Origin of the sequence: Psychromonas arctica DSM 14288 (genome assembly GCF_000482725.1) — a bacterium.
GTDB classification, from domain to species: Bacteria; Pseudomonadota; Gammaproteobacteria; order Enterobacterales; family Psychromonadaceae; genus Psychromonas; species Psychromonas arctica.
Genome location: NZ_KI519478.1, coordinates 315,657 through 356,521 on the forward strand (window position 1 = coordinate 315,657; position 40,865 = coordinate 356,521).

The window sequence follows — 40,865 nt, forward strand, 5'->3', positions numbered from 1 at the left end:
AACCTTGAGTCACCTCTTGAGATAATATGTCCAAACAAATGCTTGGATACAGTGCCAGGCTTCCCCAGTTATTACACTGACTCCCTGTTAGAAATGACCACCCTCAAACACAGTGTTGGTCTGACTGAGTATTGGACTTCGCGCTATTTTGGACGCTTATCCACCAACACTGCCGAAACAGGTTACGGTTAGTTGTGTACTTCTAACTTCCTATGGCTTCCTTCAGACCCCACCGTTAGCCAGTGACGCCCTTGCCATTCGGATTATCTTCCCCTCAATCAGGGTGATCTCACTTTCTTGCAAGTGAGCGGGTTTGCCAGCTTTGCTGGGCAAACAAAAAAAGCGATGTGAATATTCACATCGCTTTTTAGTTTTAACGGTATTAATTAAGCTTTATTAACCGTTCTACAATGACTTGAACCAAATTAACTCAGTTCAATAGTCCTCAACGGTAATTAACTTTTAGATAAATCTAATAATTCCCTTAACGCAACCTGACACATACTAAACTCAGGCATGCTTACCGCCGATAACGCTTCGGCCATTTTGTGCCAGCGAGCGGCTAAACTCTGATGTTGTGACTCCCAATCAACATAAGCTTTTTCAACATCCTTTCCTTCTAAGGTTAATAAAATAGCTCTGGTGATACGCTTTTGCTGCCACTCTAAATCATCACGCATAGCTTCTCTTGCTAATGACTGCCAATGACTATCAACAGGCAACAAATTCAACTGTGCAGCAATATCAGCTAGTTTTAACTTCTCTTCAGAATGGAAGAAAACGTGTGCAGCTAACTGTGGATCAATTTTCAGTTTATTAGCAACATCAATGATATTTAATAGTGCATATGACTGCTCAGTATTTGATAACTTCTCCGCCAATGTAGCTGGTACACCTTCTTTTGTAACACTATCAAATTCTCGTTGACGCTGCTGTAAACCACGCTCACTCAGTAACTTAGGTAAGTTAGCTTTTACTGCATGCAACGAAGATTTATACTTTTTAATCAAACATGCGCAATCAAGTTGCTCTCTATGGCGTCTCACAATCCAACGCGAAGCATGGCGTACCATACGCATTAATCGATTGCTCAGTTTCGCTTGAACGGCATTATCAATTTGATTATCAAGTGATTCAATCTCCTCCAACAATTCAGGTAGGTTGAAAATATCACGCGCAATGACCCAAGATTTAGCAAGCTCTAAGAACGAACAACCGGTGCTAGCCATAATACGATGAGCAAACGTTGCTCCCATTACATTAAACAAATCATTACTGACTTGAGTAGCAACAATTTCAGACAACAGCGGATGCTCATGTATTTCATTCTTATAGGATTTAACTAATTCAGCAGGGAATATTTTTTCTGCCTCTTTTGCTAAATAGCCATCTTCTGCAATTCGAGCCTTAGCTAATTGCTCTTTCATTTCATTTTTTGCATAGGACAATAAAACAGAGATACATGGACGCATCAAACCAAGCCCTGCATTTTTACGCTCAGTGATAGTTTCATCACTTGGGATAACTTCTAATGCTCTATTTAATTTGCCCTTCTCTTCTTGGTTATCAATTAAACCGCGGTACTCTTCAATACATTTAGGCCCATTTTTATAAGACAAACTAATGCTTTGTGCTTGGCGGTAATTATTATGCAAGACTAAATCAGAGACTTGTCCGGTCATATTTTGTAACCAAACATTACGCTGCTTAACGGTTAAATCACCTTTTGATACTAATTTATCCAATAAGATTTTAATGTTAACTTCTAAATCCGAACAGTTAACTCCTGCGGCATTATCAATCGCATCGGTAAAGCATTGTCCACCATTTAACGAATACTCAATACGCGCACTTTGTGTCATCCCTAAGTTGCCGCCTTCTCCGATCACTTTACAGCGTAATTCAGCACCATTAACACGTAGGTTATCATTTGCTTTATCGCCTACATCTGCGTGGGTTTCTTGCTTACTCTTAACATACGTACCGATACCGCCATTCCACAACAGGTCAACAGAGGCTTTAAGCAATAACGAAATCAATTCAGTCGGTGTTATTTTGCCTGCTTTAATAGAAAATGCTTTGGCCATTTCAGGCGTCACCATAATCGATTTAGCTGAGCGTTCAAAAATACCACCACCAGCAGAAATCAATTTAGCATTATAATCAGCCCAGCTAGTTCTTGGTGTATCAAATAAACGTTGACGCTCTTCAAAGCTCGCATCTAAATCTTTAGGACTTGGGTCAATAAAGATGTGTAAATGGTTAAAGGCGGCTAATAATTTAATCTTTTTAGAGCATAACATGCCATTACCGAACACATCACCACCCATATCACCAATACCAATCGCGGTAATAGGTTGCTCTTGGACGTTAATACCTAACTCTCTGAAATGACGTTGCACACTGATCCAAGCTCCTTTTGCCGTGATCCCCATTTTTTTATGGTCATAACCGTTGCTCCCACCCGATGCAAAGGCATCGTTTAACCAGAAGTTTCTATCGGTTGCTAATTCATTGGCAATATCAGAGAACGTTGCAGTTCCTTTATCAGCGGCAACTACTAAATAAGGGTCATCATTATCGTAACGCACCACTTGTTGTGGTGGGATTAAATTACCCGCTTCTAGGTTATCGGTAATGTCCAGTAACGCGCTGATAAACATCTTGTAACACGCAATGCCTTCTTGCATAAATGTATCGCGATCCATAGCAGGCGTTAAATACTTAGCAACAAACCCACCTTTTGCACCAACCGGTACAATCACAGAGTTTTTCACTTGCTGTGCTTTTACTAAGCCTAATACTTCTGTACGGTAATCTTCACCGCGGTCAGACCAACGTAATCCGCCACGAGCAACGCTACCACCACGTAAATGCACCCCTTCAAAGCGAGGCGAGTAGACAAACACTTCATAACTTAAGCGTGGTAATGGAATTTCACTGATTTTTTTATGGTCAAATTTAAAGCTGATATATTCTTTAAATTGCTCACCTTCTTGTTGGAAGTAATTACTACGAATAGTCGCCATAATCAATTCAACAAACTTACGAAGTACCCTATCGTCATTAAGGTTACTAACCTCGTTCAAAGATTCTAGAATATCGTTTTCTAATTGCGCTTGTTTTTCAGTGCTAACTTTAAGCTCAGGATTAAAACGAGCATGAAATAAGCTTACGATTTTTTTTACATAACCGCTATGTTCGAGCAATGTTTTTGCCATCGCAAAATGACTAAAACCGAAGCGGATCTGTTTTAAGTATTTTGCATAGGCACGTAACATAGCAATATCACGCCAATCTATACCTGCACCTAATATCAATTTATTAAATGGGTCGTTATCTGCTTTTGAATACCAAACAGCTAGAAAGGCATCTGAAAACAGATGACGGAAGTTTTCAGGGTCAAAACCATTATCGCCTACATACAACAAAGTAAAGTCATATAGCCAGAATGTATTCTCACCCACAGGACACACTTGATAAGGGTATTCCTGCGCAACTTGTAAGCCTAAGTTTTCTAAAATAGGGATCAAGTCCGATAACAATAACGCGCCATCTTGGTGGAAAAGTTTTAATTTCAGACCACTGTTATTAGCTTCAATGGAGCGATAAAAACGCAGTGCCATTGACCGTTCTGGTGATAAATATAACGATTCAATACGGTCAATATCTGCGACTGCAACACGCGAACTAAAGCTTTCTTGGTAACTACTTGGGAAAGCAGCTTGGTACTTCCGGGTCAGTTTTACAGCGGTTTCTTCACCATGCTGCTCAAACAATGAATCTTGTAACTCTTCATGCCACGCTTTAGTGATTTGCTGCATACGCAACTGGATAGCATCCACCTCTAATTCGCCTTCAAAAGCTTTATCAAGGTGGATCACTAAACGTAAGCGTGCGAGGTTAGATTCACTTAAATAGGTTTGGAAATCACTGTCTGCGATTGGCATAGTACGCGATAACAACTCGACAAATTTAAGTCGAACCTCTGTATTGTAAACATCACGAGGCACATACAATAAAGCGGTAACAAAGCGTTTATTACCGTCAGTTCTTAAGAATAATTTAAGCTGCTTTCTTTCCTGCGCATGTAAAACTTCGATAACATTATGAAGTAACGTTTTTTCATCGCATAACAATAAATCTTCAACCGCATAGGTCGATAATATTTGCGTTAGTTCTTTGTAATAATGCCCTCCTAGGCTCAACCCAGATTGTGCTAGTATATTACTGATTTTTTGACGTATAACAGGAATTCCTAACGGGCTACCGCTATAAACAGATGAAGTATAAAGACCTATAAAACGAAGCCCGCCAATTAATACTCCTTGTTTGTTAAACTGTTTAACATACACAACATCAGGATAAGCAATACGATGCACCATCGCACGTTGTGACGCTTTACTAAAGTGTAATAAAGAAGGATCTTGTAACTCTTGCACACAGTCAAACTGCGCTTTATCTTGCATAAAATCTTTGTGTTTTAATAAACCTAACTGGCTATCTTTTACAATAGAAATAACATTATCTTTAACCGTAAATTGATCACAAGCTAGGAAAGTAAAATGATCGTCTGCCATCCAATCTAAATAAGTTTGTTGCTCAGTAAAGTCAGATTTTGAAGCGATAGCGCTGACAGCTTTTTTACTGGTGGCAATTGCCCCTTTTACTTTGTCGATCATTTGATGATAATCATCAACGACTTGCGATACACTCGCTAATGCCTGCTCCAAACATTTTTGAATTTTAGCGCGCTCTGTCGATGAGGTTGTTTGGTCAATTTCAATATATAACAACAGCTCTGTATCATTTTCAGTATTTAATTTTTTCAACTTACCGGAAGCACCACGCTCACTGTGTATTTCGCTATAAAAAATACGGTGTAATTTAGTGTTATGTTTATTTAAGGTTATTTTTACCGTATCAATAACAAATGGAATATTACGACTTAATACACTAATAACAGTATGACTAGATTGCCACTCATCCTCTTCAACATCAGGATTAAAGACTTTAACCTTGGCAATTTCACCTTTCCATTGATGCACTTCTCGCCACAATGAAACCGTTAAACCAGATAAATCATCCGGACTGATAGTGGCTAAATCAACAATGCTAACATCACGATAAATAGCATTAATAAAACTTTGTAGGAGAGATTGTTCGCGCGTTGGGAAATGTGCTTTTAAGCGCGAGAAAATTTGTTCTAGGATATCTGATTTTTGATTCAATTTTATATTCATTGTATAACCTATCTAATGACGAGAAGTAGCTTGCAACGCTAAGGCTATGTCAAATAAATAAATACACAATATAATAAGTTAATAAGCGCTTATCAGCACACAAAAAATATGAAAAAATTCTTCATTAAAGCTTTACAAAAAAAACATTTGTAACTTAAAGTATCGAACAACATTATAACCATACTATTTAAAAGGATTTAAAAAATATTAAGCCAACAATCAACGCTTGAAATGATTGCAGATGTGGTTAAGTGATGCCATGAAAAATTGTGCTAATTTTATGAGCATTTTCGATCCGTTGTTGATCTATTTTGCTGATAAAAAATAATCGTTAATAGGATTTGCATAAACTAAAATGGCAAATACAAGCTAAAAAAAAGCCCACCGAAGTGAGCTTAATAGAAAAATAAAGTAACAACAAAACTACCTATGATGATTGCAAAATATCCTCATCATTAACAAAGCGTAACGCTAAACAATCACTGTCTTTACTAATAATCATCGAAGAATCTACTCGTAAGCAACTACCAGCGTATTTACCAGCCGCAGTGAACGTACAAACTTGTACATAATAACCATCCACCAGCGGTAACGGAAATAACGCTTGGTAAATATTATCTTGAGCGGCAAACTTGCCTCCCGTCGCTTCAAGTACATCCTGCTCATGGTCAATTAGTTGAATATTGGCACCGCATCGCCCAACAATAGGTTTACTAACATAACCACTTGCTTGTAAATCATCATTCAGTGCAAAATCTGCATGCAATAATAACGGGTGATTAGGGAATAATGACCACAACACTGGCAATATTGCTTTGTTACTTGGAATTAATGTCCACAGTGGTTCAAATATCATAATATTTTTATGTAATAACACATCAGCAAGTCGCGGCGTTTTGCCTTTTCTCGATAAAGGTTCAAACCTTTCAGATGGCGTATCATCAGATTCACACTCTAAGCGAATTTGATCCAATGCAGTTTCCCATGACCATGTTTTCCAAACCCAATGCAATACATCACCTTGCGCGTCAACCACGTTACCTTGTTCATCCCATATTAAAGAGTGTATGCCCTCTATTAAGCGACTCTCAATACCCGCTGCTTTTAATGTCTGTTGAATAAATAAAGCGTGGTACTTCTCTTCTGGATCATCATCGTGAAGAATATGAATAAGGCCTTTGACCTGACTTTTCTGCCATGCTTTCACCAGTTGTTTAAAGAGATCTTTGCCGGCATCTTCACCTTCATGAACGCCATAATGTTGCGCCCATTTACCCTGAATTTTGGCCCCTTCCATATAACATGAAGCTGAATCGCAGTTATATTCGTAGACCTTTAGCCCCTGCGTTGTCATCGCGAAATCAAAACGACTGGTGATCAACTGATTTAAACGATTATCCCAGGATTGGCGAATTTTAGGCAATAGTGCACGAGGCAAATTAAATTTATCTAATAAATGTTCATTATCAAGTACATAATCCGTGGCATGCATGAATAAACCATGCAGTTCATTGGTCGCGCGGCGTAACGTATCCTGCGCGGTTTCGGATAACACATAATAGCGATATTCATCCGCTGCGATGGCGCTTAATTTGTGCCCTTGTAAGGCTTGTACATAAGCCGCTTCATCTTTATTAGCGACATTTAACCAAGACTTTTGTGGCCCAACAATAGGTTTAGCGGAATGACTCGACAAAGAAAACAACTGCTTATTGGTTGCTTCACAGACCTCTGCATAAGCATCATCGTCAGTTTGTATCATCCACCCTAAAATCAACGCATCGTTAAATGAACACGCCAACCAATATTCACCGTCTTCACTAATCGTCGCAACTAATTCACGGCTGTAATTTCTCCCCTCAGGCCAAACAGTATGGTCAAGATTTTGCTCTGCAATACGAATTTTGTCAGGGAAAACTTCAGTCACAATAGCGACATGCCCAGTTTGCTCAAACTCACCACCTTGCTCCCAAATTAATAAACAGCCGGGTTGCGGATGACGTTTACTACCATTACTAAAAGCCTGTAAAGGTAAACGTGTATTGGATGTAATCTCACGCACGGAACGTAAGTTAAAAATCTCATAGGCCATGGACACATCATCAAAAATATAACCACAGTTTTGATACATCCAACGCCGAGCAAATTCAACGCATTGCCATTTATAGCCCATATAAATGCCGTCAACATAACTGCGGAAAGCACTACGTTTAGGATAGGTAATATCACTCGCACTATCATAGTCGCTAGAATACGACGCAACCCCACCTGGTGCATAACCAAGCAAGGTACCAAAGGAACAAGAAGTTGATTTATTCGACAAGATAATGGTCCAGTTAAAAGGTAAGAAACGATTTCAATATAGACTTCTCTAAAGTGATTAGCAATCACTCAATCAGCTAATAATATAAATAATTTTCACCAAAAAAACAGAGGGTAATAATGGCTATTTAACATCGATATTAACGGCACAATAAGATAAAAAATAACGGTGAGAGTGAAAAGCTCAAGGAAGCAAATGAACACAAATAAAAGAGTAAGAAACTTAGATATTTAGCACGTTAAGGGTTACATTTTTACATGCTTCAAAGGTTCAAAGGTTCATAGGTTAGTTAATAGGTTAATAGGTTAATAGGTTAATAGATTAATAGATTAATAGGTTAATACATTGAAAATACGCCCCCGAAGCGGCGTATAATAAATTCAACCAGAAGCAATAGGAATCTGCCTCAATAACGTGCTAAACAGCAAGGCAGAAATTATTTTGTTAAGGATGCGACGAAACTAGGCAAGTCTTCAGTTTTATAGCAAGCATCGTGCTGATTAACGTCACTTCTGTTCACTAATATAGTCCGCATACCTAAGGCTTTGGCGGTGGAAATATTGGAGACTTGATCATCATAAAAAGCAGCATCAGAAGCTTTAAAACCAAAGTGTTGGCAAATAGTATTAAAAGCATGCGGATCAGGTTTCATTCGGTAACCAGTTAATTCAACACTAAAAATACCATCGAAACAATCATATAAATCAATATGCTTTAATACCCTTGTGGCATAAGCCAGTGGCGAGTTAGTAAATACATAACGTGATTTTTTAAAGGCATGTAATGCGTCTTTAAGCTTGGTGGCTTTTTTAACCTTATCTAAATTAACTTGATGAGAGAAATCAGAAAACTTCTTTAAATCAACACTTGGATAATGTAATTGAATGCCTCTTATTGTGCCGCCGTATTGCTGATAATAACTTTCACACAGCAGATTAGACTCTTCAATAGATATACCTAGCTCAGTGCTGATAAAGCGACGCATTCTAGGGCCGATTTGCTCTAAAATGGCATTTTCTGGAGAATATAAGGTGTTATCAAGGTCAAATAAATGAACATCACGCTCTAATAATGGGGCCAAAGGATTGCCTCTTTGTTGCTCAGTGAGAGAGGATACTATCACTATTGCTTTCAAAAAACTCAATGTCGACAAAGTGTCATCGACAATCTACTTACATGCAAAAAAGTTTTAGTGAAAAGATAGAGGCTGAATAGCCGTGCTAACCATTCACTCCGAGCATCCATTCAGCAGTAATCAACTGCTCCGATTTATACAATAAACATTCTCCAGCCCTCACTTCATTACGACAGACAAATACAACTTCGACCAATCATTTACCTTTAATTATAGAGACGCTTTTTTAATATTAGTTTCAGCATCGTTAGAGTTAATAAAAGTCGCCTTTGGCAAAGGGGTGGGATGACGAATACATAACGCAACCATCACCAGCAGCATCGCCGTGATATCCAACCTTGTTAAATCTTGCTCCAAGAATATGGCGCAGGAGAGCATTGCAACCACCAGCTCAGCAGAACCAAAAACAGCAATGATCTCAGGCTTAGTTTTAATCGCGCCCACTACAAATAAATATTGCGGTAAAGCAGCGGCGAGAAAAGCTAAGCCCATCAATACACACCATCCACTTATTTGTTCAGGAAAAATAACAACAGGAGCAGCATAAATAACTAAAGGTATTAATATAATTAAATGCCCCATTGTTGCCCAAGCAATACGGCAAGCAGCAGTTAATTTTTGTTTGGGTTTGGCGAGGTATTGTATTTGAAAAGCAAAAACCATTGGCGCTAAAAAGCAACCAAATAGCGCCCACTTTGATTCCATTGACAGCGCAGCTGGGTCGATAACGAGTGATGCCGCAATAAGGACCAGCATTGCTGATAATAAGCCGTTAACACTTAGCGCACGCTTAAAAATTAACACGCCGACTAATAATGAGAAAAAGGGATAAGTATAATAAATTAAGATAGCGGTTGATGAATCAAGCGCTTTTAATGCATGGAAATAAGCCAGTACGCCAATAGCACTAGCAAATCCAAGCAACAACATTCGGATCACTTCTGGCCATAAATGCTTGGGAGCCGACAAATAAAATGATAATAAAATACCCGGTAATATAAAACGATAAAGCGTGACCAGTTCTGTACTCATTCCTTGATCAAATAGAATTTGAGCGAATAAAGGATTAAAGCCAAACCCAACAGCTGAAAGCAATACCATCATCGGCCCGCTCATTTTTATTTTTTGAATATCCATTTTCATTCGTTCACTTGCCCTTTTTGATCATCTAATGCCTATTGCCATCATTTGGCTCGACTCGATTGAGGCATTAATTCAGCCCATTTTCATTATTTAACCAAGTCAATTTTATAACTCAACCCAGCACTATTTACGGCCACAGCACCAACCTGCTTACATCAACTATATCCGCTCACTTGCGTATAAAAATAGATACCCATTTAAAAGCTTTATTGATTAACTGAATATATGGATTAACTAGATTAAGCAGATTAACTACCTATTGATTGGCTAGACAATATCTGAAATTAAATTAATATATAAGTGAATTTAGCAGCCAATACATGCATAAAATTCATGTATTAACTCATTTTTAAATACACCCTGTAGGCGCGTAATGAAACTCGAAGTAAGACATTGGCAAATGCTAAAATCCCTCTCTGAACTCAACAATGTAGCGCAAGCCGCCGACTCATTGGGTATCAGCCAATCAGCATTGAGCCATCGTATTGCCGAAGCCGAGCGCCGTATGGGCGGGAAGTTATTTGAAAAAGAAGGTCGTCGAATAAAACTCACACCGGCAGGCGAATTGATTACACAAGCCGCGTTACAGGCATTGCCTATTCTTGAGCGAGCAGAAAATGACTTTGAACTAGATGCAAGTAATGAAAAACAGATTGTTCGACTAGGGGTTGCCTCATACTCTTGCTATCACTGGCTCCCTGAGTTCATGCAGTATGTCAGTAAACAAGCACCTAACATTCAACTACGCTTAATCGCTTCCGCCACACAAAACCCAATTAGCAACTTGCAACATAGCTCAGTAGATATCGTCATCGCACCGGGTTATTTAGCAACTCCCGGCATTATTCCAACCTCCCTTTTTAAAGATGAACTGGTGCTAGTCACTCAATATGATCATGCACTTAGCCATCAACGCTATATTGAAGCTAAAGATTTAAGTCAACAACAGTATTACACCTATAGCCAGAACGTCACACCAGGGTTTGAGTATGAACGCTTTATTCGTCCGTCTGGTGTCATTCCCCAGCAAGTAGAAGTGGTTGAGATGACGGATGCCATTATAGAGTTAATTAGCGCAGGGTTAGGGGTGAGTATTCTTTCTAAATGGGCCATCGATGCGGCACTAAAATCTAAACGAGTAAGTTGCACTCAACTGGGTAAACAAGGGCTTGATCTCGCTTGGTCAGCCCTCACCCGTGAAAGTGAAAAGAAAAATAGCACTACCAAACAAACAGCCCATTTATTAGCTCGTTGGTATAAAGCGTCCAATCAATAAATACAGCCAAGGTGTTCATCACAATAAGGCACTCGTCAATTTTCAGGGTGCTTTACGGGCGAGAAAGGGAACTCACTAACGCCCCATTGCGAGTTAGAAATGGATATCATGGTTCCTTATTTTTAAAGTCAGCTGTGAGCCTAAAGCGGACATTAAGTTGAGCTCTCGCGATCTATTAAATAATTTTGATCTTGAATTAAAATTGTTGATTCATTCTTTGCAAACAACTGAGTAATGTTTTTAGCTCACTATCTTCGAGGTTTGAAGTGATCTCTTTACTTAAATTAAGATGCAACTCATCATGTTCTCGATACAACATTAAGCCTGTTTCAGTTAAGTCGACTAAAATTGATCTCCGATCAGAGTCATGGGGACGGCGCACCATGACTTCTGCTTTTACTAGCTTATCAACTTGTACGGTTAAGGTGCCCATAGTAATACCCAATTTATCTGCCAGTTCTTTCATGCGCATTGGGCCATGTGCACCAATGACTTCAATGGTATGCGTTTGTGCAAGGGTCAGATTTTTACCTTTAACAACTGAGTGCTCCCAAGAAGAGAGTTTGTCATAAAATTCAATAATGGCATGATTAAGCTGTTGGATATCTGGCATATACCGCTAGTCCTTATGTTGACATTGGTTGATCTCAATTGTGAGATGGTCAATCCTATCAAATTCCTTTAATAATTGCTGATAATGTGCAACAGGCTGTGGTTGGTGAGTGACTATGGAGAGGATCATTGAATAGTGGTTTGCACTCACTTTCCAAATATGGATATCACAAACACGGTTATTATCTACAGACTCAATTTTATTCACTATTTTATTCTCATAATCTTTATCAATATTTGCATCTAATAAAATTGGACTTGTTTGTTTTATTAAAGTCATTGCCCAACGAATAATAATAATTGAACCAATAATACCCATCACTGCATCGACCCAATTCCAACCCCAATATTTACCAGCAAATAGAGCGACAATAGCTAAAAGAGAAGTAAGCGCGTCTGCTAATACGTGTAAATAAGCCGCCTTTAAGTTGTGGTCGTGATGATGGTGATGATGATCGTGCTCATCATGATGGTGGTCATGATTGTGTTGATTATCATGTAATAAAAAAACACTAATTATGTTTACGGTTAACCCAATGATAGCCACCATTATCGCTTCATTGAAATGAATTTCTTGAGGGGAGAAAAGGCGATAAAAAGATTCACCCATCATGATTAATGCGACTAAACCTAATAAAATAGCACTTGCAAAACCACCTAATACATTTGTTTTACCACTACCAAAGGTGAATGTGTTTTTTTGTGCATGTTTACGTGCGTAATAGTAGGCAAAAATGGTAATGATAAATGCCATTGCATGGGTACCCATATGCCAACCATCAGCCAATAAAGCCATGGAGCCATAAACACTGCCAGCGACTATTTCCACAACCATCGTGATAATAGTTAAGGCTAATACATAATATGTGCGTCTTTCGCCAATTGGGTTATTTTGTTGAAATTGATGCTTATGTTGCCATTTTTCTATTTGTTGTGTGTGCATTATTAAGGCCATTTAATTTGATGTTCAAATAAAACTTATTATATATAGTTTGACAATCAAACAAAGTTATTTTGAAATTTAACCTGTTATTTATTATTTTAAGTCAAATTAAGATTACTCTTTGATCTCGATCGAAGAAGGTTTATTTCGTATAATGTGGTCTTAGTGACTTAGATAATTTTTAACAATTAAATAGATAACCGACAAAATCGACAGTTTTTATTTGACTCTGACCCAAAGGAAGGGTTTATTTTCTATAATAATTACAGCATTCTATAATTTGTCCATGAGAACAATAAAATATAATGAAACTGCTCATCACTCTTTTTTTAATGGTTACGATACAAATTACTTTCATACAGAAAGTAATTGCGTCAGTGTCATTTTCAGAAGTGGATGTAGTTTCTGTTCATCATTGCGATATGGATATGAATTGTAATATTGACATGAATTCAGTTTCGTGTCCGACTGAAATGGTTGATATGAAAAACTGTCAAACAGATTGTGACATGATGACTGTTGTCTCTGTGATCCATTTCAGTGAAGATGAATTGACCGTATCATTCGCTCATTCGCAACTTATTTATCCCTCTTTCGCTACTTCTAATACCTATTTCCAACCTTCAAGCCTGTATCGTCCCCCTTTATTGAGTTAATCACTTAGTACCGATCTATCTACCGTATTTTAGATAGTGTTTACAGATTAACTATCAATCCATTTTTATGGATAAAAAGGACAAAGGATGAAAATTTATCATTTATCAATGTTGTTATTAACAACTATTGGGTTTCATGTTTCTGCATTGTCATTACAAAATGCAGAGCAAATCGCATTACAAGAAGATCCTGGACAAAAAATAAACCAAAGGGATTTTGATGAAACATAAAATTACACTGGTTTTGTTTTTAGCTCTATTACCTGGCTTTGTAATGGCGACATCAGCAGAACAACTTTTCAAAACAGCGGGAGGTTATGGCTGTACCGCTTGTCATGGAAAATATGCACATGGAGGTGGCTTTGTTGGTGGGAATATCCGAGGTGCTACACGTGAAAAATTGGATATTGCCTTTAAGACAGAGCCAACAATGTTATTACTCGCCACCGTAATGGATGACAATAAACGCAATGCATTGGTTGAACATTTAGCATCACTTTCTAAAATGCAGTTACTTGAATGGCGGATAGGAGAATCAACAACAACTAAAGTGGTCACCGTAAAAGCTGATCATCGTGCTCAATTAGTTCTTTTTAATGGCACGTTTGATTCCTTGAGTTTAGATTTGTCTGCTCTAGGTGCGGCTCACAATTATCAGATTAAAGCATACGATACACAAGCAATCACCTGGATTCCTAAAGCAGGCCGTTACCCATTATTTTTTAACAATGAACATTTTATTATTGATGCAAATTAAAGGATCTTTATTATGAAATTAACGACTAAAGTATTCGCGTTTACGCTAACTATGGCAAGCTTTTCAGTCATGGCAAAGGCAAGTATTGAATTATATAAATCACCGACTTGCGGGTGCTGTAAAGAGTGGGCTGCGATAATGGAAGACAAAGGTTACACCGTGAATGTCCATCACCAAAATGATTGGTCAGAAGTTAAAAATGAGTTTGGAATGCCGCCACAATTACAATCTTGTCATAGCGCCGTGATAGATGGTTATTTAATTGAAGGGCATGTTCCTGAATCAGATATAGCACGTTTACTTAGAGATCGTCCCAACAACATATCTGGACTTGCGGCGCCAGGCATGCCCCCGCACTCACCCGGTATGGCAAGATCTGGTGCTGAATATAAGGATTTCAAAGTGATATCGTTTTCTGATAGTGGGTTGGCTCTGTACAAAGAATACTAAGATATCTTTAGTTAGGTGCATAAACGAATTTTTACAAATTTCGATGTGTTGATAATAAAAAATGCGGTTTTTCACTGAAAGAGAGATGAGATGAGATGAGGTGAAAATGGAAAATGAAAATATTTAAAACTTTAAGCATATTAACCCTAGTTTGTGAAGCAGTTTGGTAAGTGCTCATTCGGGGTTAAAAATTTCAACGCCTGAAAAATGGCGTTATGTAGTTAGCTCTATTGAAAAGAGCTTTCTCCACTAATGGTTCTATTTTTTAAAAGCTCAATGTCCGTTATAGTTTAGTTGCCTATCAAGAAAAGTTTGTATCTTTGGATACGCGATAAATAGACCAAAAATTATTAATTATAATGTCCGCTTTGTCGGATTTCCTGCCGTAATACTTTGAATTATTTACGGCTCCTCAGAGCCTAAAGCGGTCATTAAATAAGTTGATGATCTGGCTCGCTTCAGGCCGTTAGCGACTTAAGTTTTCTTAGCAATTCTTATTTCATTTAATAATTCTTAAATGAAATAAGAATTGCTAAGAAAAGGTATGTGTGCCGAGTAAACTAGGTTACCAATATGTAGATTTGTAAAGTGTTTTTTTGAGGGCTAGAGTCAAACTTATAAGGCGGGACGGGGCACAAAGCAACTTAGATAATTTACCTTCATAGATAAAAAGCTACTCATTTAGGTAGCCTCTAATTGCTGCGTTTAACGTTTTAAAAAGTCCCGCTTGTGATTGTCTTTCTAATAGCTGGAGTAGCTCAGATCGCACTTATAGATGATTATTGAATTTAACCAGAGGGGAATTAAAAACATATAAGTTACACTGTAATCTTTTAGAGTTCACTAAATACAAAAAAGGCCACTGTTCAGGTAGCCTTTTGTCCTTAATGAAGATAATAAATCACTCCCAGTGTTTCGTTCTATTCACAGTATTAGTATCATCCTTTGTCATTAATAGAGAATTTACCTTATTATATAATTCGTGAACCTAGTATAAACATTCTGTACATTAAAACTCCTATGGCTTCCTTCATACTTATTTGTTGGACATTTTTTCTGGGAAAACAAAAAATGCCCCGCAAAGCAGGGAATTAATGACTGGTGTGTGTTACTTCATTTTTACCCAGAATTCTTTATTTGCTTCTAATAAGTCTTCTAAAATATCTTTCGCTACACTTGCACTTGGAATCGTTGCAGATAATGTTAGTGCTTGCCATAAACGTTGCTTAGAAGCTTCAACGTGAGCTTTAACTACCAATTTCTCGACAGAGACTTGTTGGTTCATCATGCCTTTTTGGAACTCAGGAATCTCTCCTATCTGTAATGGTTTAGCGCCCGTATTATCGACAATACAAGGGATCTCTACCATTGCTGTTGGGTCAAAGTTACTGATCGCGCCGTTATTTGGGACGATTAGCAACATACGTTCTTTCGTATTGAAGGCAATTGCAGTAGCAAGATCAACAATATATGAAGCATGTTCTTCTACTTCAATGGTTGTATCTTTCGCTGTACTATTTGCAATGATGCGATGGCATTCAGTAAACACTTCCGCTTCACGGCCTTCCATTACTTCATTCGCACGCGTGAATTCTTTATTTGAGTGCTCAACTACATAATCAGGGTACATGTAGTACTTCAGGTACGTGTTAGGGATAGTATCTGGGTCTAGTGCATAGACATCACGAACCTTAATAAAGGTGTCTTTCCAAGATTCATCGGTATGTTGTGCGCCGTTTAATACACTTGGCGGTAGATAGCCGTTATCTTTGATGTATGCTTTGATGCGTGGCATCAAGTCTTCACCGGTTTTAGCATCTTTAAATTCTTTCCACCAACCAAAGTGGTTTAGACCATAGTACATAATGTCGAACTCTTTACGATCTTCGTACCCCAGAATTTCAGCAATACGTGTTTCAATACCTATTGGCATATCACAGATATTCAGTACTTTTGAGTTTGGACGCATTACACGACATGCTTCAGCTACAATGGCCGCTGGGTTTGAGTAGTTCAACATCCAAGCATTTGGTGAGTATTTTTCCATGTAATCGATCATTTCAATTACGGCAGGAATTGAACGTAAGCCATAAGCTATACCACCTGCTCCACAAGTTTCTTGCCCTACACAGCCATGGCGTAATGGGATTTTCTCATCTTGTTCACGCATGGCATATAGACCCGCTCGAATGTGAGCCATACAGAAATCAACATCGGTAAATGCTTCTTCTGGATCAGTAGTGTAAGAAAACTCGATATGCGGAGCTCGCTCTTTAAGAAGAATTTTACATGCTTCAGCAATGGTTTCTTGACGAGACGCTAAATTGTCATAAAACTTCAGCTTACGGATTGGGAAACGGTTTTGGTTTTCAAGTAGCATCATGACAATACCAGGAGTAAATGTTGAACCACCGCCTGCAATAACGACTGAGAATTCTGTTTTCATAATAAACCTCGTTGAATGTGGGCGATGGTCTCATCGCCCGAATAAATTAATGTGTGAATCGTTTTTTTTCAAATGTTTAGAGCTTTAAGTCTCAAGATTGTTAGCCCACGGTACTGGGTATTAACTCCTCCTTTTCCGTTCCTTTTTCATATTTATAGGCGCTGACTATTTTTTCGCACTCTTCTCTAAGTTGAGGAACGCTCAGCCCAATAATCACTTGTATCGCCTTGCCTTTTTTAACCAGATTTACCGCTCCTGTACTCATAAAGTATTCTGCCGATTGAACTTTATCAGGGCTAATCACAGTCACCCGCAAACGGGTTGCACAGTTACTTAAATCTTCCAAGTTTTGGACTCCACCCAGCCCTTCAATCGTTTCAATTGCTTGAATATGTAATGGGCTTTTTCCCTGAATACCTTTACCCGTAATACCATGCTTTTTATTGAAATCTTCTTTGTTATGCAGTTTCATCTCGCCATCACCACGACCAGTAATTGGCACGTCAAATTTAATTATGAGATATTTGAAGGTGAAGTAGTAAATCGTGGTAAAACATAGACCAATAGCAATCTGTGTTACGACCATACCGGTATGGTTCCCCAATAGAGGGATCCAGTTGCCAGTAACAAACTCTATGAGACCGCCACCCATGTTGCCAACCACACCGAAATAGAACATAACCATTGCCATCGTGCCGGCTAATACTGCATGAATTGCAAACAACCAAGGCGCGATAAATAAGAAGGTAAACTCAAGTGGCTCAGTAATACCAACCAGTACTGCGGTAAATGTAGCTGGGATAAGTAATGCAGCTACTTTTTTACGGTTTTCTTTTTTAGCCGTGTGGTACATCGCTAACGCAATGCCTGTACAACCAAATACTTTGGAGTTGCCGTGCAAAGAGAAGCCGCCCGCTGGGAACAATTCTTTAATACTTTGACTTGATTGAGTGAACGCTTCCAAGTTAGTGAACCAATCTACCGTGATGCCATTTGGCGTCACGACGTTACCAAATTGAAATGGTGTATAAATAAAGTGATGTAAGCCTGTAGGAATGAGGATTCGCTCAAGAAAAGTGAACAACCAAACACCAAATGCCCCCGATTCCACAAAGAATGTTTGTAGCCCTAAAATACTATTTTGAATTGATGGCCAAATATAGAGCGTTAACCAGGCAGCAGGTAGCATCGCAAAAAAAGAGATCATAGCAACATACGAAGCACCTTGGAAAATACCTAAATACGAAGGAAGCAGTTTCTCAAACGTACTGTTATGAATCCAAGTAACAAGACCTGAGATAATGATGGCACCGAAGATTCCAGTATCAATTGTCTTAATGCCTGCAATTTCCGTTAAGCCCGATGTACCACCAATGGATTGAGTGAAATCAACATGGAAAAAATCTCCCCAAACATTACCCATCGCCCCGATAAAGTAGTTAAAAGTAAGGTAAGAAACCATTACGACCATCACTGCTCGAGCATGAGCCGTTTTAGCAAGACCAATCGGTAAACCCACCGCAAACAATAACGCCATGTTGCGGAAGATAGTCCAACCACCCTCTTCGATAATTTGTAGTACTTGATAATACAATCCGTTGCTATCAGCCAAATCGCCAACAAATATTGGATTTTTCAGAACAATAGTCAATCCAACTAATATCCCTACAAACGGAAATAGTAAGACTGGAGTAAACATTGCCCCGCCTAATCGTTGTATCGCACTCAACATAACAGCATCCTTAAATTTGTAATTAGTGTTTTCCAGAGTATTCTGCCTTTCGACAGGATTAAATTACTCCCAAAAAATAAGCAGGACAAATGAATAACATGTAAAGTGTGATCAAGTACAAATTAAGAACCTTTTAATATAAAAACGGCATCAATAGGACATATTAATAACCTTTATTTGTTTATTGAAATGTGAATTTGATAGATATCACTAAAGGTTATTGATTTGTTCTATTTCTAGTGATAGGTTTGTTCTATGTTCATATCATTGGTGATTCCTTCAAATAGCAACTAACTTCTTACGATTTCAGATCGTTAATCTAAGTGATTAGAATCAAGGGGCACGGTCAATTCGAAAAGGTTAATTATGTTGTATAAAAAGATCATGCAGAGGCTGAAAAGTCGCATTGATTCAGATGAATTTATAATCGGGGACACCTTACCATCGGAAAAAGAGTTGATGGCACAGTACGCCGTTAGCCGTATTACAATTCGAAATGCGGTTGAAGAGTTGGTGAAATTAGGTTTGGTAGAAAAACGGCAAGGCGCCGGTTCAACCGTGATTGGTAAAACTGTCGTTAGTTCAATGTTAACTCTGAAAAGTACTAATGAGTATTTGAGTGACTCAGGTGCTCGCCTTGAATACAAAATTTTTGAGTTTTCGTTAATCGCCCCCGATGAAGACGTGGCGAAAAAACTCAATATAAACCTCGATGAAAAAGTTTACTTCATACGGCGCTTCAAGCTAATCAATGGCGTACCTTCTGTTTATGAAGATTCTTATATGCCAATGTCGCTTTATCCTCAAATGAATTTCATGTCGATGGAAGGATCTAAATACAACTATCTTGAGAAAGAGCTAGGATTTGAAATCGACGGAGCATACCAAGATTTTGAAGCAATTATGCCCGATCCTCATATGTGTGAGACGCTTGATGTAGATCCAAAGATTCCTCTAATGTGCATATTATCTATTGGTATTCTCAAAGATGGCAGAGTATTCGAATATACGAAAATAGTATCGAAACCAGAGACTATCTCTTACAGCCATTACCTCAAGCGCTAGGCTCTGCTAAATATCATGCAGGGAGTTCAAGGCAAAAATCAGCGTTAACTCCCTGCATGCTTTCACTTATGATACTCAATTATACCAATAAATACTGGCCTTATAAAATACCAGCAGTACAAGAAGAAGGGCTCTGAAACACTGCGGTAGAGTAGACAACACCTGTTATCAAGTCTCGTCCCTCTAAGAACCCCGTACAACTTTCTCTGCAATAGACTAAAGCCTCCACGAAGGTATCGTTTGATACCCCGCAACTTATAAAAAGTGAGAGCGGTTTCATTTCAAGAGTTATGAGCTGTCTTTTTGACTTTATCTTAGACAAGTACTCTTGGTATTGAGGAACATTTTCTATTTGGAACAGATTTAATTGGCAGTCCATAATTTTCTGCCAACCGTAAAATTACAGTGTAACTATGAATGTGGTCTTAATTTAAAATCTACGGGTAATTGGACTAAAAAAATTTAAAGTAGGCGATCTCAGGGGCTAAAAAAAGCCACCATTTAGGTACAATGCCGTTCGGTTAAGAGATTTTAGGCTTATATCTTAACGGATATCTAGATGGAATATAGAGCACTGAACGTGAAAACGTTCGGTGTTTTCTTTTTTTGGGCAAAATAAAATGTTTAACATCTTCTCGCATAAGCTGAAGCTTTTTCGGAATAGTGCCATTACCTGATAGTGCATAGGCTCTTATTTGCGTATCTATAATACAAATGGCTGCCGTGAAACTGATCCGTGTAGGTTCAACCTTCGCTTCTAGCGCAATATTAACCATTTCAAGTCGGATCAAATTATAACCCAATAATACCCCCCATAGTTCCTGCCGTACCCCTTCTGGAAAACGACTTCGTAGTGTTATTTCCCCATTAAGCTGATTATTTTTAAGCTCTCCAAAACTCTGCTCTATTTCCCATCGTTCCCAGTACACAGATAGTAATGCATCCATTGAATACAGTGTCGGATCAATTAATGAGGTAATAAAGCCTTTAATATCACCCTTTGGATCTTGGTAACATATCATTCTTACTTGCCAAGTCTCTGGTAAGGTTGGGTTTTTAGTTCTTGCTTGCGGGGATACTGGCATTTCGATTAATAAATCATTATCGGCATACCGATCAATAACTTCATACCGCATAGCTTTTTTTACCGGTGTTAGCCAATGTGCATTGATACCGAACTGCTGCCAATTGAGCATTAGGTCTGCTGAAAAATAACAACGATCAAATAAGGTTAATGAATCTTCTGGAATATCGGTCAGTAGCCGTTTAGCTAAGGTTATCTCGCCGACACTACAGCTATCAAATGCAGCGCCAAGTAGCATCCGAGTATGCGTTGAATGCAAAGAAACCATACGAAGTTGCGGATAAACAGGATTAGATTGTGAGATAAAACCAAATGCTTCCCTATTTTCTGGTGTGTCTTGCGCTCTAAAGGTCGTGCCATCTACGGCTAATAAGTTTAAACCGATACTATGTTTTTTAGCTATGATAGATTTATGCCAAGCCGCACAAGTTGTACTAAAAAGGTAGCTCATGGGAGATTCACCTAATCGCTTTCGACAATCGGTGAGTACACTAGGGGCAACATGGTCATAGACTTCATCAGGGTTAGTTTGCAAAGCAATATCGAGTGAACCACAGACTTCTTTTATTGAGCAATTTCGCATTAACCCCATCATGATGATTAGCCAAACAGCTTGCTCTGCAGGTAAGCGGCGACGTCGAACACTCGCTTTTTGAGTACAAAATAATGCTTCTTCAATCCATTTAGAATCAATGGCTGTTAATACGCTGTCGTAAGCCTCTTTATTTTCAAATGACTCATACACCAATTCCATCTCTTGATTAAACAAAAAAAATCCCCAACCTTAAATAAGATTAGGGATTATGATCTATCTGGAAGATCGTTCAAGTTTTCTTATTAGATCCTTAACCGATCGGCATTAAGAGCAAGAGCATGGGTTATTGAAAGGATTCCAGTTGTGGGTGAATCTGCCGAGCTATGCCAAAATGAATAAACCACAGTATCAAGAGTTTTTGCCAAACGCGATGGTGCATGATGAATCGAGTAACGGAACAAAAATTAATGTGATAGCTGGAACGACTAATCAAGGAACCACTGGAGCCGTTACTAACATTTATAGCGAACCTTTGTATTTAGATGTGCATTTACCTGCAGGGGAAGTATTCACACAAGCGATTACGTTAAACCACAATGCATTCATTTATATTATTGAAGGTGAGGTCAGCGTACAAAGTGCGGATCATCTTGATGCTATCGAAGCGACAAAGTTAGCTGTTTTAACTGATGGCGAACAAGTTTCTATAGTAGCTGGACAGAAAAATAGCCGATTTTTATTAATTGCCGGCAAGCCTTTTAATGAGCCTGTTGTACGTCATGGACCTTTTGTTATGAATACAAGAGAGCAATTATTACAGGCCTTTGATGACTTTAATCAGGGTAAGTTTGCCTAGCTAAGCTAATCTAGTCAACCAAACTTAGCCAAACTAAGTCTAGTCAAACAACATTGAGGAGTATGTTATGGGATTGTTAGTCGATGGACAGTGGCATAACCAGTGGTACGATACCAAATTAAGCAATGGTAAATTTGTTAGGAGTGAATCACAATTTAGAAACTGGATCACCGCTGATGGTCAAGCTGGACCAACAGGTAAAGCGGGCTTTAAAGCAGAAGCAGGGCGTTATCATTTATATGTTTCGTTAGCGTGTCCATGGGCGCATCGCACCTTGATCTTTAGAGAGTTAAAAGGTTTGCAATCAATGATTGATATCTCTGTAGTGAATTCTCTAATGGCTGAGCAGGGTTGGACCTTTAAGCCGGGACCGGGTGTTATTAAAGATACTGTTAATCATGCTTCACTGGTTCATGAGTTATATACCTTGGCTGATGCAAATTATTCTGGGCGTGTGACTGTACCTATTTTATGGGATAAACAACAAAAGACCATTGTGAGCAATGAGTCGGCAGATATTATTCGCATGTTTAATAGTGCCTTTGATGGTATTGGTGCCAGTGAAGGCGATTATTATTCTGCGCCTGTACAGGGTGAAATTAACGCAATAAATGATTGGATTTATAGTGATATTAATAATGGAGTGTATCGCGCAGGTTTTGCTACAACGCAAACGGCCTATGAAGAAGCTGTAAGTGTATTGTTCGAGGCACTAGATAAATTAGAACTGCGTTTGAGTTCACAACGCTATTTACTTGGTAAGCAACTAACCGAAGCCGACTGGCGCTTATTTACCACTTTAATACGTTTTGATGCCGCCTATGTGGGACACTTTAAATGTAATAAAAAGCGTATTGCTGATTATCCGTCACTGTCTCATTATGTTCGCGATTTATACCAGCATCCAGGCATAGCTAAAACAGTCGATATTGACTATATCAAAGCGCATTATTATGGCTCACATGAAACCATTAACCCGACAAGAATTATCCCTGCTGGCCCTGATCTTGATTTTATGCAAGCACATGATCGATTACGTTTTGCTTAAAATATTGACTATATGTGTCACCACTAAAGCTTCAAAAATACTGAGGTTATGTGAAGTAATACAAAGCAAGAAATAGCCCTATATTTAACATTTAAAAAAGGGCTATTTTAATTGAGTTCAGTTTAGCTAACGCTGTTAATAAAACAGGTTAATCCATAAAAATTGTCAGTAACTCGTTCAGGTATCTATGTCCTAATGGAGTTACTTGACAGGTGTCAGTTGATACTCGCATTAAGCTTTTATCTGTAGCTTGCTGTAACTGCTTATCTAATACACTGCGTGCTAAACCGGTATAATCTTCAAATTCAGTAAATGGAATGTCTTCCATTAAACGTAATCTATTCATCATGTATTCGAAAACCAGCTCCTCTTTGGGCACTGTATTATAATCATTCATATAAGCACGTTGCGGATCTAAATATCCTTTAGGATGCTTGATCTTAGTGGTGCGTAGTACCTTATTTTCAAGGGGTAATGATATCTTGCCGTGTGCACCACAACCAATTCCCAAATAATCACCAAAACGCCAATAATTTAAATTATGCTGACATTGCCAATTATCTTGGCTGTAGCCCGATATTTCATATTGGTTGTAGCCGTGCTCTGCTAAAAGTTTCACTCCCTCTTCTTGAATTTCCCACAATGTGTCATCATCGGGTAAAGTAGGAGGATGAGAAAAGTATTGTGTATTAGGTTCAATAGTCAGTTGATACCAAGATAGATGAGTTGGCTTTAATGCAATCGCTGTTGCTAAGTCACTCATGGCATCCTCTAACGTCTGGTTAGGTAGACCATGCATTAAATCTAGGTTGAATGTTTTCATTCCTACATTATGTGCTTGTTTAGCAGCTGTTTTTGCTTCTTCTACACCATGAATTCGACCAAGTTTAGTGAGCTTATCTTGTTGGAAGCTTTGTACTCCAAAGGAAAATCGATTAATACCCGCTGTTTTAAAGTCAGCAATTTTTTGGTTTTCAATGGCACCTGGATTAGCTTCTAGGGTGATCTCTATGTTTTCACTAAAGGGGATAAGGTGCTGGATATTTTCTAATAACCATTGAATACCCGGTGCTGAAATTAAACTCGGTGTACCACCTCCAATAAAAATACTGAATAAGTGACGCCCTTGTACAAAACTTAAGTCTTGCTTGAGATCATCAATAAGCGCAGTTAAATACTCTTGTTCTGGGATCTCTCCTTTTAACTTATGAGAGTTAAAGTCGCAGTAGGGACATTTTTCAATACACCAAGGAATATGTACATATAGGCTGAGCGGGGGAAGTTGTAACATTCATTTTTCCAAGCTAAAAAAAGCGACTGAATTAGTCGCTTTAAAAGTGAGTTTAAACGGCAATGATAAAGCGATTTTTTTATTGGCCATATCAATGGACATGTAAATCTAAATAGCGATTAAGCAGATAATTGCGCTTGTAATAATGCGACTAATTGCGTCAGTGCTTTACCGCGATGGCTTAATTCACTTTTACGTTGTTTGCTTAATTGTGCTGAAGTTGATTGTTCACTTTCAACCCAGAATACTGGATCATAACCAAATCCATTTTCACCTTCTACGGTTTCTGTAATGCTACCTTCCCAAGTACCTTGGCATATAATCGGCGTCGGGTCTAATTCATGGCGTAGATAGACTAAAACACACTGAAAGCGCGCTTTACGTTGTTCAGGGTTAATGCCTTCCAGCTTATTTAATAGCTTATCAATGTTATCTTGATCGGTAGCTGATTCACCGGCATATCGAGCGGAATAAATGCCCGGTTGGCCATTTAGAAAATCAACTTCTAAACCTGAATCATCGGCAATAGCGGGTAAACCGGTTAATTTCGCTGCATGTCTTGCTTTGATAATAGCGTTTTCAACGAAGGTAGTACCTGTTTCAGGAACATCGGGCACATTGAACTTGCTTTGTGGTAATACCTCAATAGAAAAGCTATTCAATAACTCGCTCATCTCTTTTACTTTGCCTTGATTGCCGGTGGCAAGTACCCATTTTTGCTTCATGTTTTGTCCTTAATCAACATAGAATTTATGCTGAAACTTAAGAGTATTCGATTTCTTTTCTGTTTTAACATTAATGTCAAAATTAACAATTTCTTCATTAATAAAAGGATATTCAGCGAGGTAATAAATCGCTTTACCTTCTTTTATTTGTCTAAACTCAAGCTGATGAGTTTGCCCAATTAAGTTTTTCCCAGTCCCGGTTAAGATCGCTTCAACGCTTTGTTTATTCTGTTTACTATTAAGAATAGAAATATTTAATAAACCATTATTCTTACTACGTTTGATATTATATTGAGTAGCGATACTTGGCTCAATAAAAGTACTCGGTAGGGCGATGTAGTGTACTTCTAGGTTAGCAAATTGTTTAAACTGATCTGCTGTTACCTGTAAGCTTGTAAATAATAATGTAGTGAGTAATAACGTGTTAAATATGAAAGCTTTACACATAGAGCCTTTGGTTTTCATCTTTTTAGATAATGCTATTGAGTTAAACATATAATCCCTTATTGTGAAAAAATAGAAGGTAGGTTTTTAGGCTGTTTAATACGCACTAATTTATGTCGACTTTGTAAGCCTTTTTCTACATTAATTGCACTTTTTGCTACCTTAAATTGTTTACTTAAAAACTTCACCAAATGTGCATTTGCTTTGCCATCAACGGGCGGTGCAGTAATGGCTATTTTTAACTCTTCACCATGCTGTCCAACAAATTGATCGCGGCTCGCTTTAGGTTGTAAGTAAAGGCGAAGCATTAAGTCCTCGCCTTGATATGAGTAACAACTTGGTATTTGGCTCATTTATTACTACACCACTTTTTCATCTATAAATTACCCCAATATTTGAGCTAATAGATCGTTGAATAATTTTTCTAAAAATTGTAAACCTAATAATACCACAAGCATTGATAAGTCTAAGCCGCCCATTGCAGGAATAACGCGACGCACTGGGCTTAAAAGTGGCTCAGTTAATTGAATCATTACTGCTTCAATTGGATTTTGCCCTTTACTTACCCAACTTAAAATAGCGCGTATCACTAATATCCAAAAAAGCAGCTTGAATGTGGTGGTGATAACAATTGCCAGAGCTGAAATCAACATTGCTACAACGGTGATATCAAAGTTTAACACTAGGCTCAATACAAATATTTTGGCCACGGCAACGACAAATGCAAAGATAATCGTCGCAACGTCTAAGCCACCCAATCCTGGAATAAAACGGCGTAGAGGAGCAACAATCGGTTGTGTGGCTTTTACAATAAATTGGCTAAATGGATTATAAAAATCTGCGCGTGCGAGTTGTAACCAGACACGCAATAAAACCACCATAAGATACAGGTCAAATAGAGTATCGATTAAAAAATTAACTGCATTCATTTACTTACTACCTCGTTATAGGACTATTAAAATAGTTTTTCCATTTCTTCACCACGGTCGGATGCTGCTTGCATTGCTTTGGCAACAATCTCAGGCAAACCCAACTCATTAAAAGTACGTACTGCTTCAGCCGTTGTACCACCTTTAGATATTACGTTGTTTCTTAAAGTTGTTAAATCCAAGTGTTGATTTTGTTTCACCATCTCTGCACTACCAATCGCAGATTGTTGTACTAACAGGCGAGCATCGGCTTCACTAAATCCCATTTCGATTGCTTTCTTCTGCATTGATTCCATAAATAGGAAAAAATAAGCAGGGGCTGAACCCGCTGCTGCAATCACTGCGTTAATTTGTGATTCTTGTGCAACCCATACAATTTCACCGACAGCGCTCATTAATTCACCCGCGAAGTGTTTATCTTGTTCTGTTGCTTGTTGTGAAGCAAATAACCCTGTCATACCTTTTTGCAAAAGAGACGGCGTATTAGGCATCGTACGGATCACGGCAGTTTCTTTACCCAAAATAGATTGAAAATGTGATACTGAAACACCGGCTGCAATAGAGATGATTAATTTATTAGTGAGATCAACACCATCATCAACAAGCGCTTGGCAAACATCCGCCATCATTTGCGGTTTAACACCTAATACGATCACATCCGCCCATTGTGCTGATTGTTTATTATCTTGGCTGCTTGTAATTGAGAGTTCTGTTACCAATTTTTGGGTGTTGGTTAAGCTTGGTGCTGATGCACAGATTAATTCTGCTGGGTAACCGCCTTTTACTAAGCCGTTAATAATACTACCTGCCATATTACCTGCACCAATGAAGGTGATTTTTTTATGTTGCATTATTTTTCCTTACTGTTAATTTATCTTGCGCCAAATATATCTGTGCCAATTCTCACCATAGTACTACCACAGGCAATCGCACTTTCCAAGTCACCACTCATGCCCATCGATAATGTATCAATGTCCGGGTATTGTTGTTGCAATGATTGATAAATATCATGTAGCGCAGTGAATTGTTGTTCTATTATTTTGGGGTCATCGCTATTTTGTGGAATCGCCATAATGCCCCGCAGTTTTAAACGCGGTAGGCTCTGAACTTGTTCTGCTAATTCCATGACCTGTGATAGCGTGGTGCCGGATTTACTTTCTTCACCACTGATATTTACTTGTAAACAAATATTAAGTCTTGGCAGTTCTGCAGGGCGTTGTTGATTCAAGCGCTCGGCTATTTTTAAGCGATCTACACTTTGCACCCAATCAAAATTCTCCGCCACTGGGCGAGTTTTATTCGATTGTAGTGGGCCAATAAAATACCAAAAAATAGGTCTGTTAAATTCGCTATCTTGTTTAATTTGTTGAATTTTCTCTATGCTTTCTTGCACATAATTTTCTCCAAAGTGAGATAATCCCTGTGCAAAAGCTTGTTTGATCAACGAAACCGGCTTGGTTTTGCTGACAGCAAGTAACTGAACTTCGCCTTCGCGCATTGCTTTTACGCTAGCTTGAGCTATTTTTTGTTCTACTGCTTCGATATTGTTAGATATATTAGTCATATTATTAGGATTTTAAATTATGGATATAACGGAATTATTAGCCTTTAGTGTAAAGCATAAAGCTTCAGATCTACACCTTTCTGCAGGTGTTCCTCCAATGATTCGAGTTGATGGAGAAGTACGCAAAATAAATGTCCCTGCATTAGAGCATAAAGAAGTAAATAGTTTAATCTACGACATTATGGATGATAAGCAGCGTAAGGACTTTGAAGAACAGCTAGAAACTGACTTTTCCTTTGAAATTCCAGACCTTGCTCGTTTTCGTGTTAATGCTTTTAATCAAAATCGTGGCGCTGGTGCAGTATTTCGTACGATTCCAAGTAAAGTGTTAACGTTAGATGAAATTAATGCGCCCCCTATTTTTAAGAAAATTTCTGATTTGTCACGTGGTTTAGTCCTAGTGACAGGAGCAACAGGGTCAGGTAAGTCAACGACGTTAGCTGCCATGATTGATTATATTAATGATCATCGCCATGAGCATATTCTGACCATCGAAGACCCTATTGAGTTTGTGCATGAATCTAAAAAAGCACTGATCAATCAACGTGAAGTTCATAAAGATACCCTCAGTTTTGAAAGTGCATTACGCAGTGCATTACGTGAAGATCCCGATGTTATTTTGGTGGGGGAAATGCGTGATTTAGAAACCATTCGTTTAGCTTTAACAGCAGCAGAAACGGGACACTTAGTGTTTGGCACATTACATACCACGTCAGCAGCCAAAACCGTTGACCGTATTGTGGATGTATTTCCTGCTGCAGAGAAAAGTATGGTTCGTTCAATGTTATCTGAATCTCTACGTGCGGTAATTTCACAAACCTTATTAAAAAGGCATGGTGGCGGTCGTGTTGCTGCACATGAAATTATGATGGGGATCCCTGCAATTCGTAATTTAATTCGTGAAGATAAAGTGGCGCAAATGTATTCGGTTATTCAAACAGGTATGGTGCACGGTATGCAAACACTGGATCAAAGCTTGCGTGATTTAGTTAGTCAAGGCACTGTTTCTTATGAAGATGCTGCGACTAAAGCCATGGATCCAAAATCTCTCTAGGAAATGCTAATGCTCGAACAGTTATTAAGTGAGTTGGTCAATAAAAAAGCTTCTGATTTATATATAGCGGTAGGGTTGCCGCCTACAATTAAGGTCAATGGTAAGCTGAAATCGTTAACCGATCAGAATCTGACTGAGGGTGGAATATATAATTTGCTGGCCGAAGCATTCGAAACAGAACGTATTGCTGAGTTTAAAAAGAAAAAAGAAGCGAACTTTGCGCTTAATTTACCGGATACCGGCCGTTTTCGAGTCAGCGCTTTTATGCAAAAAGATACGCCGAGTATGGTTATTCGGCATTTGAAAAGTAAGATCCCAACCTTCGAAGAGTTATATTTACCTGAGCAATTAAAAAAAACCTGCATGGCAAAGCGAGGCTTGATTTTATTTGTGGGGGCGACGGGAGCCGGTAAATCAACAACTCAAGCCGCCATGATTGGTTATCGTAATCAGCATGCTTCAGGCCATATTTTAACCGTTGAAGACCCGATCGAATTTGTACATGAACATGGCCGTTCAGTAGTCACGCAACGTGAAGTTGGGCTTGATACCGATTCTTTTGAAGAGGCATTACGTAATTCATTACGCCAAGCTGCTGATGTAATTGTACAAGGTGAAATTCGTACGTATGAGACCTTGCACCACGCTATTACGTTTGCTGAAACGGGGCATTTATGCATGGGGACTTTACATGCTAATAACGCAAATCAAGCGCTAGATCGAATGTTGCGCATGGTACCAGAAGAAACACAACGTCAATTTTTGTTTGATCTATCGATCAATTTAACAGCGGTGATCGCACAGCACTTAATTCCCACTTCGGATGGTAAAGGTAGTATTGCCGCTTTTGAAATTATGCTTAATACGCCTACATTAGAAGAAGCGATTCGTAATGGCGACTTGCATTTATTAAAAGATATTATGAAGGTTTCGGGCACCTATGGAATGCAAACTTTTGATCAGGCATTATTACATTTATATTTAGAGGGAAAAATTGGTTATAATGAAGCACTAGCTCATGCTGATTCTGCCAATGATCTACGCTTGAGAATTAAGTTAAAAGCAAAAGAGAATGGAATAACTTCTAATTCTGAGATGTTAAGTGATCTCCATATCGTCTGATATCCGTTGATTAAATGATAGCCCAAACAAAGCGCTTATTGAGCGCTTTGTTTTTATAGATTAGGAAAAAACATGATAGTTGTAATATCTCCAGCCAAAACCTTAGACTTTGAAACTCCTGCTACAACGCCGGAGTTCACGACTGCAAATTTATTAGAGCAGAGTCAGTTATTAATAAATCGTTGCCAACAGTTATCAATGCAAGATATTGCTTCATTAATGAAAGTGAGTGATAAAATTGCAGGATTAAATGTTGCTCGTTTTGCTGAGTGGAAAAAACCTTTGCAGTTAGAAAATAATACCAAACAATGCTTATTTGCTTTTAAAGGCGATGTTTATACTGGTTTAGAGGCGGAAACATTAAGCGATCATACGTTACAATATGCGCAACAAAATTTGCGAATATTATCAGGCTTATATGGCTTATTGCGTCCATTAGACTTAATGTTAGCTTACCGACTTGAAATGGGAACACGTTTAGATAATGAACGTGGTACTAACCTTTATCAGTTTTGGGGGGATTTAATCACTGAGCAGCTAAACCTTAATTTAACGGCACAAGATTCGCCATATCTAGTTAACCTAGCGTCTAATGAATATTTTAAAGCGGTAAAAACAAAGGCATTAAAAGCCACTGTGATCACGCCTATTTTTAAAGATCAAAAAAATGGTCAATATAAAGTCATTAGTTTTTATGCAAAAAAAGCGCGTGGATTAATGGCCCGTTATATTATGGAAAATGAAATTACTGATATTAAACAATTAAAAGAGTTTACTGTCGGCGGATATTATTTTGTAGCGGCAGCATCCACTGAGACTGATTTAGTCTTTCAACGTGATGAGCAATAAGATTTATTGTGTTGTTATTAGTTAACCTAATTGTAACTACTCAGGCCGTCGCTATTTAAGCCTATTTCTTCGTTGAAAAATGCTCATTTAAACCACTAAACTGCGCTTTTTCGCCTTGAACTAAGCATAAATAGCTTAGCCCTGAGCATTTACGTTTTTATTTTGGTAAAAAGCACTCAGTTTTAATGAGTGCTGAGTAGTTACACCTAATTTAAGCACTTTAATGAAGTAATAATAAAAAGCCCAAGCGTTAAATTATTTAACACTTGGGCCTTTTGGTTAAACCTGATGCTTCTAATATCTCGTTCTTTAAGTCATTAACTATCTTGTTTGAGGCTTTGAGGCATTGACGTATTGCTTAGTTGATATTTAGATTACCAAGCCTCAGGATTTAGTTGCAGTGATTAAGCGTTATTTAATATTGCATTCAGTTTAACTGCTACACCATGTTCTTTAGATGAGGTGGTTATTTCCGCATCTGGCAACGCTTTTATTAAATCCTTTTGAGCATTGGCCATCAATACCGCTTTTCCTGCCCCGCGTAACATTTCGACATCATTCATACCATCACCAAAAGCAATGCTTTGTTGGGCATTTAAATTCATTGTTTTTAAGACTGCTTCAACTGCTGCACCTTTATTGGTAGTTGCTTCCATGACTTCTAAACATTTATCTAGTGAGAAAGTAAGGTTAACTCGGCCTGTAAATTGTTGCTTCAACTGTTGGTAAATAACATCTAATTTATCCCTTTCTCCCCAGAAGAATATTTTTATGGCATTCGATTTATCTATTGTATTTAAATCGACCGCTTGGCAATAGAAGGCAGTATCTATTGTCATTCCCACTAGTTCTTGAATAGAAAAATTAGCGTACCACTGTTGGTCTGTAAATAAGTTGATTTGAACAGATGGATCAAAGTCTTGCTCGCATATGGCGGTTGCAATATCGGTAGGCAAATTTTGCTTTAAAATAATTTCCCCTTCTTTGTTATGTACACGAGCGCCATTTGAGGTGATCAGATAAATCGGGTCTCCTAAGTCATCTTGTATTTTCTTCGCTTCTATATAATGGCGACCTGTTGCAATAACAAATTTTCTATCGTCTTGTAACCAACGATGAACACTTTCTTTAGTTTGTGTTGATACTTTATGATCTGGACCGAGTAATGTGCCATCAAGATCTGAAATAGCTATTTTGTACATGTCAGCTTACCTTGTTGAGATTGTTTAAAAAAATCAAGTACTGCGGTGATAGCAGGTATCCTGTATTTATCTTGTTCTAATAATAATTCATGTTGTGCGTTGGCTATTGTTATAAATTGGTTGTGTTGACAGCGAGTGTTATTTGCAAAGAATGCTTGTTGTCCTTCAGCCGTCACAATCGAATCTGCACCTGCTTGAATAACGATCATAGGAATATCTATTTGAGCAGCATCAGTAATCGCTTTTTCACTGGCATATAAACTTTCATTTACCCAGCGCATGCTTGGTCCACCCAGTTGAGTTTTAGTGTTTATTTCAAAGGTGCTCAATGCAGAGCGATAGCGTTTTTCACTGCTGGTTAAACTATTACCTTCAAAAGGATTACTAAAGTAAGGACCTGAACCCGGGGCATAACATGCTAAATCACTAAACCAAGCGCAGATTAAATCACTTATATAACTGATCAACTTGGCAAGAAAAGCAGGCAGAGCACCTAGGTTGATAGAAAACATGGGACTAAAAAATGCACTTGCTTGAAAAGGGTGTGCTTGTTGTTGCAGATATAACGCACTAATAGTGCCACCCATTGAGTGAGATAATAAAAAACGTGAATGGTATTTTGTGTCTAATTGTAATGTTTCAACAAAAGTCGTTAAATCCACCACATAATCTTGAAATGCTTGTACATGGCCACGATGTGCATCCCCACCAAGGCGACTAGATAACCCCTGGCCTCGATGGTCAATTAAAAAAATATCATACCCTTGCTGATTTAATTCAAAGACGAGCTCTTTATATTTGAGGGTCGACTCATTTCTACCTTGGCTGATCACTATTGCGTTAGCTTGGCCAGTTGCAATATGAATGGTATGGATAGTACCCCCATTGATACTTTCAAAGGTGTTTACTTTGGCATTCTCATTCCAAAAACGATTAATCGCGGGTGAGAATTGATCATCAAGTAGGGCTTCTGTATTAAGATGGTATTTATTATCTAGAAAATTTTCAGTTTTACTTTCTGGCTGTGCTTTATTTTCTAATTGTGTCTTATCTTCTAACTGTATCTTATCTTCTAACATAGTAGGGCTGGCCTGCATTGTTGGATGAAACAATATGGACAGAATAGGTAATAACCTTAAAATACGAATCAAGCACACCATATAACATCCATTTCTAGTCCAATAATTTTTAATCTTAATGTAATTTAGCACAATCATGAACGTATATTTTAGGCATAAAAAAACCACACTTCAAAAGTGTGGTTTATCAATCAGAGTTGGATAGGGTTTATTTTGCTAATTTTGCTTTAATAAACGCAATCACTTCTTCAATCTTAACTTCTTGTTTTTCGCCTGAAGCACGATCTTTATATTCTATAACACCGTTATCAATACTACGGTCACCAATGACCAGTGTATGTGGGATACCAATCAATTCAGCATCGGCAAACATAATACCAGGGCGTTCTTTTCGGTCATCTAAGAGTACTTCAATACCTGCTGCTTGTAACTCTGCGTAATATTGCTCTGCTAAATCAGCAACACGATGTGATTTTTTCATGTTCATTGGCACAATCACAACGGAGAAAGGAGCGAGTACATCATTCCAGATAATGCCATTCTCATCATTGTTTTGCTCAATCGCTGCTGCCACAATACGTGAAATACCTACGCCGTAACAACCCATGGTCATTACTTGGTTTTTTCCTTGTTGATTTAAGACTGCTGCATTCATTGCCTGAGCATAAGTATCGCCTAATTGGAAAATATGGCCCACTTCAATACCGCGTGCAATCGATAGCGTGCCTTGACCACATGGGCTTGGATCGCCTTCAACCACATCACGTAAATCTGCGACTTCATAATCAGTAATATCACGATCCCAGTTAACACCTGTTAAATGTTTACCTGTTTCATTAGCACCACAAACAAAGTCAGCTAGTTTTTCAGCTGCACGGTCAACAATAGTACGGATAGTTAAGCCTTTAGGTCCAATTGAACCCGCCTCACAATTTGCCGTTTCTAGAATTTGTTGAGCATTGGCAAAACACAGCGGGCTTGCAATACCTTCAATATGTTCAACTTTGATTTCATTTAAGTTGTGATCACCACGTAACACTAATGCAATCACAGGGATAGTTTTGCCTTCTTCTGCTTCACCTTGCACTAATAATGTTTTAACAACTTGCGAAGGAGCAATGTTAAGTGATTGACTAACATCTTCAATAGTATGTGCATTAGGCGTGTCGATAACGTTAATATCTGCAGTTGCTGCTGGGCGATCAAATGCAGGCGCAATAGCCTCTGCTTTTTCAATGTTTGCTGCATAATCACTTTGATCTGAAAATACGATAGCATCTTCACCACTCTGTGCTAACACGTGGAATTCATGTGACGCACTACCACCTATACTGCCTGTATCTGCAATTACTGCACGGTATTCTAAACCTAAGCGATCAAAGATACGGCAGTAGGCATCGAACATATTTTGATAGGTTTTTTCTAAACACTCTTGATCCAAGTGGAAAGTGTAAGCGTCTTTCATGGTGAATTCACGAGTACGCATCACTCCAAAACGAGGGCGAGTTTCGTCACGGAATTTAGTTTGAATTTGAAATAAGTTTAATGGTAACTGTTTGTAGCTGTTAACTTCTTTACGTACTAATTCAGTGATCACTTCTTCGTGTGTTGGCCCTAGGACAAAATCACGGTTGTGGCGATCTTTTATACGCAATAATTCTCCACCAAATTTATCCCAACGTCCTGACTCTTGCCATAAATCAGCAGGCTGAACGACGGGCATTAATATCTCTATAGAACCAGCACGTTCCATTTCTTCTCGTACAATGTTTTCTACTTTACGTAAAACACGTAAACCAGTTGGTAACCAAGTATATAATCCAGATGCTATTTTGCGGATCATACCTGCGCGTAACATCAGTTGGTGGCTGGCAATTACTGCATCACTTGGTGCTTCTTTTTGAGTGGATAATAAATAATTGGTAGTACGCATGGTGATCCTTGTTGATAGTTAGCTATCTTATTGCGAATATAAAAGTTGGCTGATTTTAACAGTCGATTGCTGTGGACTAAAGCATTGTTAATCGATTTATCTAAATAATATTGTTTTTTTAGCTGGAATTTGGTTAGTTTTAGACTCTAACTAAGAGGAACCCCTATGCAACGTTACTTAAAGTCTGCAAAACACAGTTTGATCGTCATGTTGATATGTGCTGTTTTGCTACTGATCAATGGCATTTTTATCGTTAATCGTTTTGGTATTGTGCCACGTGAAGTCAGTCATTTATCTGGTATTGCATTTGCACCTTTCCTGCACGGTGATTGGGCTCATTTATTAAGTAATTTTTTTCCTTTTGTCATTTTTTCAAGCTTGATTGGCCTACATAGCTTAAAGCGCTTTTGGATTGTATTTGTTTTATCAATATTAATGACCGGTAGTTTAGTTTGGTTATTTGCGCGGGGCGAAAGCATTCATATCGGAATGAGTGGTGTGGTGTATGCAATGTGGGGATATTTAATTGTCTATGGTATTTTGAAAAAACATTTTAGAGATATCATTGTGTCCATTTTAGTTTTAGTGCTCTACGGTGGTTTAGTGTTTGGCGTATTACCAAGTGCACCTAATGTTTCTTATGAAAGCCACTTTTTCGGTGCATTGGCTGGTGGAGTCTTAGGTTATTTTTTGTCAAAACGCTAATTATTAAACGTAGTCGACGGATAACACGGTGATCGTTGACGTTGTACATTGCCATTTAATATTAAAATCAGAAAGGTGCATCGCATAAATCTTATTATCGGTCTTCAACTTTTTATAAGCAGGGCGCGGATCCTGTTGTAACACCTCTTTAATAAACAGCTGCAGACCCGAGTAATGCGATGGCAGTGATTGAAGTTGTGATACTGCATCTTGATTAAAGTCTACCGCTAATAACTTTTCCGGTGATGTTTGTGCAAAACCTGCTTTAGCATCAGGTATCGAGTCGGCATAGGGAATATAAGGCTTTATATCCACAATCGGGGTGCCATCCACCAAGTCGATATTGCTTAACGAAAGGAATATTTTTCCATCTCGTTGTATTACCCCGTGATACTCAACTAATGATAAGCCAATATTATTGGGCCGATTAGGGCTTCGGGTTGCAAATATACCAACACGTCTATTTCCCCCTAGTCGGGGTGGGCGTACCGTAGGGCTCCATCTATTAGCAATATCAGAACTTGGTGCATTTTTATGAAATTCAAAAACCAACCATAAATGGCTAAACGCTTCTAACCCATTAAAGGCATTAATATCGTCATAGGGCGGCAACATCTCTAATTCTGCTTTGGCGCCTGCTACTAAGCCTGGTTGCCTAGGAACAGCAAATTTCTCTTTATAAGGAGAATGAATAGTTGCTATTACTTGGTGTTGGTAACTAGTCATTGGCAGGCGTTTCAATTTTTAAAGCGCGTCCGTAACAAATTACATTGCTGACACAGGTTTCATCTTGCTTGAAATTAATACAAGATTGAAAAACAACTCCATTTGCTTCCATATCTGCAGCATTGATTCTAGCTTTTGTACGGGCTTCCTTTTCACTTGCAGGTAGGTCAATGGCTGCCTCTTGGCAACTACTTCCTTCAACAGCACCTAATACCGTATATTCAAGATCAAGTAGTTCCTTTTTGTCATAAACCGTGACTTGTGAAGGCTTGAAATAAGTATCAAATTTTTCTTTATCAACATTCGAATTAAATTGGTAATTACTACAACCTGATAGAAGGCCAATAAAAGCTAGTGTTATAAGTCTATTCATCGTCGTCGCTCTTTATTAATAGTAGGGGATAATAATGGATGGCATAATAGCATCATTAAACCGCCCTAAACTAGAGAAGTAATAATGAGCAATACAAAAGTAGCAGCAGTATTTTTAGATAGAGATGGTGTTATCAATAAAGATAATGGTTACGTTTCAGAGATTGATGACTTTGAGTTTATAGAGGGTGCTATTGAAGCGTGTATTGAATTCAAGAAAAAAGGTTATCTATTAGTTGTGATAACCAATCAATCAGGTATTGCTCGTGGTTTGTTCTCGGAAGAGCAATTTCATACATTAACGGAATGGATGGATTGGTCATTAGCGGATCGTGGTGTTGATTTAGATGGTATCTATTATTGCCCTCACCACAATAAAGAGGGTATAGGTGAATTCAAAGTTGATTGTGAATGTCGTAAACCAAAACCTGGAATGCTAATGAATGCGATTGCGGACCTTAATATAGATATAGAAACATCAATTTTGATTGGCGACAAAGTATCTGACTTACAAGCTGGCATTGCAGCAGGCATTAAAACAAACTATTTAGTGCGTACTGGTAAAGCAATAACAGAAGAAGGTGAAATTTTAGCATCAGCTATCTTCGATGATTTGACTGCAGTTGTTAAAAATATTTAATAACTCTGTGGATAAGTTGCATATATTTGTGTGTAACTTGTGCTCAAGAACAGTATAAAAATTAATTGCAAAAAATCGCAATAAAACGCTTGCCAATGTGATCTCAATCCCTATAATGCGACCCCACAGACACGGGATGTAGCGCAAGTTACCCACCGAGTTTGAGAATATTTTTTAACGTATTAACGCTTCGTAGTTCGCTTCGAAATTAAGTTAAATTAAAACGTTGACAATGTTCGAAAGGCGCGTAATATACGCCGCCTAGCCGAAAGGCACGCTCTTTAACAATTTAATCAAACAATCTGTGTGAGCACTTGTTGTTGATGTGATTTCAAAAAAAATCAAAAATGTAATTCTTCTGCTTGCAGAAAATTACAGCCTTTCTTGTAAAGGCAACATCAATAATAGTGACACACGAAATAATTCATTATTTCAGAATAATAAATTGTTAGTTTCTTATATTTATATAAGTGATTAGCAGTAAGTTTTAGTCAGTAGTATTGAGTCGCACTTTTAATTAAGTGCAAATTAAACTTTAAATTGAAGAGTTTGATCATGGCTCAGATTGAACGCTGGCGGCAGGCTTAACACATGCAAGTCGAACGGTAACAGAGAATAGCTTGCTATTTTGCTGACGAGTGGCGGACGGGTGAGTAATGCTTGGGAATATGCCTTATGGTGGGGGACAACAGTTGGAAACGACTGCTAATACCGCATAACATCTCCGGATCAAAGTGGGGGACCTTCGGGCCTCACGCCATAAGAGTAGCCCAAGTGGGATTAGCTAGTTGGTAAGGTAATGGCTTACCAAGGCGACGATCCCTAGTTGGTCTTAGAGGATGACCAGCCACACTGGAACTGAGACACGGTCCAGACTCCTACGGGAGGCAGCAGTGGGGAATATTGCACAATGGGCGCAAGCCTGATGCAGCCATGCCGCGTGTGTGAAGAAGGCTTTCGGGTTGTAAAGCACTTTCAGCGAGGAGGAAAGGTTGTACTTTAATAGAGTGCAGCTGTGACGTTACTCGCAGAAGAAGCACCGGCTAACTCCGTGCCAGCAGCCGCGGTAATACGGAGGGTGCGAGCGTTAATCGGAATTACTGGGCGTAAAGCGCGCGTAGGTGGTTAATTAAGTCAGATGTGAAATCCCAGGGCTCAACCTTGGAACTGCATTTGAAACTGGTTGACTAGAGTTTTGTAGAGGGTGGTAGAATTTCAGGTGTAGCGGTGAAATGCGTAGAGATCTGAAGGAATACCAGTGGCGAAGGCGGCCACCTGGACAAAGACTGACACTGAGGCGCGAAGGCGTGGGGAGCAAACGGGATTAGATACCCCGGTAGTCCACGCAGTAAACGATGTCTATTAGAATTTTGTGGCTATATGCCGTGGGATTCAAAGCTAACGCATTAAATAGACCGCCTGGGGAGTACGGCCGCAAGGTTAAAACTCAAATGAATTGACGGGGGCCCGCACAAGCGGTGGAGCATGTGGTTTAATTCGATGCAACGCGAAGAACCTTACCATCCCTTGACATCCAGAGAATCACCTAGAGATAGATGAGTGCCTTCGGGAACTCTGAGACAGGTGCTGCATGGCTGTCGTCAGCTCGTGTTGTGAAATGTTGGGTTAAGTCCCGCAACGAGCGCAACCCTTATCCTTATTTGCCAGCGGGTTATGCCGGGAACTCTAGGGACACTGCCGGTGATAAACCGGAGGAAGGTGGGGACGACGTCAAGTCATCATGGCCCTTACGGGATGGGCTACACACGTGCTACAATGGCAAATACAAAGGGCTGCTCACCAGCGATGGTATGCGAATCTCCTAAAGTTTGTCGTAGTCCGGATCGGAGTCTGCAACTCGACTCCGTGAAGTTGGAATCGCTAGTAATCGTGGATCAGAATGCCACGGTGAATACGTTCCCGGGCCTTGTACACACCGCCCGTCACACCATGGGAGTGGGCTGCACCAGAAGTCATTAGCTTAACCCTTCGGGGATGGCGATGACCACGGTGTGGTTCATGACTGGGGTGAAGTCGTAACAAGGTAGCCCTAGGGGAACCTGGGGCTGGATCACCTCCTTACGTAAAGAAACACATCAACAAGCCTTAGGGTTAATTTGCTTAGGCAAATAAACCTACCGGCCAAAGTTTTTGCTTCGCAAATACTTAGCGAGTGCCCACACAGATTGTTTGATTAGAATGATAAAGCGCAAAAAATAGTTCCGGGTCCCCATCGTCTAGAGGCCTAGGACACCGCCCTTTCACGGCGGTAACAGGGGTTCAAATCCCCTTGGGGATACCAACACTATTCTAGAATATAAAGTCACTTAATAACTGTTCTATTTAGAATGATTATTAAGTGTTTTTTAACACTGCTCTTTAACAATTAGGAAAGCTGATAAATGTTCTTATTTATCGCACAAATACAATGACTTGCTTGCAAGTTGGTTGGTGTGATGAATATAAACGAAATTGTTCTCAGTATTTAAGAAGACTACTTTGTAGTGTGATTAGATACTGTAATCAAGCAAAATAAAAAGCACACATTGTCTTCGGATAATGTGAGTACGTATCTACTCAGTTAATTTATTAACTGATAGGTGCACGAAAAACGATTGTTTTTCATATGTAAATATGAGTCACAAGCGTCTTGGAAACAACATACAGAATCTTTGATTTGTTATTATGTTTTTTTTGAATGTTTAGTACATTCATAAAAAAGCTTAAAAGACACTTTTTAGGTGTTGTATGGTTAAGTGAATAAGCGTGCACGGTGGATGCCTAGGCAATTAGAGGCGATGAAGGACGTGGTAATCTGCGATAAGTCCAGGGGAGTTGATAACAAGCGTTATATCCTGGAATTTCCGAATGGGGCAACCCGGCACTTAGTGTCATCGTTATGTGAATACATAGCATAGCGAAGCAA

The 40,865-nt window shown here is 38.7% G+C and carries 35 protein-coding genes, 1 tRNA gene and 2 rRNA genes; 17 read left to right on the top strand and 21 right to left on the bottom strand.

Annotated elements, in window-relative coordinates:
- Nucleotides 1–192: hypothetical protein (locus H592_RS24020; protein ID WP_211235659.1), on the top strand; the 192-nt coding region annotated here is incomplete at its 5' end.
- A 263-nt stretch (nt 193–455) separates the two neighbouring features.
- On the opposite strand, the gene H592_RS0114905 is transcribed toward H592_RS24020, so the two are convergent.
- From H592_RS0114905 to H592_RS22475, 4 genes are all read right to left on the bottom strand, one after another.
- A complete protein-coding gene (locus H592_RS0114905; RefSeq protein ID WP_028869470.1) occupies nt 456–5,243 on the bottom strand; it encodes an NAD-glutamate dehydrogenase in 4,788 nt (1,595 codons plus the stop codon).
- 427 nt (nt 5,244–5,670) lie between these two features.
- Entirely contained in the window at nt 5,671–7,566 is a 1,896-nt protein-coding gene (gene gss / locus H592_RS0114910; protein ID WP_028869471.1) for a bifunctional glutathionylspermidine amidase/synthase, read from the bottom strand.
- Nucleotides 7,567–8,002: 436 nt separating this feature from the next.
- Nucleotides 8,003–8,647: a pyrimidine 5'-nucleotidase gene (locus H592_RS0114915; protein ID WP_028869472.1), complete on the bottom strand. Its 645-nt coding sequence runs from the start codon at nt 8,645–8,647 to the stop codon at nt 8,003–8,005.
- Nucleotides 8,648–8,911: 264 nt separating this feature from the next.
- Nucleotides 8,912–9,844 (bottom strand): DMT family transporter, encoded by a 933-nt coding sequence (locus H592_RS22475; protein WP_156916133.1) that lies wholly within the window; start codon nt 9,842–9,844, stop codon nt 8,912–8,914.
- A gap of 373 nt (nt 9,845–10,217) precedes the next feature.
- Here H592_RS22475 and H592_RS0114925 point away from each other — a divergent pair, with 373 nt between their 5' ends.
- A complete protein-coding gene (locus tag H592_RS0114925) occupies nt 10,218–11,120 on the top strand; it encodes a LysR family transcriptional regulator (protein ID WP_028869473.1) in 903 nt (300 codons plus the stop codon).
- A gap of 196 nt (nt 11,121–11,316) precedes the next feature.
- On the opposite strand, the gene H592_RS0114930 is transcribed toward H592_RS0114925, so the two are convergent.
- Both H592_RS0114930 and dmeF read right to left on the bottom strand, forming a co-directional pair.
- Complete coding sequence (locus H592_RS0114930) at nt 11,317–11,733, bottom strand: MarR family winged helix-turn-helix transcriptional regulator (RefSeq protein ID WP_028869474.1); 417 nt, start codon at nt 11,731–11,733, stop codon at nt 11,317–11,319.
- A gap of 6 nt (nt 11,734–11,739) precedes the next feature.
- Nucleotides 11,740–12,675, bottom strand: coding sequence for a CDF family Co(II)/Ni(II) efflux transporter DmeF (dmeF, locus tag H592_RS0114935; RefSeq protein WP_028869475.1), 936 nt, complete (start codon nt 12,673–12,675; stop codon nt 11,740–11,742).
- Nucleotides 12,676–13,052: 377 nt separating this feature from the next.
- Between dmeF and H592_RS24025 the strand changes: the two genes are divergently transcribed.
- From H592_RS24025 to H592_RS0114950, 4 genes are all read left to right on the top strand, one after another.
- The gene (locus H592_RS24025) at nt 13,053–13,331 is read left to right on the top strand and encodes a hypothetical protein (protein WP_156916134.1); all 279 of its coding nucleotides are present in this window, start codon (nt 13,053–13,055) and stop codon (nt 13,329–13,331) included.
- Between the two features lie 87 nt (nt 13,332–13,418).
- Nucleotides 13,419–13,562, top strand: a complete 144-nt coding sequence (locus H592_RS24030; RefSeq protein ID WP_156916135.1) for a hypothetical protein — start codon at nt 13,419–13,421, stop codon at nt 13,560–13,562.
- Nucleotides 13,552–14,088 (top strand): hypothetical protein, encoded by a 537-nt coding sequence (locus tag H592_RS0114945; protein WP_028869476.1) that lies wholly within the window; start codon nt 13,552–13,554, stop codon nt 14,086–14,088. Before H592_RS24030 ends, H592_RS0114945 begins: the two co-directional genes overlap by 11 nt.
- Nucleotides 14,089–14,100: 12 nt before the next feature.
- Nucleotides 14,101–14,538: a DUF411 domain-containing protein gene (locus H592_RS0114950; RefSeq protein WP_028869477.1), complete on the top strand. Its 438-nt coding sequence runs from the start codon at nt 14,101–14,103 to the stop codon at nt 14,536–14,538.
- Between the two features lie 1,108 nt (nt 14,539–15,646).
- Here the strand turns inward: H592_RS0114950 and H592_RS0114955 are convergent.
- On the bottom strand, nt 15,647–16,984 hold the full coding sequence (locus tag H592_RS0114955) for a 6-phospho-alpha-glucosidase (protein WP_028869478.1): 1,338 nt from the start codon (nt 16,982–16,984) through the stop codon (nt 15,647–15,649).
- A 100-nt stretch (nt 16,985–17,084) separates the two neighbouring features.
- The gene (locus H592_RS0114960; protein WP_028869479.1) at nt 17,085–18,716 is read right to left on the bottom strand and encodes an alpha-glucoside-specific PTS transporter subunit IIBC; all 1,632 of its coding nucleotides are present in this window, start codon (nt 18,714–18,716) and stop codon (nt 17,085–17,087) included.
- Between the two features lie 366 nt (nt 18,717–19,082).
- On the opposite strand from H592_RS0114960, the gene H592_RS0114965 reads away from it, so the two are divergent.
- On the top strand, nt 19,083–19,781 hold the full coding sequence (locus H592_RS0114965) for a GntR family transcriptional regulator (RefSeq protein WP_028869480.1): 699 nt from the start codon (nt 19,083–19,085) through the stop codon (nt 19,779–19,781).
- A 521-nt stretch (nt 19,782–20,302) separates the two neighbouring features.
- On the opposite strand, the gene H592_RS0114970 is transcribed toward H592_RS0114965, so the two are convergent.
- Nucleotides 20,303–21,634 (bottom strand): IS4 family transposase, encoded by a 1,332-nt coding sequence (locus H592_RS0114970; protein ID WP_028868899.1) that lies wholly within the window; start codon nt 21,632–21,634, stop codon nt 20,303–20,305.
- Between the two features lie 157 nt (nt 21,635–21,791).
- Here H592_RS0114970 and H592_RS22480 point away from each other — a divergent pair, with 157 nt between their 5' ends.
- Both H592_RS22480 and H592_RS0114980 read left to right on the top strand, forming a co-directional pair.
- Nucleotides 21,792–22,256, top strand: a complete 465-nt coding sequence (locus H592_RS22480) for a pirin family protein (protein ID WP_156916136.1) — start codon at nt 21,792–21,794, stop codon at nt 22,254–22,256.
- Between the two features lie 67 nt (nt 22,257–22,323).
- Entirely contained in the window at nt 22,324–23,304 is a 981-nt protein-coding gene (locus H592_RS0114980) for a glutathione S-transferase family protein (protein ID WP_028869481.1), read from the top strand.
- A 148-nt stretch (nt 23,305–23,452) separates the two neighbouring features.
- Here H592_RS0114980 and hemW read toward each other — a convergent pair whose 3' ends face one another.
- From hemW to H592_RS0115015, 7 genes are all read right to left on the bottom strand, one after another.
- On the bottom strand, nt 23,453–24,595 hold the full coding sequence (gene hemW / locus H592_RS0114985; protein ID WP_028869482.1) for a radical SAM family heme chaperone HemW: 1,143 nt from the start codon (nt 24,593–24,595) through the stop codon (nt 23,453–23,455).
- A gap of 119 nt (nt 24,596–24,714) precedes the next feature.
- Nucleotides 24,715–25,320 carry an XTP/dITP diphosphatase gene (locus tag H592_RS0114990; RefSeq protein ID WP_028869483.1) on the bottom strand — a complete coding sequence of 202 codons (606 nt, stop codon included), beginning with the start codon at nt 25,318–25,320 and terminating at the stop codon, nt 24,715–24,717.
- Between the two features lie 9 nt (nt 25,321–25,329).
- On the bottom strand, nt 25,330–25,815 hold the full coding sequence (locus H592_RS0114995; RefSeq protein ID WP_245600434.1) for a DUF4426 domain-containing protein: 486 nt from the start codon (nt 25,813–25,815) through the stop codon (nt 25,330–25,332).
- Nucleotides 25,816–25,823: 8 nt separating this feature from the next.
- Entirely contained in the window at nt 25,824–26,117 is a 294-nt protein-coding gene (gene yggU / locus H592_RS0115000; protein WP_028869485.1) for a DUF167 family protein YggU, read from the bottom strand.
- Nucleotides 26,118–26,147: 30 nt separating this feature from the next.
- The gene (locus H592_RS0115005) at nt 26,148–26,693 is read right to left on the bottom strand and encodes a YggT family protein (protein WP_028869486.1); all 546 of its coding nucleotides are present in this window, start codon (nt 26,691–26,693) and stop codon (nt 26,148–26,150) included.
- A gap of 26 nt (nt 26,694–26,719) precedes the next feature.
- On the bottom strand, nt 26,720–27,544 hold the full coding sequence (proC, locus tag H592_RS0115010; RefSeq protein ID WP_028869487.1) for a pyrroline-5-carboxylate reductase: 825 nt from the start codon (nt 27,542–27,544) through the stop codon (nt 26,720–26,722).
- A gap of 20 nt (nt 27,545–27,564) precedes the next feature.
- A complete protein-coding gene (locus H592_RS0115015; protein WP_028869488.1) occupies nt 27,565–28,257 on the bottom strand; it encodes a YggS family pyridoxal phosphate-dependent enzyme in 693 nt (230 codons plus the stop codon).
- A 19-nt stretch (nt 28,258–28,276) separates the two neighbouring features.
- On the opposite strand from H592_RS0115015, the gene H592_RS0115020 reads away from it, so the two are divergent.
- The 3 genes from H592_RS0115020 (at nt 28,277) to yaaA (ending at nt 31,282) form a co-directional block, all read left to right on the top strand.
- On the top strand, nt 28,277–29,311 hold the full coding sequence (locus H592_RS0115020; protein WP_028869489.1) for a type IV pilus twitching motility protein PilT: 1,035 nt from the start codon (nt 28,277–28,279) through the stop codon (nt 29,309–29,311).
- A gap of 9 nt (nt 29,312–29,320) precedes the next feature.
- Nucleotides 29,321–30,433 (top strand): PilT/PilU family type 4a pilus ATPase, encoded by a 1,113-nt coding sequence (locus H592_RS22485; protein ID WP_156916137.1) that lies wholly within the window; start codon nt 29,321–29,323, stop codon nt 30,431–30,433.
- 72 nt (nt 30,434–30,505) lie between these two features.
- Entirely contained in the window at nt 30,506–31,282 is a 777-nt protein-coding gene (yaaA, locus tag H592_RS0115030) for a peroxide stress protein YaaA (RefSeq protein ID WP_028869490.1), read from the top strand.
- Between the two features lie 404 nt (nt 31,283–31,686).
- Here the strand turns inward: yaaA and H592_RS0115035 are convergent, their stop codons facing one another.
- From H592_RS0115035 to H592_RS0115045, 3 genes are all read right to left on the bottom strand, one after another.
- The gene (locus H592_RS0115035) at nt 31,687–32,484 is read right to left on the bottom strand and encodes a Cof-type HAD-IIB family hydrolase (protein WP_028869491.1); all 798 of its coding nucleotides are present in this window, start codon (nt 32,482–32,484) and stop codon (nt 31,687–31,689) included.
- The gene (locus tag H592_RS22490; protein WP_051369199.1) at nt 32,472–33,644 is read right to left on the bottom strand and encodes an alpha/beta fold hydrolase; all 1,173 of its coding nucleotides are present in this window, start codon (nt 33,642–33,644) and stop codon (nt 32,472–32,474) included. The genes H592_RS0115035 and H592_RS22490 overlap by 13 nt, the downstream gene beginning before the upstream one ends.
- A 127-nt stretch (nt 33,645–33,771) precedes the next feature.
- Nucleotides 33,772–35,496 (bottom strand): proline--tRNA ligase, encoded by a 1,725-nt coding sequence (locus H592_RS0115045; RefSeq protein WP_028869492.1) that lies wholly within the window; start codon nt 35,494–35,496, stop codon nt 33,772–33,774.
- Nucleotides 35,497–35,661: 165 nt separating this feature from the next.
- Here H592_RS0115045 and H592_RS0115050 point away from each other — a divergent pair, with 165 nt between their 5' ends.
- Complete coding sequence (locus tag H592_RS0115050) at nt 35,662–36,201, top strand: rhomboid family intramembrane serine protease (RefSeq protein ID WP_028869493.1); 540 nt, start codon at nt 35,662–35,664, stop codon at nt 36,199–36,201.
- Nucleotides 36,202–36,204: 3 nt separating this feature from the next.
- Here H592_RS0115050 and tsaA read toward each other — a convergent pair whose 3' ends face one another.
- Together tsaA and rcsF are read right to left on the bottom strand one after the other, a co-directional pair.
- Entirely contained in the window at nt 36,205–36,927 is a 723-nt protein-coding gene (gene tsaA / locus H592_RS0115055) for a tRNA (N6-threonylcarbamoyladenosine(37)-N6)-methyltransferase TrmO (protein ID WP_028869494.1), read from the bottom strand.
- On the bottom strand, nt 36,920–37,300 hold the full coding sequence (gene rcsF / locus H592_RS0115060; RefSeq protein WP_028869495.1) for an Rcs stress response system protein RcsF: 381 nt from the start codon (nt 37,298–37,300) through the stop codon (nt 36,920–36,922). The genes tsaA and rcsF overlap by 8 nt, the downstream gene beginning before the upstream one ends.
- 84 nt (nt 37,301–37,384) lie before the next feature.
- Between rcsF and gmhB the strand changes: the two genes are divergently transcribed.
- From gmhB to H592_RS0115080, 4 genes are all read left to right on the top strand, one after another.
- Entirely contained in the window at nt 37,385–37,939 is a 555-nt protein-coding gene (gene gmhB, locus H592_RS0115065) for a D-glycero-beta-D-manno-heptose 1,7-bisphosphate 7-phosphatase (RefSeq protein WP_037071905.1), read from the top strand.
- Between the two features lie 537 nt (nt 37,940–38,476).
- Nucleotides 38,477–40,021 (top strand): 16S ribosomal RNA (locus tag H592_RS0115070).
- A gap of 144 nt (nt 40,022–40,165) precedes the next feature.
- Nucleotides 40,166–40,241, top strand: a tRNA-Glu gene (locus H592_RS0115075).
- 448 nt (nt 40,242–40,689) lie between these two features.
- A 23S ribosomal RNA gene (locus H592_RS0115080) occupies nt 40,690–40,865 on the top strand; the annotation flags it as partial.

Excerpts from the sequence above, each read along its gene's own strand:
- H592_RS0114905 (WP_028869470.1), bottom strand. The coding sequence starts at position 5,243 with ATGAATATAAAATTGAATCAAAAATCAGATATCCTAGAACAAATTTTC.
- H592_RS22475 (WP_156916133.1), bottom strand. The coding sequence starts at position 9,844 with ATGAAAATGGATATTCAAAAAATAAAAATGAGCGGGCCGATGATGGTA.
- H592_RS0114925 (WP_028869473.1), top strand. The coding sequence starts at position 10,218 with ATGAAACTCGAAGTAAGACATTGGCAAATGCTAAAATCCCTCTCTGAA.
- H592_RS0114930 (WP_028869474.1), bottom strand. The coding sequence starts at position 11,733 with ATGCCAGATATCCAACAGCTTAATCATGCCATTATTGAATTTTATGAC.
- dmeF (WP_028869475.1), bottom strand. The coding sequence starts at position 12,675 with ATGCACACACAACAAATAGAAAAATGGCAACATAAGCATCAATTTCAA.
- H592_RS24030 (WP_156916135.1), top strand. The coding sequence starts at position 13,419 with ATGAAAATTTATCATTTATCAATGTTGTTATTAACAACTATTGGGTTT.
- H592_RS0114945 (WP_028869476.1), top strand. The coding sequence starts at position 13,552 with ATGAAACATAAAATTACACTGGTTTTGTTTTTAGCTCTATTACCTGGC.
- H592_RS0114950 (WP_028869477.1), top strand. The coding sequence starts at position 14,101 with ATGAAATTAACGACTAAAGTATTCGCGTTTACGCTAACTATGGCAAGC.
- H592_RS0114955 (WP_028869478.1), bottom strand. The coding sequence starts at position 16,984 with ATGAAAACAGAATTCTCAGTCGTTATTGCAGGCGGTGGTTCAACATTT.
- H592_RS0114960 (WP_028869479.1), bottom strand. The coding sequence starts at position 18,716 with ATGTTGAGTGCGATACAACGATTAGGCGGGGCAATGTTTACTCCAGTC.
- H592_RS0114965 (WP_028869480.1), top strand. The coding sequence starts at position 19,083 with ATGTTGTATAAAAAGATCATGCAGAGGCTGAAAAGTCGCATTGATTCA.
- H592_RS22480 (WP_156916136.1), top strand. The coding sequence starts at position 21,792 with ATGAATAAACCACAGTATCAAGAGTTTTTGCCAAACGCGATGGTGCAT.
- H592_RS0114980 (WP_028869481.1), top strand. The coding sequence starts at position 22,324 with ATGGGATTGTTAGTCGATGGACAGTGGCATAACCAGTGGTACGATACC.
- hemW (WP_028869482.1), bottom strand. The coding sequence starts at position 24,595 with ATGTTACAACTTCCCCCGCTCAGCCTATATGTACATATTCCTTGGTGT.
- H592_RS0114990 (WP_028869483.1), bottom strand. The coding sequence starts at position 25,320 with ATGAAGCAAAAATGGGTACTTGCCACCGGCAATCAAGGCAAAGTAAAA.
- H592_RS0114995 (WP_245600434.1), bottom strand. The coding sequence starts at position 25,815 with ATGTTTAACTCAATAGCATTATCTAAAAAGATGAAAACCAAAGGCTCT.
- yggU (WP_028869485.1), bottom strand. The coding sequence starts at position 26,117 with ATGAGCCAAATACCAAGTTGTTACTCATATCAAGGCGAGGACTTAATG.
- H592_RS0115005 (WP_028869486.1), bottom strand. The coding sequence starts at position 26,693 with ATGAATGCAGTTAATTTTTTAATCGATACTCTATTTGACCTGTATCTT.
- proC (WP_028869487.1), bottom strand. The coding sequence starts at position 27,544 with ATGCAACATAAAAAAATCACCTTCATTGGTGCAGGTAATATGGCAGGT.
- H592_RS0115015 (WP_028869488.1), bottom strand. The coding sequence starts at position 28,257 with ATGACTAATATATCTAACAATATCGAAGCAGTAGAACAAAAAATAGCT.
- H592_RS0115020 (WP_028869489.1), top strand. The coding sequence starts at position 28,277 with ATGGATATAACGGAATTATTAGCCTTTAGTGTAAAGCATAAAGCTTCA.
- H592_RS22485 (WP_156916137.1), top strand. The coding sequence starts at position 29,321 with ATGCTCGAACAGTTATTAAGTGAGTTGGTCAATAAAAAAGCTTCTGAT.
- yaaA (WP_028869490.1), top strand. The coding sequence starts at position 30,506 with ATGATAGTTGTAATATCTCCAGCCAAAACCTTAGACTTTGAAACTCCT.
- H592_RS0115035 (WP_028869491.1), bottom strand. The coding sequence starts at position 32,484 with ATGTACAAAATAGCTATTTCAGATCTTGATGGCACATTACTCGGTCCA.
- H592_RS22490 (WP_051369199.1), bottom strand. The coding sequence starts at position 33,644 with ATGGTGTGCTTGATTCGTATTTTAAGGTTATTACCTATTCTGTCCATA.
- H592_RS0115045 (WP_028869492.1), bottom strand. The coding sequence starts at position 35,496 with ATGCGTACTACCAATTATTTATTATCCACTCAAAAAGAAGCACCAAGT.
- H592_RS0115050 (WP_028869493.1), top strand. The coding sequence starts at position 35,662 with ATGCAACGTTACTTAAAGTCTGCAAAACACAGTTTGATCGTCATGTTG.
- tsaA (WP_028869494.1), bottom strand. The coding sequence starts at position 36,927 with ATGACTAGTTACCAACACCAAGTAATAGCAACTATTCATTCTCCTTAT.
- rcsF (WP_028869495.1), bottom strand. The coding sequence starts at position 37,300 with ATGAATAGACTTATAACACTAGCTTTTATTGGCCTTCTATCAGGTTGT.
- gmhB (WP_037071905.1), top strand. The coding sequence starts at position 37,385 with ATGAGCAATACAAAAGTAGCAGCAGTATTTTTAGATAGAGATGGTGTT.